This is a genomic window from Collinsella sp. LCP21S3_A3 (genome assembly GCF_052118905.1).
GTDB lineage: Bacteria > Actinomycetota > Coriobacteriia > Coriobacteriales > Coriobacteriaceae > Collinsella.
In genome coordinates this window covers 1-43776 of record NZ_JBQKGH010000014.1, presented here as the reverse complement: position 1 = coordinate 43776, position 43776 = coordinate 1, and the positions used below count along the sequence as shown (strand labels likewise).

Genomic DNA, 43776 nt, shown 5'->3' with positions numbered 1-43776 from the left:
GCATGCGCCTCGACAGACTTGGGGAACCCCGCCGAAGGAATGGAGTGCGGGCCGACAGAACGGTATCCGCGGATATGAGACTGAGCCGAAGGCGTCGATGACATGCCGGGGCGGACCGGGACGGGTTAACGGCAGGCCCCGCCGACCGATTGCAAGCGGTCGGCGGGGCCATTGTGGCTCTTGACAGCGGATTGGGTCATATGAGCGAGCGACGTCCAGGGCGAATAAGTTGGCATGAAAAAGGCAAGGCATAGACCTTCTGGTCATGCCTTGCCTTTTGAATGACAAATTGTCGCCCTGGGCGGCGCGCAGCGTCGGCCGGTCCGCCGTTCGGTAGAACGGCGGAACCTACTACACGGCCTGTGCCAGCTTCTCGGCACGCTCGGCGGCGGCAAGCGCCTCGATGACGGCACCGAGTTGGTCGCCCAGAAGGACGCCGTTGTAGGTGGAGTTGAAACCGATACGGTGGTCGGTCACGCGGTCCTGGGGCTGGTTGTAAGTACGGATCTTCTCGGAACGGTTTCCGTGACCAATCTGGCTCTGGCGCTCGGCGCCGAGCTCGGCCTGCTGCTTCTCGAGTTCCATCTCGTACAGACGGGCACGCAGCATCTGCATGCAGACCTCGCGGTTTTGAATCTGGGAACGCTGCTCCTGCGACTGCACCACGGTATTGGTGGGCAGGTGGGTAATGCGCACGGCGGAGTAGGTGGTGTTAACGCACTGACCGCCAGGACCGGAGGCACAGTAGGTATCGATGCGCAGGTCGGACTGGTTGATCTGAACGTCGATCTCCTCGGCCTCGGGAAGCACGGCGACAGTTGCCGTGGAGGTCTGGATGCGGCCCTGGGACTCGGTCTTGGGAACGCGCTGGACACGGTGCACGCCGGACTCGAACTTCATGACGGAGTAGACACGGTCGCCCTCGACCTTGAACTCGATGGACTTAAAACCGCCGGCCTCGCTGGGGCTGGAGTCGAGCACGGTGGTCTTCCAGCCACGCGACTCGCAGAAGCGTTGGTACATCTTGTACAGGTCACCGGCGAAAATGGCCGCCTCGTCGCCACCTGCGGCGGAGCGGATCTCGACGATGGTGTTCTTGTCGTCATTGGGGTCACTCGGGATGAGCATGTACTTGATGTCTTCCTCAAGCTGGGGAAGCTTGTCCTCGTTCTCGGAGATGTCCATCTGGAGCATCTCCTTCTCGTCGGCATCGGTAGTGTCACGGAGCATTTCTTTGGCAGCCTCGATGTCGTCGAGCGCGCCGATGTACTCGCGCGCAGCGGCAATGAGGTCGGACTGGTGCGCGTACTCCTTGTTGAGACGCGTGAACTCCTTGATGTCGGAGGCGACGGCCGGGTCGGAAAGCTTCTTCTCGAGCTCCTCGTAGGCCTTGATGATCTTTTCGAGCTTGTCGCGCATGGCGGAACTCCTTTATATGCGTGAAGGTGAAAATCGGCGGAATTGATGGGGCGCATGGCGCCGTTGCGGGGTAAGCCCAGCTAGAACATGTCGATTTTCAGATACATGCGCATCCCTTCGCGTATAGGGTACATAGTTGCGGTCTAACCCATATATGATAGCGTGCGCAGGCAAACCTGCATATAACCCGCACGGAATGAGTGGACGTAGTCGTTGGGGACGTTCCTTAACGACGAGTCGTTTAAGAACGTCCCCAACGACTACAACGGTTAACAAAGGGGCTGTCGCTTTGTCACATTCTAGAGCGTTTGAAGCAGAGCGATGAAAAAGCTGACACCTTGGAGGTAGGCACGGCGGGTAATGCGCTCGTTGGTGCCGTGGACACCGCGATCGCACTCGTCATCGTCGACCACAAACGCCGAAAAGCGAATGCATTCAGAGCAAATACGCTGATAGTTAGCCGCATCGGTGGCACCGATCACAGTTGAGGGCACAATGCCGACAGCAGCCCCGCCCGCCGCATTCGGTACGTTTTCCTCCGCCCCCTTTTGATCACGAAAGTAGCGGGCGGCAATAGTGCGAACGGCCTCGAGCCCCGGTCCGCCAACACGTGGGGACGGCGAAGGTTCTGAGCTGCCGGGGCCAAGTTCGACCTCCACGCGCCCGGTAAGGCCCGCAGCGGCAACGGCCTCGCGGCAACGGTCAACAACATCAGCCACGCCCGTGCCCTCGAGCATGCGGAAGTTAATATTGGCCCACATATCCTGCGGCATCACGTTGGCGCCAGTGCTGCCGCCCTCAATCTGCGTGGGCGCACAGGTAGTGGTCACGAGCGGATAGAGCTTGTTGCTGGCGAGGCAGTCGCGAACAATGACGCCTCCGTTGGCGGCAATCTCATCCGCCGTGTAGAGCCCCAACTCGACAAGCTGCGCGGCAAGCAGATCGGTCACGCGCGTCGGCCACTCGATATCGCAGATTGCGGCGATAGCGCGGCTCAATACCTCGAGCGATGTGCCGCCGTAGGGATTGGACGAATGTCCGCCTTCGCTCTTCGTCTTGAGCACGATATCGGCATAGCCCTTCTCGGCAAGGTCGGCATGCATAAGCCAGCCCTCGCCCGCGCCGTACTCGGCAGCCGAAACAATACGGTAGTCACCCTCGTCGATCAGGTATTCAAGTTCAACGCCGCGCTCCTCGAGCACGCGGCCGATGGCCCCCGCTCTCTAGAGCAGCGTAACCTCGAAGGCGCGCTTGTCGGTGGCGCCGGGAGCCAAGGTGATGGTGTTGACCTTGTGCTCGAAGACGTCGTCCTCGGTGTCCATGGTGGTATGTCCGGTCCAAGGCTCGAGCGCCACGAACGGGGCGTCGTTGGCGGCAGACCACACGCCAATGTACTTAAAGCCCTCGAAGTCAATCTTGACGCCGTGGCCCGACTTGCGACTGCGCAGCGTGAGCGTGGAGCCCGGGGTATCGGTGAACATGATGGCGTCGTTGTCGAAGCTGCGGTGTGTGATGGGCAGCACGTCCGAGTTATCGGGAGCCTTGTAGCTTCCCTCGAACGTCATAAGGCCATCGGGCGTGATGATGGGGGCCTCGTTAGTCCAAGCCTCGGTAAACGCCAGCTCGTAATCCTCGAACGCCTCGTCCTCGGCACCGGGAACGGGCACGTTAAATGCGGGGTGGCCGCCCACCGAAAACGGCAGGTCCACGTCGCCGGTGTTGGTGACGGCAAAGGTCTGCGTAAGAGTGGCGTCGCCAGTCAGGGCATAGGTCATGTTGAGCTTAAAGTGGAACGGGAAGGCCTTGAGCGACTCGGGCGTATCGGTGATCTCGTAGGTGACGGACGAACCGTCCTCCGACACCTCGACCAGCTTGTGCTCCACGATACGCGCGATGCCGTGGCGCGCCATCTCGCAGCTGCCGGCCGCAGACGTCGCCGTGTTGTTGCGCAGCGAGCCCACAATGGGGAACAGGATGGGCGCATGCTTGCCCCAAAAAGCGGGATCGCCCTGCCACAGATACTCGTTGCCGTTGAGGGCAAGGCTCGTGAGCTGGGCGCCCATGGAATCGATGGCCGCGGTGAGGCCGCCGCGCCTGATGGTAGTGACGGTAGACATGCTACTTCCTCCAAAAGTAAACAATAGTGTCGAGGACTATTGTCCCACTCTTGGCGGCGGGACGGGACGGCAGGCGATTATTGAGTAGCCATAGCGGAAATGGGCGGCGAGCGCCTACTGGGTATCCACGTAAAGGTCAAACCCGCCCTGCGAGGTGGTGTCGACCGTATCGGGCGCCCGCGAGTTAAAGCTCGCGGGAACCATTCTTTTCGAGGCACGAAAACGCGTGCCGTCGGTGGCGACAGGTGGCTCATCGACCGTAAGTTCGTAGTCGCCGGGCTTGAGCTCGATACCGTCACCTTCGGAATTGACGTATTGGTGCTCGTCGATCGCTTGTCCCTTGAGCGTACGGCCCACGATATGAATGAGCATCTGGCTGTCGCCGCGCGCGGTATCCCACGTCGCGCCGTCCTTGACCTCGACCGACACATGCACCGAGCGCGTACGGTTGAGCGATTGTTCGACGGAGATCTCGACCTTGGCGGCGTCTTGGCGCTGCTGCTCAACATGGCTCCAAACGCTGCCGATTGCCGAGCAGGCGATAACGCCGGCCATGAAGGCGATGAGGATGGGGCCGAGCGGAGAGCGCCGGCCCGCGCCTTCCTCGCGAGCCAGATCGGGGCGATGCGTGGGCGCAGGCGCCTGGGCGCCCTGCGCGGGCACGTCGAGAATGCTGAAGGATGCCGTGCTGTCGGGGTCGATAGTGTGACGCGGCTGTGGGGTCCTTGCCGGCGAGATGGACATGTCGACCGGCTCACCCAGTGTGGCCGTGGCGTCGGCCTTTGCCTCGTCGGCCTCAGCCTGGGCCCAGGCCTGTTCAAAGGTTAGGGGTTCGGCCGAGTCGGAAGCGGCGTCCGTCTCGACGGCATCGTTGCCGCTCTCGTCCTCGTCGCTCGACACGTCATGCGGCGCGGGCTCGTCCCACTCCTCGTCCGGAACCTCGCCCTCGCTATACCACCATTCAAAGTTATCGATATCCATACGGGGCGCCCCTTAGGCCTCGCAAATAAACACTTGCTAGCCTTATACCCCCAGACGGCACGAGGGCTCGCACGGAATGCGAAAAGGACTGCTCCTTTGTCGCATCGAAACGGATCTGTTTACGTTTAGCCGCGGGTAATCTTATTTCTCAACAAGAAGTCGACTGCCCCCACGATTCTGATGCCATCGATGTCCGTTGGATGGTCGCCATCCCTGACAATCAGGATCTTCTCATACGAATCAGGAATTTTTCCTAGCGTGCTTAGCTTGAGCGGTCGCAGCTCGCGTTCCCTCGTCGCCTCGGCATCGATCCGTTCGGTAACCTGGATATATTTGCGGTCTGATCCCTCGCCGATTGCGACAAAGTCGATTTCCCCCGCGCGTAGATGGCCGCAAAACACTTCGTATCCTTCAAAGACAAGCTGGTTGTAGATAACGTTCTCGAGCATCCTTCCGCTATCGCTACCTCTATATCCGTCAAGATAGCTGCGAATTCCCGTATCAGCTATGTAATATTTACCGCCTGTCTTAAGAAGCTCCCGCCCCTTGATGTCATACCTTTTTACTTTGGTAAACAGGTACGTCTCTTCCAGAGCGTCAATATATGCCGACACCGTCGATGCGTTGGTCTTACCGCCCGCTGATTCGTTGAGCGTCCCTACGATTTTGTTGACCGAGGTTTGGTTGGAGATGTTGTCTGCCAGATACGCACAGAGCCGCTCGAGAACATCGCGCTTGGTGATAGCTCCGCGACCCCTACGCGTCACACGCGACAGGATATCGCGCGCGACGATCGTCTGGTAGAGGCTACGGATATAGTCGCGACACAGCTCACGTCTCGGCTCATCATGGGCCAGAAACGGCATGCCGCCATAGGTTATGTACTGCTCAAGCACGGTATTTGAATTAAGGCGATCGCCCGTCTTGGAAACAAGTTCGACCCTCTCACCAAGCCCTTCAGCGGCGACCGCATCAATCGAGCGAAAATCAAGATATTCGCCAAACGTGAGAGGCTGCATCTTGACCTCGACATATCGGCCCGAGATAAGCGTTGCGAGCTCGCTCGATAGCAAAAAGGCATTGGAGCCCGTGACATAGATATCGCACGGCAAATCCACTCGGAGCGAGTTGACCGCCTTTTCCCAACCTTCGACATTCTGGAGCTCGTCAAAGAACAGGTAGGGATGATCGATGCCGTCGATGCGCTCCCGAACCATACGATAAAACGTCAGATAATCCGTAATTCCCGCGTACTCTAGAGATTCCATCTTAAAGGTCAGCAAACGCTCGGCTGGCACCCCCTGTTGCGCCAGATAGTCCCTCATCATGTCCAATAACGTTGATTTGCCACAACGGCGTATGCCCGTCACGATTTTGATGAGGTCGGTATCCTGAAAAGCAATGAGTCGATCAAGATAACGGCTTCGGCGAACGATATCCATAGAGTCTCCCTAGCGCCCGACCAGACATGAAATCTTATAAACTTGCATTTTTTGCAAGTTTATAAGATGTTACCTTAGAAACTTGCAGAATTTGCAAGTTTCTAAGGCATGGAATGTGACAAACGGACTGTCCCTTTAAGACCGCCGATAACGCCCGTGTCGAGCGTGGTGATACCGAGGATCGTGCTCTGGCCCGTCGTAAGATTAGCGGGATCGATAACGCCAGTCGCCGTGAGGAACGTGCCCATCACGGAATTCATGCACATGTAGCCCAAAAAGCCACAAAGCGCCGCGGTAGCCTTCTCGGACTTGGCGAAGCCATAGGCGAGACAAATCGAGAAGATAACCGGGATGTTGCTCATAACGATGCCGGCTGCGGCCTTAAGAATCGAAAAGAAAATCGCAAAGCCCGGAGCAGCAAGCCAGGGAACAGCTGCCGTAAGGGTGGGGCTGGTAAAGGCATTGCCAAAGCCCTGAAGGATGCCGGCGATTGGCAGGATCAGGACAGGCGTCATGAGGACTTTGCCCAAGCGCTGGAACTTTGCCAGCAGCTCATCTTTGTTCATGGGATACCCCTCTTAAAGAAACGGGGCGTGCAGTTCTACAACCCACACGCCCCATAACAGTTATCAAACGCTATGGAACTAGCTACTTAAGCTCCGGCCAGTAATCCTTATTGGCCTCGATGAGCTTATCGAGCACCTTACGCGCCTTCTTTGCGTCACCGACCAGACGATTAAGCGTGAGTGCCTGCAGGGCCTTCTCGTAGGAACCCTCCATCCAAGCCTCAACAGTCAGGCGCTCATAGGCGTACTGGTTCTCCATAAGACCGCGATAGAAGGTGCCAATCTTGCCAACAGCATAGGGCTGCGGGCCATTGGCGCCCACGCTTGCCGCGACCTCGACCATGGCGTCATCGGGCATACCCTCGATAATGCCGTTGTTGGGCACGATGACAATGAAGGTCTTGTTGGTGTTGCGATAAATGGCCGAGGTGATTTCCACGATCATATCGCCATGAGCATCGTTCTGCACAACCGAGGAGTTCTTTGCGGTGCCGACTTTGGCAACACGCTCGCACTCGGCGAACACGCGCTTCTCGCGACCGTTGATAACCTCGTCGGAGCGAGTGTAGTCGGGGTCGAGGTGAGCGACCTTGTACTCGGGATACAGATAGTACTGCAGATAAGTGTTGGGCAGATAGTCGGGGAAGTCCTCGAGCATATCCTTGACCATGGCGTAGGTATCAAGCCAGGACTGGTCACGCTGCTCGGCATCGGCAGGAAGGAAGCCGTTCTTCTCCGTGTACTCCTTAATCTGCGGGACGAGGTCATGGCCCTCTTCATCGTAGATGTGCTTGAACCAACCGAAGTGATTGAGGCCAAAGTACACAGGCTCCGTCTTGCTCATATCGCGACCGAGCAGGCGACCGTAAGAGCGCATGAGGTTGACAGGCTGGTCGCAGATGTTGAGAACGCGATGCTCATCGGGCAGGACGCGCTCGAGACCATATGCCACAATAGCAGCCGGATTGGTGTAATTGATAATCCACGCCTCCGGGCTATGGGCGCGAACGTCGTTGACGATCTCAACCATGTCATGCATGGAGCGCATACCGTAAGCCATGCCGCCAGGGCCCACCGTTTCCTGGCCGATGATTCCCATATGCAGCGGAATCTTCTCGTCCTTGCTACGCATCTCGTAGCCGCCGGTACGAATCTGGCAGAGCACAAAGTCGACGTCGGTGTAAGCCTCGTCCTTATCGGTGGTGTAACCAAACTCCACACCGGGCTCCTCCTCGGCGAAGAGAATCTTGCCAAACTCGCCGATCGGACGCTGGCGCTCGGCATCGATGTCATAGAGCATCACGCGGTTCAGCGGCAGAATGTCCATGTGCTTGGTCAGGGCTTTAAGAATGCCAGGGCACCACGTGGAGCCGCCGCCAACGATCACAATATTGAGCTTATCCTTCATGTTCCGTCCCTCCAGGGTTGGCTGATCGGTGTTCTCGAAGACCTTGGGCTCCGCGGCTGTCCTCGGCTTGCTTCGTTTCGATTGGTATTTTGCGACATAAGGTCATTTGCAAGTCCCCGTGTGGGCCAATGCGAAACGGGGACACATGATTTCGCTCACGACACAGATATGTGTAGGCAGACACGCGCGTTTGCCCAGTTCATGGGCAATATGCAATCTTGACCGATTACCGATTTCTCACCTGGCTACACAAAGCGGTACCATATGTACGGCGAGGTGCGAGGGGCTGAAACATCTTATGAAAGATCAAGAATCTTTTTATGATCATGTGCGAGCTGGCGAGAGCAAGCTCAACGATCTCGAAAGCGAGATCATGCGCTACATCATCGAGCTGCGTGATGATATTGACGATGTCACGCTTAAGAGCGTTGCCGAACGGTTCTTCGTCGCTCCCAATACAATCGTCAGGCTTGCCCACAAGCTTGGCTTCTCGGGGTTTACGGAGCTCAAACAATCGTATTCCGCCTCGCTCGATCGCAATCGATTCACTATCGAGGCACTTCCTCTTGATACCCAGCTCGTACAGACCAAAGATCTGCTTAACGACCGGGTCATCGATTCGGTTGTGAGTCTTATCCAGGACGCCTCGCATATCGTCTTCTTCTGCTCGGGCTTTTCGAAATACCCGTGCCTCGAGATGGCTGAAAAGCTCAAAATTATGGGCAAGAACACCGATACGCTCAGTGAACGCCACGTCATGAGGCATTACGCAGAACTCCTCGGCAAAAACGACCTGGTCTTCAGCGTTTCCGTAAGCGGCGAGACGCAGGTGTCTATTGACGCCACATCGATAGCCAAAACGCGTGGGTGCAAGGTCGTCACGCTCACCGGCTTTTCTCGAAATTCCCTCTCGAAACTAGCCGACTACCCTATCTACACCGTGCAAAAAGAAATCCGCTTGGGCAGCATGGACCTCGACAGTCGATTGATGTTCTATTACGTTTTCGAATTGATATTTGAGCGCTACTTCAAACTGGCCAAGAAATAAAACTTGGCATGCGCCCGGCTTCGACTCTTTAGCAGCCTTCTATATGAAAGGTATCGCCCTATGCAACGCGTACTGTTTATCTGTCATGGGAACATCTGCAGATTCAGAAAAATGCCTAGCTAGTTAGGATCCCGGCGAACCATATCGCGTACCTTACGACGTTTTTACGACTTTGAGCCCCGATGCGATATTGCCGTGATGGAGAAAAGCAACTCCTTTCGCCTTTCCCCAGTAGCTGAAGAACGGAGAATCGAGCATAAGCATTCCTTTCCGGTCGTCTCAAACCTCTGCAATTTGGAGGGTAAATCGCGAAAGCTAATATCTCAAACACCAGAAAAATCAAGTCGATGACCTCGCTCAACATTCACGATGTTAGTGTCGGAAAAATTTAGCCAAATATAGTCGGCCGAGATTGACCAATCCCGGCCGGCCCATTTTGGCCAACACGCCCGCATCTATGACTTTCCTATCGCATTCCTACATCCCCTCGGGCTGGATCCCCCTCACCTTCACCGCCTGGGGGACGGCCTCCACCGAGTACGTGTCGAGCCCCCTGCCGCGGTAGCTCGGGCCCCGCATCACGAACACCGACGCCTTGTCGAGCAGCCTGTCGAGGGCGGCGTGTTGGCGCCACCAGCGTAGTGGCGGCGGGGAGGCACGGTGGCCATTATTCGGTGACCGGGATTGGTCAAAATCGGTTGACTATTAGCGGCTAAAATCGCCCGGCGCTAACAACGACGCCCACCATCGCATGCTAGTTACAAGAAGCGGATGCACTAGTATTCTTTCAATCGACTTGCAAACCCCTTCAAGCGTCCAACGCAATGGCGTGCTTTCAGACGCAACGCCTCCTTGCGTCCGCATTATTGCTTTGTTAGACTCTACGGAAGAATTCAGCGCAGGCCCATATGCCAAGCCAGCGCCCCGGAAAGGAAAAGGATTCGTGAAGCTGTAGACGATACATATCGACGCCAATTTGCAAATTGCCATCTATCCAAGAATAAATCTGGCTGCACATTTGTCGTATCGTCTTTTCACTGATCCTCGTATATCCTAAACACTACCTTTGCGAGCATTGCCGTCGACTCATTTTCTTTCAGCTTGACTCGAGTCGACGGGCGTTCACGTTGGTCGGAACGAGCCAATCAGAGCATATGCGGCAAAACGCGGCCTCCCATGCCGAGGAGGCACAATGTCAAGAACCAATTTGAACAGCTCCACCACCCTCGTTCTTTCCCATATTACTTATGCATATCCTGGCAGCGCAATGCCCGCACTCGACAACGTGTCGGCGACATTTGCCCCCGGCTGGCACGGCATCGTCGGAGACAACGGGTGCGGGAAATCAACTTTCGTCCGCATTGCGTGCGGACTTCTGATTCCAGATCGCGGCGTCGTTTCACCGCGTCTCGTCTCCGCATATTGCGCGCAAGAAGCCGGAGTCGAACCGCCCATGCTCTTCGATTTTGCGTGCGACTTCGCCCCGGCGACCACGCACCTCAGAAGGATGCTCCGCATCACCGATGATATGCTCTGGCGTTTTTCCGAGCTCTCCGGTGGCGAGCAGAAGAAAATTCAAATAGCCGTCGCGCTTTGGCAGAATCCCGATCTTCTGGCAATGGATGAACCGACTAACCATGTGGACGCAGAATGCAGAAGGCAGATTTGCAAAGCACTCGCCGAGTACAAGGGTATTGGCCTCCTCGTCTCGCACGACCGTGCGTTGCTCGACTCCTTGGCAAATGACTGCCTGTGCTTTGAGTCGGGGCACGTCACCATGCGCCCCGGCAACTACTCCCAAGCTCGCTCGCAGGCGAATCTGGAGCGCGAAAGCGCGGCGCGGGCCAAATCGATTGCGCGATCCGAAGAAAAGCGCATGAAGGCTGAGTATATCAGGCGCGTTGAAAACGCCTCACGGTCCGCATCCAAGAGAAGCGCCCGTCATGTCGATCCGAAGGATCACGACGCGAAAGCACGAATCAAACTCGCCATTCTCACTGGCAGAGACGGCGTTGCGGGCAAGCTCGCTTCGCGCATGGACTCCCGAATCCAGCGCGCGCAAGCCGCCGTCGACGCCCACCATGTCGAAAAGCGCTACGAAAGCACCTTGTGGATGGAAGCGCAACCCAGCCCGCGCAAAACACTGATTCACGTCAGCTCAGATCGCATACCGTGCGGCCCGAGGCAATCTTTGCGGGTTCCCGAGATTTATCTGGGAAATACCGATCATCTGGGCATAAGCGGCCCCAACGGAGCGGGGAAAACAACACTGGTCAAGCATATCCTGGAGATATTGGAAGGCCGCAAGGCCACGGGATTGGACATTCGCACGCTGTATATCCCTCAGGAAGTCGACGATTCATCCTCAATTGAATTCCTCTCGGAAATCAAGGACCTGCCCCAAGCCGAACGTGGAGCCCTGCTTTCGATCGTTGCGCAACTCAATTCGGATCCCGAACGAATATTGTCCGGCGAGAACATCAGCCCGGGGGAGCTGCGGAAGCTCATGCTCGCCCGCGGTATACTAGATGCCCCCGAAATCATCGTCATGGACGAACCCACGAATCACCTGGACCTGCACTCGGTGGAGGCACTCGAGCGAGCGCTTTCCGCCTTTCCCGGCGCGCTTGTTTTGGTGAGCCATGACGAGCAGTTCCTCTCGGCCTCATGCCCCCTCCGCTTGGATTTGGCCCCAGAAGAGGAGCACACTATTGGTCAGCCCCTCCTCTAGCGCTCAGGCATGTCTTCTGCAAGCCGCCTTCTTCTGATATCCCCTCCCCCGTTTTGCAAGCAACTCAGCGCAAATGGCCCATCCCCCTCAGCCTGAAGGCTCAGCGACACCAACGATACCGACGATTCAATATCTGGATGTCCATATTTGCCCCATCTGGGTGATTATTAAATTGTGTTTGTTCCGTGATTGAATACTTTGTCATCATTACGCCCCACTTCTTCTCATCAGAGGACGTCGAGAACGACAGGTCCTTGCGAAATAATCCCAGCTCAGAAGCTTATGGCATGATGTGCTCACCGAGTGCTCGATGACGGTTGACGAATCGTCGGTAATATCCAATTTTAGGAAAGAGGTGTGTATGACCCGACCGAAGATCATGCGCGGACCGTTTGAATGCGGCTCCATCTCAACAACCAGTACGGCAATGTCGTCTATAAAGGAGTCTTCGGCGAGCATGCCGACTTGTTCTGAACGAGCTGTTCGACATGCCCTGAAGGCCGAAGAGATGTTCTCTCGCGTCATGTATCGCCAGATTCTTTGTGCCCACACGAAGCTCCATGGGGCAATGTTTGGGGACGATGATCTTCATGCCGCAACAAGAAATGTCGAGGAGATCTTGCGCAACGTCCTGCGCCTCTATCTCGATGTCCACGGCGAGCCGCAACGCGGAGTCAGCAAATAATTGGATTGAGAGGAGTTCGAGTATGAGGAAATTGAATCAGTTTATGAAGTTCGATTGGGAAGCTTTTGCGAAAGGCAAGCGTTTCCTTTGTGTCGGAGGTGGTAAATGGGTTGATTAAAACACCAAAGAGCATCGCGGCACCAAGATCGACGTGGTGATCACAACCGATAACACGCAGTATCACCAAAACGAAGGCGAGGTGGTCAGCAATCGTTTCGAGAAGCTTTCCATCAAGGTTTCGAACGATATCGAGATTCCCGTCAATCAGCACGTCATTCCCACCGGCGTGGTCGCAAAGGTTTACGGTGATTATCGCAACCAGTTGTCCATCACGGCGGACGGCATTACCGTCATCCCCGCGAAGGGCTAGGTGATTGTGGTGCGTTACTCCAGTGGCGCACCGGCGATCGTGTATTCGACCCCCAGCGCAAAGCTTTGTGTGCTGGGGGTCGCTTTATTTGCGGTCGCCGCGTGCGTTTATTGCATCGGGCTATTCGTGAACACCATTCTTGCGCCCATCGCCATAGAGCCCAGTACGGTGATGGCGTTTGGCGGCAACCTTACCTCCGCAGCGGCCACTCTTAGCCTCGCTGGGACCATGTTGTTTGCGGGAGGGATCACACATTACGTCATGCTATCTGAATCAACACGGTTGCATGCACGCATTAGGAAGGGGCTCTTTGATCCACGTTACGGGAATCCTCTACACCTGCGAGAAGGCGAGCTTCTTCCCGACATCTCTTGCAAAGAGACGGCTCCCGGACAGTTCGAGCTCGCCATCTCAACCTCATCCTCAACGGCAGAAGAAATATCGAAGATGGGACCTAGCATTAGCTCCCGACTTCGCGGAAGGTTCTCCCGCTACGCCGTCGTACTTGCCGAAGCAGACGTCGCATGCAATCAAGTGACCTTCTTCCTTGAAGATGTGACGTTGCATCGAGAGATCAAGGCATCGCGTGTCGAGGATTTGTGCCCGGCGAACGCCTACGAATTCCGCGTTCAAAACGGCACGAGCATCGACCTCCGCACCTCCGGTTCCATGCTCATCGCTGGAAAGACCACGGGCGTGATCGCCCTCTTGCTCCAAGCCCTGTTGGCTGGTCCTGACGGACACGGATCGCAAGTCCTCATCATAGACCCCAAGCAGGCCGAGCCCTCCCGACTTCCTCGCGTGGTTTCACTGAATGCTGACAGGGACGCTCGCGCAATCCTGTCTGCGTTATCACGGTTCGCCGACAGCATCAAAGAGCGACAGAGCTTCCTCAACGACAGGTCGACAGAGACGGGAGACGCCGTGCACTGGTGGGATGCGAGGCTTCACGTTTCGCTTCTCTTCATGGATGAGTACGTGGCACTCCGCACGCTGTTTCCCAAGCGCGCGAGCAAGGAGGACCCCGATTACTGCCTCGCGACGTTTGATGGGCTGGTGAAGCGCATCGTAACGATGGGGGCGAGCGCGGGCTGCTACGCCATCATCTCGATCGCCGAGGCGTCTGTTGAGGAGGGGGGCTTGCCGTCGATGCTGCGCTCGGCGTGCAGCACCCGCGTCCTCTTCAAGCCGACGCTTCCCGAGGCGCGGCTCATATGGGGCGCGGAACGCCTGCTCGACCTCGGTGCACCTCGCACCTTCTCCCCGGGCGACGCTTGGTTCAGCAGTACGGACGGGGCGCACGACCGCATCGGCTTTGTGCATTTTCCGATCATGGACTTCCCCGTGTACCGCGAGCTTGGGCGGCTCCTTGACCTGTACTTCAGAGAATAACCACCGCGGGGTCCGCTTCGCGCAGCAAAAGCGGACCCCGTCGATTGTTCCATTACTTGAAATTCTGCTCATTTATGCGCCTTGGGGAGCTTGTTATCCCAAGGCGCACCCTCGGGCGCGTTCCAAAATCGTCCCGAAATAGCTCATTTACGAGAAAGGACTCGGAACCATGACCAATTCTCTGCCCATGAAGACCCGCGCGATGATGTACGAGCAGCAGCTCGATCACCTGCCCCGTCTTGTGGACGAAATGTACCGAAGAATCGAAACACTCGCCCCGAAGCGCTATGCGGGCATCGTGCACGACAGCGACACGACGGACGCGGGACGTCCGGCAGCCGCGCATCTTCACGTGATGATGGAGTTCCAGAATCCGCGCTCGCTCAATAGCATCGCGAAGCTCCTTGGAGATAAACCTGAGCGCATCGAGGCTTGGAAGGCAGGTGTGGAAAACGGTTTTTCCTACCTGTGCCACAGAACGGATGGCGCACGATCCAAGCATCAGTACGACCCCAAAATCGTGCGCTCCAATTTCGATTACCCAGCGCTACTTGCTTCTATTGAGTCGCGCGTTGCTCGAACGAGGTCCCATAGCAGCATCAAAGTCCTTCTCGATGACCTTCTCGAAGGTCGTATCGACAAGGAGTCCTTGATCTCTCAGCTCTCCGGATCCGAATATGCCCGGACATAGCGTCAGATCGAAGACGTTTATGCACGCCGCCTTCAGGTTCAGGCCCGGGAATGGCGGGGGTTGATGCTCAAGGGCGAAAGAAGGGTGGAATCAGTTTGGATCTTCGGGCCTGCTGGAACGGGGAAGTCCACCCTCGCAAAGCTCTATGCGAAGCGGAAGGGCGAACCGTTCTTCGTCTCTGGATCTACGAGAGACATCTTTCAGGGGTATGAGGGCAAGCACACGGTGATTCTTGACGAACTTCGTCCCTCATCCATCCCCTACGCCGACCTGCTTCGCATCACGGATCCCTATGCGATGGAGCATGAGGTGATGGCACCGTCCCGATATTCCGACAAAGCGATAGCCGCCGATCTCGTAATCGTCACGACGCCCTACAGCCCCTTGGAATTCTATGGAGAACAGATGCGCCGATCCGCGACTTATCGTCCGCAAAACGATGTCGACGGATTTGGTCAACTTGAGAGGCGCCTCTCCGTCGTTGCGGAGATGCAGACGAGGGAGATCTGTCTCTCTGAGTTTAGGCACGATCTCGACGGATACTGGCCGGTCGAAGGTTCCTCTCGTACAAACCCATATTCGAGTTATGCGCGAGGACTCGCCCCCTCGTCCTGCGCCAACGCTCTTTATAAAGAGCTTCTCGACACCGTTTCGCACTTGACAGCTTAACCAATCGGGCCCCGTGCGATAATCTTGAAATATCGCATCGGGGCTCTTTTCTGAACAGGAAGGAGCCTGCTAGTGACTGTGAGAAAAGACAGCAAAGGGCGAATCCTCAGACGCGGGGAAAGCCAGAGAAAAAACGGCCGTTACTGCTTCAAGTATGTGGATGCAAGAGGTAAAACGCGGAGCGTCTACTCGTGGACCTTGACAACTCATGATCTAACTCCGAAGGGGAAGAAAGCCAGTCCGTGCTTGCGCGCGTTGGAGCATGAGATCCAGCGCGATCTGCTTGATAAGGTCGCGCCGAACAATATGACAGTCTACGAACTCGCATCTCGTTACACTGAAACAAAGACTGCCGTGAAACAATCCACTCGAGCCGCCTACAAGACAATCCTCAATTTTCTTGCTACAGATGAATTCGGCTCGCGACGAATATGCGGTGTCACCTCCCTTGATGCCAAGGAATGGCTCATCAACCTGCAAAAAATCCACGGCAAGCGCTATAGCACAATCCATAGCATCCGTGGTGTTCTGAGACCGGCGTTTCAACTGGCAGAGGAGAACAGCCTGATTCGCCGAAATCCCTTCTATTTCGAGCTCGCAACGATACTGACAAACGACATGGTTACACGCAAGGCCTTGGCCACTAACCAAGAACGCAGATTTCTTGCTTTCGTGGAGGGCGATGAACACTTTCACCGCTATCGTGACGCCATCTACATCCTTCTAAATACGGGCCTGCGCATTTCTGAATTCTGCGGTCTTACCGTCGAAGACCTTGATTTCAAAAACGGAAGCATTCGGGTAAACAAGCAACTTCAGCGGACCAGCAACATGCGATACTACATCGAACGTCCCAAGACGGAGAGCGGGATCCGCTATGTTCCCATGACTCAAGCCGTGACAGAGTGTTTCAGGAGTATCCTTGCGCAACGTCTAAAGCCTTCGAGTGAGCCGGTCGTTGACGGTGTTAGCGGTTTTCTGTTTCTTGATAAAAACGAGATGCCGCGTGTTGCCCTGCACTGGGAGAAGTACTTCCACCACGCGATAGAGAAACATAATCGCATCTACAAGGATGAGCTTCCCAAAATCACACCACATGTCTGCCGACATACCTTCTGCTCGAAGATGGCACGCAGGGGAATGAACCCTGCGAAGCTAAAATGCATCATGGGCCACTCCGACATCAACGTGACTTTTAACACATACACCCATCTTGATTTCGACGACGTCAGAGAGGATATGCTGAAAATTGGATGCAAAGGACGGTCAACATTGTGACAACAAGTCGTAAACCCTCGTTCTTTACGACAATTCTTACGACGCTGGAAAGAAGAATAATCCGCTCATTTATGAATCAATTTGATATTCTGTCCTTGACGAGGGATCAAAAAGCAGTGCGATTATCTGCGAAAACTCTGATATTCGAGAGGTTTTAGCCAATGCGCAAAATCCTATTTGTCTGTCATGGGAACATCTGTCGCTCGACGATGGCTGAGTCGGTGTTTGCCGAGCTGGTGCGCCGTGCTGGGCGCGAGGCGGAGTTCGTCATTGATTCTGCCGCGACCTCGACCGAGGAGATTGGCAACCCTCCGCATCATGGCACCGTCGCCAAGCTGCGCGAGGTCGGGATTCCCGTCGTTGCGCACCGCGCGCGCCAGGTTCGTCGCGCGGAGTATGGTGACTGGGACCACATCGTCTATATGGATGCCGAGAACGCGCGCGGCCTGCGTCGCATCTTCGGCGACGATGCCGACGGCAAGATTTCGCGGCTGCTGGATTGGACCGATCGCCCCGGCGACGTCGCCGATCCCTGGTACACCGGCAACTTCGATGCCACCTACCGCGATGTGCTCGCCGGCTGCACGGCCATGCTCGAGCAACTGTAGGCGCCCGGGCGGCGCGGATGCGTGAGCCACGCCATCGGCATAAAATGAGCGTGGATAATCTCCCGCATACAAATTGAGCGTGGATAATCTCCCACTTTGAACGCAAAACGGCGCTCTAAACGGGAGATTATCCACGCTCATTATCTTGGTGGGAGAAAATCCACGCTCGATTACTCGTCGACGATCTCGGCAAGCCAGACGTTCAGCGTATCGACCTCGGGGCAGCAGAACTTTGCCGTGCCGGGCTCGTTGCCGGGCACAGTTCCGCCATAGCGCAGAATGTCGATATAGGGAAAGCCAACGTGACAGGCCATGGCGCACATCTTGCCGCGATCGCGGTCGAAGTCGAAGACGTCGCCCGGCTTGTGACCATGGTGGCAGCGGCACGTCCCCAGCTGGTCCACGCAGCTCACGCGGATACGCGGACGCTTGCCACGCGGCGCGCCGAGCGGCTTGTTCTCGCCCGCAGGCCTGATGTCGCCCTCGCCAGCATTACTCATGGTCAATCACATCCAAGCAGGCCTCGATGGGAAGACCGGCCGACTTGTCCTCTTGGTCGGCATTGCGCTCGATAAGCTCGGCCACCACACGCATGGCATCGGACGTCGCGCGCTGCAGACTCCAACCTGCCATAACGCGGCCGACGAGCACTGCCGAGAACGTATCGCCCGTGCCCGGGAAATAGACCGGAATGAACTCAAAGGGAATCGTAAAGTACTCCCCCGCTACATGGTCGTAACCGATAACCGCGTTCGTGCCATTGACCACGGTGCTCGTAATGACCACCGACTTGGCACCCAGCTCGCGCACGGCGTCCACAAGGGCGCGGGCCTCTTCGGGCGTAATTTGCTCGGCAATAGGCCTATCGGCAAGCAGGCACGCCTCGGTATAGTTGGGCACCGCGTAGTCTGCGCACTCCAGCAGGTGCCGCATAAGGCCAATCGTGGACTCGGGCACGCCCGCATAGAGCTTGCCGTTGTCGCCCATGATGGGGTCGACGAACACCTTGGTGCCCTTTTGCGCACGGCGGTGGCAAAAGTCCGAGATGATGCGCGTCTCTTCCTCGGTCACGATAAAGCCGGTCGAGATGGCGTCGAACTCAAAGCCGAGTTCTTCCCAGATGGCAAGACTCTGACGCACGTACTCCGTGGTGTCGTGGATGTAGAACTTGGGATAGTTGAGCGTATCGGACACAAGTGCCGTCGGCAGATTGTGGATACGGTAACCCATGTGCGACAGCACCGGCAGCATGGCGGAAAGCGCGACCTTGCCGTAGCCGCACATATCGTTGATCAGCAACAGCTGAGTGTTCTTCATGAGTGTCCCCCTTGGATCGGGCGCGGCGCAACGGCGCCACAGTGCAACTAAGTGTAGCGCAGGGAGCACGGCAGGCGGGCGCCGGCGCCGTGGAGGCCACATTGTTGCGGAAAGGTTTCGGAAACGAGGGGCTAGCTTGCTTCATTGCGGCTCATTTGCCGCCACTTATTCAGTGCCATTTCAAAACTATGCCGGATTACGGGGCTGAACCTGAATGAGCCAACCACACCCCTTATTTTCAAATCATAGCGAACCTTCTACCTGCGGTTTTCTTTTTACCAATTTCGGCATGGTCGGCAATCCGTCATTCAGCCCCGTAATCCGGCATAGTTTTTAAGTTAGTCGTTGGGGACGTTCTTAAACGACTAGTCAAACAAGAACGTCCCCAACGACTATCCCAACAAGGGCAACGCCGATGTTTTGGCGAAGTCAGCGAAAACCCGCCAGAGTGAGCAAGGTGCCTTGAAACGAGGCGGCATTGACCTTCTGGTCATGCCGCCGAAGTTGAAAGGCAGATTGCCGCTCTGGCGGGTTTGCAGCGTCGAGCCGTTACGCGGTTTGGTAAAACCGCGTAACCACTAGTTTGGTACCTTGACTTTGATTTCTCACGCTCCTAAATTGGTTAGGCACAAAACAATTCCACTACCTAACTAAAGAAAGGAGCAGCACTAATTTATGTGCGATGAACCTCTTAGCCTTTGTTCGCACGAGCCCGGCGGCGACCCGTCACAGCCGGCGGATGTATCCGAAGCGGTTAGCTCGGAAGACAAGCTTGCCAAGCGCATCCTCAATAACCTGGGCTTTTGCGGCCATTACATGCATTTTCATGGCGGAGGCGTGTCCGGCAAGGCGCCCATCATCTGCCTACTGGCCAAGCAGCCCGGCGGCGAGATGTCGCAGCAGGAACTCGGCATGCACTTCGGCCTCAAGCCGGGGTCGCTTTCCGAGATCCTGTCCAAGCTCGAGCTCAACGGCCTCATTGAGCGCAGCCGTAACCCCAAGGATCGACGGCAACTCACCATTCGCCTGACCGAAACCGGCCGGGAAAACGCCCGCATCGACCAGGCGGCCCGCATCCGCTTTAGAGAACGGGCCTTTAGCGCGCTCACCCACGACGAGCGCGAGCAGCTCGCCGAAATGCTCGATAAAATCCGCAAAACCTGGGAGGAACTGGATGATTAAAACCCTCATGGGCAGCATCCGCGATTACATGAAGGTCACGATCGCTACGCCGCTGCTGGTGCTTGGCGAGGTAATCTGCCAGATGATGATCCCGTTTATCACCGCCGACATGATCGACGCCATCAAGGACGGCACCGCCGTTACCGAGATGCTGCCCACCGCCGGCCTTCTCGTACTCATCGCGCTGACGTCACTCGCCTTTGGCGCCGCCGCGGGCATCACCTGCAGCCATGCCAGCTGCGGCTTTGCCAAGAACCTGCGTCGCGACCTGTTCTACAAGATCCAGACGTTCAGCTTCGCCAACATCGACGAGTTCTCGACCTCCTCGCTCGTCACGCGCCTCACCACCGACATCAACAACGTGCAGCAGGCCTTTATGATGCTCATCCGCATCGCCGTGCGCTCGCCGCTGGTGCTGGTCTTTGCCTTTACCATGGCATACGCCATGGGCGGCAGCGTCGCCATGGTCTACCTGGTCATCATTCCGCTGCTGGGCTTTGGCCTGTTCTTTATCATCTATAAGGTGCGCCCGATCTTTACCCGCGTGTTCCGCAAGTACGACGCGCTCAACGAATCGGTCGAGGAAAACGTCACCGGCATGCGCGTGGTCAAGAGCTACGTGCGCGAAGACTTTGAGAAGGAGAAGTTCGCCACCGCCGCGCGCGACGTCCAGATGGACTTCACCCGCGCCGAGAAGTTGCTCGCCTTCAACAACCCCATGATGAACATCTGCGTCAACGGCGCGTTCGTCGTCATCATCTACCTGGGCTCCAAGCTCATCATCACGAGCCAGGGCACCCTGTTCGATGTGGGCCAGCTCTCCTCCATCTTTACCTACGGCTTCCAGATTCTGATGAGCCTAATGCAGCTGTCGATGATCTTTGTCATGGTGACCATGGCAGATGAGTCGGCGCACCGAATTACCGAGGTGCTGGCCGCCGAGCCCACGATCGCTAACCCGACCGAGCCCGTGCACGAGGTTGCCGACGGCTCCATCGACTTCGATCACGTGAGCTTTAAGTATTCCGAGCATGCCCGCCGCCAGGCGCTCGACGATATCGACCTGCATATTAAGAGCGGCGAGACCATCGGCATTATCGGTGGCACCGGCTCGGCCAAGTCGACGCTCGTGAACCTGATCGCCCGTCTGTACGATGTCACGGGGGGCACCGTGCGCGTCGGCGGCGTGGACGTGCGCGACTACGACCTGGACGCGCTGCGCCACCAGGTAGCCATGGTCCTGCAGAAAAACGTGCTGTTTAGCGGCACCATCGCCGAGAACCTGCGCTGGGGCGACCCGAACGCCACCGACGAGGAAGTCCGCGAGGCCGCACATCTGGCCTGCGCCGACGAGTTTGTCGACGGCTTCCCCAAGGGCTACGACACCTGGATCGAGCAGGGCGGCTCCAACGTTTCCGGCGGCCAGAAGCAGCGCCTGTGCATCGCGCGTGCCCTGCTGCGTCGCCCCAAGATCTTGATCCTGGACGACTCCACGAGCGCCGTCGACACCAAGACCGACGCCAAGATCCGCGAGGGCCTGGCGAGCTACCTGCCCAACACGACCAAGCTCATCATCGCCCAGCGCATCAGCTCCGTTCAGGACGCCGACCGCATCATCGTCATGGAGGGCGGCCGCATCAAGGACATCGGCAACCACGATGAGCTGCTCAAGACGAGCGAGATCTACCGCGAGACCTTTACCTCGCAAAATAAGATGAGTGCCGAAGGCGAGGACGCGGTCGAGACCGCCGCAGCCGACACCGAGGCATCCGCACCGCAAGCTCAGACTCAGGAAGGAGGCGAGGCACATGAGTAAGGCCGCTACCGCCGAGCGCGCGCGCAACCGCAAGGGCGGCACCATGACGCGCCTGATCAAGATGCTCTTTGGCTTCTACCCGGTGCTTTTGCCCCTCGTCGTCGCCGGCGTTGTGCTCTGCGCCATCATCAACTCCATCGGCGCGACGTTTCTCCAGAGCGCGCTGCAGGTCATTAGCGAATCGTGGCAGTCGGGCGACTGGACGGCCGCGCAGCCCAAGATTCTGAAGCTCGTGACCACCCTCGGCTGCATCTACGCCGTGGGCGTCGCCTCCTCGCTCTTCTGGAACCGCGCCATGGCCGTCATCACGCAGGGCTCGCTCGAGAAGCTGCGCGAAAAGATGTTCAACCGCATGCAGGTCCTGCCGATTCGCTACTTCGACACGCACCAGCGCGGCGACATCATGAGCCACTACACCAACGACATCGACACGCTGCGTCAGATGATCAGCCAGTCGCTGCCCAACCTGCTCATGACGATCATCGTCATCGTCACGGTGTTCTTTATCATGCTGTATTACAGCGTGTGGATGTGCCTGGTCATCATTGCCGGCGTCGCCTTTATGACCTTTATGACCAAGCTGCTCGGCTCCAACTCCGCGCGCTTCTTTATCGCGCAGCAGACCGAGCTCGGCGTGGTCGAGGGCCATATCGAGGAAGTCATGAACGGCCAGAAAGTCGTCAAGGCGTTCTGTCACGAGTCCGCTGCCGAGGCCGATTTTGACGAGCGCAACGAGAAGCTCTTCGAGGTCTCGCAGAAGGCCAACATGTACGCCAACATCCTCATGCCGATCCTCGGGAACCTGGGCGACTTGCTCTACGTGCTGGTCGCGCTGACCGGCGGCATCTTCCTGGCGCTGGGCGTGCCCAACCTGAGCCTCTCGGGCATGGCGCTCTCCATCGCCGTCGTAGTGCCGTTCCTCAACATGACCAAGCAGTTCTGCGGACAGATCGGTCAGATCTCGCAGCAGATCAACGCCGTGGTCATGGGTCTCGCCGGCGCCGACCGCATCTTTGAGCTCATCGACGAGAAGCCCGAGACCGACGAAGGCTACGTGACGCTCGTCAACGCGCAGGTGAACCCCGAGACCTGGCAGCTCGAGGAGGCCGACCACCACACCGGCATGTGGGCATGGAAACACCCGCACCGTGCAACCGGCGAGATCGAGTACGTACCGCTGCGCGGCGACCTGGTCATGGACAACGTCGACTTTGGCTACACGCCCGACCACGAGGTGCTGCACGGCGTGTCCGTGTTTGCCAAGCCGGGCCAGAAGGTAGCGTTTGTCGGCGCCACCGGCGCGGGCAAGACGACCATCACCAACCTCATCAACCGCTTCTATGACATCGCCGACGGCAAGATCCGCTACGACGGCATCAACGTCAACAAGATTCGCAAGTCCGACCTGCGTCGCTCGCTGGGCGTGGTGCTGCAGGACGTGAACCTGTTCACCGGCACTGCGATGGACAACATCCGCTACGGCAACCTGGACGCCACCGACGAGGAGTGCATCGCGGCGGCCAAGCTCGCGGGCGCCGACGACTTTATCACCCGCCTGCCCGACGGCTACGACACCATGCTCACCGGCAACGGCGCCCAGCTGTCGCAGGGCCAGCGCCAGCTGATTTCGATCGCACGCGCCGCCGTCGCCGATCCGCCGGCAATGATTCTGGACGAGGCCACGTCGAGCATCGACACCCGCACCGAGGCCATCGTGCAAGCAGGCATGGATAAGCTCATGGAGGGCCGCACGACGTTTGTCATCGCGCACCGCCTGTCCACCGTGCGCAACGCCGACGCAATCATCTGCCTGGATCACGGTCGCATCATCGAGCGTGGCAACCACGACGAGCTGATCGCCAAGCGCGGATATTACTACCAGCTCTATACCGGAGCGTTTGAGCTGGAGTAGGTAGGTTTGTTTCACGGAGGACCCCCAGGCGGGCCGGGGTGTAACCTCCGTGCTCAAACATTCTCGCTTCGCTGCGAAACTGCGCGCGGAGCAAACACCCCCGTCTCCCTCGGGGAGCGCCTGCGCACACGGTCTTTTCTCGCAGCCTGAAAAGAAGTGGTGAGGCCCTGGCCGTTTGGCCAGGGCCTCGTTTTGTAAGGATGATTTGGGAGGTGGTGGAGGAACAGTCTTTTTGGGACGGGGCTAAATTAGCTGGTTCTCCATCCCAATATCGATGAATCAACAAATCGCAACTGAGCCCTAATCCAAAAACAGCTAATTTAGCCCCGTCCCAAAAAGACTGGTCAAGCTAACGGAACACCGTAGCTAAAAAAGCCCCGTCCCAAAAAGACTGCTTTGGCAGAACGTCGGGTGGTATCCTTGGTAGCCCTGTGCTGCAAACGCACCTTAAACGCAAGGAGTCCCATGGATCTTATCGCCCAGCTCGCCCGCGAGCTCAACCTTAAGGCCACCAACATCGAGGCAGCCGTCAAGCTCATCGACGAGGGCAACACCATCCCCTTTATTTCGCGCTACCGCAAGGAAGCCACGGGCGGCATGGACGACGTCGCCCTGCGCGCACTCGACGAGCGCCTGTCCTACCTGCGCAATCTTGAGCAGCGCAAAGAGGACGTCATCCTGCTCATCGACGCCCAGGGCAAACTCACGCCCACACTCGAGCAGCAGATTCGCGAGGCCACGCAGCTCCAGCGTGTCGAGGACCTCTACAAGCCCTACCGCAAAAAGCGCATGACTCGCGCGCAGAAGGCCCGCGAGGCAGGCCTTGAGCCGCTCGCCAACATGATCATCATGCAGGCCTCGGCCAAGGGCAGTGCACTCGATGCCGCCGCGGCATACGTCAACGAGGAGGCCGGCTTCGACACGCCCGAAAAGGCGCTTGCCGGCGCGGCGGACATCGTGGCCGAGACGGTGGCCGAGGACCCCGAGAACGTCGCCGACCTGCGCGCCTTTACGCAGAACACCGCCGACATCGTCGTCGAGGCCACCGACCCCACCGAGAAGACTCCCTACGAGCCGTACTACAGCTATGACGAGCCGCTGCGCCGTATTCCCAACCACCGCGTGCTGGCTATCGACCGCGGTGAGCGCGAGGGCAAGCTCCGCGTGCGCGTGAACGTCGACGGCACTGCCGCCACGGCGCGCCTCGGCAGCCGTTGGCCCCGACGCCAGGGCGTGTTTGCGCCCGTCTTTGATGCCGCCATCGCCGACGGTTACAAGCGCCTCATGGCCCCCTCGCTGGAGCGCGAGGCCCGCGCCAAGCTCACCGTCCGCGCGCAGACCGAGGCCATCAACGTCTTTGCCAAGAATCTCGAGGGCCTGCTCTCGGCACGCCCCGTGCGCGGCGCCCGTGTGCTCGCACTCGATCCGGGCTACCGTACCGGCTGCAAGGTCGCCGTCATGGACGAGACCGGCAAGCTACTCGACCACGGCGTGGTCTACCCCACCAAGCCGCGCCACGACGTCGCCGGCACCAAGCGTGAGCTCGCCCGCCTCGTCAAGAAGGACGGCGTCAACACCATCGTCATCGGCAACGGCACCGCCAGCCGCGAGACCGAGGAAGTCGTCTCGGAGTTCATCGCCGAGCAGGCGCCTGGACTGCGATACACCATCGTCAACGAGGCCGGCGCATCGGTGTACTCCGCCTCCGAGCTCGCCAGTCAGGAATATCCCGACCTGGACGTCACCGTGCGCGGCGCCATGAGCCTGGGCCGTCGCCTGCAGGACCCGCTGGCAGAGCTCGTCAAGATTCCACCCCAGTCCATCGGCGTTGGCCAGTACCAGCACGACCTTGACCAGACCGAGCTTTCGCGCACCCTGGGACATGTGGTGGAGGACGTCGTCAACCGCGTGGGCGTCGACGTAAACACCGCAAGTGCGAGCCTGCTGGGATACGTATCGGGCATCACGCCGAGCGTAGCCAAAAACATCGTGGCCTACCGCGAGGAGAACGGCGCCTTTACCGATCGCCGGCAGCTTAAGAAGGTCCCCAAGCTGGGACCCAAGGCATATCTCAACGCCGCGGGCTTCCTGCGCATCAGCGGCGGTAAGAACCCGCTCGATGCGACGAGCGTCCACCCCGAAAGCTACGAGGTGGCCACGGCCGTCCTGGAGCGTGCGGGTGTGGCGGCAAGCGAGCTCAGCCGCGGCGGCGTGCCCGACATCGAGCGACGCATCGGCAGCATCTCGGCGCTGGCAAGCGACCTGGACTGCGGCACCCTCACGCTCATCGACATCGTCAACGAGCTCAAGAAGCCCGGCCGAGACCCGCGCGACGACGCGCCCGAGGTGGTCTTTAGCCGCTCAGCACTTTCCATCGACGACCTGGAACCCGGCATGGAACTCAAGGGCACGGTGCGCAACGTTGTGGACTTTGGCGCCTTCGTCGACGTGGGTGTGCACCAGGACGGCCTCGTGCATATCTCCAAGCTGGCCAACCGCTTCGTCAAGCACCCCAGCGACGTGGTGCGCGTCGGCGACACGGTCAAGGTGTGGGTCGAAAAGGTCGATCGCGACCGCAAGAAGATCTCGCTCACCATGGTTCAGGGTAAATAGCCGCCAAAGCGGACGTCCCCCTCTTCGCGGCGTGCAAAATTGCGAGTATTCAGCATCTCCCGATAGCCCCGCGGCGCTTCAGAGGGCCATAAAAGCAAAAACGGCCCCCGTTTTGGCGTTTTAGGGCCAAAACGGGGGCCGTTCCGCGCTTCAACCAGCTGGTAAAAGTCTTTACCATGCTGAAAACTCGCGATTTTGCACGTCGCCGCAGGGGGTACCCTTGCTTAGGGCAGAATATGGAAACCCAAAGCGGCGATATCCTTGGCAAAACCGCGTACGGTATCGAGCGAGACCTCGTACGGGTCACGGCCGATGTTCTTGCGCTTGGCCAGGATGCTATTTGGCACCGTGATGATCTGGCAACCGCAGGCCTCGGCCTGATAAATGTTGATGAGCTCGCGCGTGGACGCCCACAGGACCTCACAGTTGGGCTTGGCGGCGGCCTTCTTGACTGACTCCGTCATAAACGGAATGGGATCGACGCCGGTATCGGCAATACGGCCGGCAAAGAGCGAAATGATGGACGGCGTTTCGGCGTCAACGGCCTCGACCATCTCATCGACCTGCGTAGGCGTAAAGATAGTGGTGACGTTGACCTTGATGCCGTCGGTCGAAAGCTTGCGCACCAGCTCGGCGGTGGACTCGCCCTTGGTGGTCACACACGGGATCTTGACGTAGACGTTCTCGGCCCAGGTAGCAATCTCGCGCGCCTCGACCTCCATGGTCTCGACGTCGTCGGCAAAGACCTCAAACGAGACGGACACATCGGTGATGTGGGCCAGAACCTCCTTGGCAAACGCGCGGTAATCCGTCACGCCACCCTTCTTCATAAGGGACGGGTTGGTCGTGAAACCCTGAACGTTGCCGTTCTCGTACATGTCGAGCATGCCCTCGAGGTTTGCACCGTCAGCGAACACCTTGATTGCCATCTGCCTGATTCCTTTCGTTTGCATACGGCCGATAAACTGCTAAACACTTTACCTACGTTTATCAAGGCGTAAGCTGCGGTTTTTTATCTTCTCGGCGAACGGTTTTGCAGATTTACCATTTTTATATCGACATTCCAGCGGCAAAACGTTTTTGCCAATCATCGCGGTTGATTCCATTGGCGACTCAGAGACAGCGCTTCACCGGCGCGTTTTCACAACCGCTCCAAAACAAAAAGCGGCGACGCCTCATTTGAGACGTCACCGCTTCCGTGTAGGAGCCGGTTATCGGAGCTCCGCCCGATTAGGGCCTAACGTATGCCTAGATTACTCTTCCTCAACGTGATTGATCACAGCACCCTTGGTGTGGATGAAGTTGGGGACGAAGGCGACGACCAAAAGGACAGCGAGAATCGCGTAGACACCGGTGGTACCGAAAGCCTCGGCAGCGCGGCCGAGCGTAATACCAATGACGGAGAAGTCGAAGTCGCCGAACGTAGTGTTCTTGAAGCCAAAGACGTCAAGAACGGGCAGGAGCAGGGCCGGGGCAAAGGTGATGAGCAGGCCGTTGACGAAAGCGCCAAGAGCTGCGCCCTTGCGACCGCCGGTAGCATTGCCGTAGATACCGGCGGTAGCACCGCAGAAGAAGTGGGGAACCATGCCCGGGATGATGAAGATGCCCAGGGTAGCGCCCACGATGAACATACCGACAACGCCACCGATAAAGGAAGCGACAAAGCCGAGGATGACGGCGGTGGGAGCATAGGGGAAGAAGACAGCGCAGTCGACGGCGGGGATGGCACCGGGGATCAGCTTGTTGGAGATGCCCTGGAAAGCCGGGACCAGGTCGGCGAGAATCATACGGACGCCGTTGTAGACGATAGTGACACCGACGGCGAAGGACAGGGCACAAGTCAGGGCATAGACGATCACATTGTCGCCGCCAGCGGTCTTGGTAACGACCGCAGGATCTGCGATGTAAGCGGCAAAAGCGGTAACCAGGTAGAAGAAAGCCATGGTAAGAGCCGTGGAGATGGTGGTGTCGCGCAGGAAGGCAAACTTCTCGGGAACCTCGATCTTCTCGGTGCTGTTCTCCTCGGCGTCCTTAGCAAAAAGCGTACCGACTGCAGCGGAGATGTAATAGGCGAGTGAACCGAAGTGGCCCATGGCGATTTCATCGCCATCGGTAACCTTCTCGGTGAAACGCTGACCAACGGCGGGAAGCATAGCGCTCACGAGGCCCAGGAACATGCCGCCCACGATGACAAGCTGGACATCCTGGAAGCCAGATGCCTGCAGAACGGCAGACAGCAGGCAAGCCATAAACATGCTGTGATGGCCCGTCAGGAAGATGTACTTAAACTTGGTAAAGCGGGCAATGATAATGTTCACGACGTAGCCGAGAATCAGGATCATCATGGTCTGAACGCCAAGGACGCTCTGAGCCATCGAAACGACAACCTCGTTGTTGGGCACGACGCCGGTGATGTGGAAACCGGTCTCGATGAAGGTACCCAGCGGGGCAAGGTTCTCCTGAACAACAGCGGCGCCGGCAGACAGCATGATGTAACCAAGAATGGGCTTCAGGGTTCCCGTCATCACCTTGTGGGCAGGGCGCTTGAGCGCAACAAGGCCCACAAAGGCAAACAGACCCATGATCCACGCTGGCTTGGTCAGAATCGATTGGATAAACTCAAGTATGGGAAGGATGGCTTGCATCTGCGCTTCCTTTCTCTCTAACGTGGGCGCGTTTCCCTCTTCCACAGGGAACCGCCCTTTTTTATGCCGCTTTAGGCGTTAGCAGCGGCCGCCTTGATTGCCTCAAGGGCGTCTTCGCGGATCTTCTTCTTGTTCACATAGCTGCGAACGATCACAACGTTGCCGTGGAGCTCGGGGGCGAGCTCCTTAACGGTGATGAACAGATCCGGATTTGCGGAAGAAGCACCGTTCAGGTCCATAGACTCAACGTCGGCCTTGATGCCCTCCTCCTCGCAAAGCTCCTCGACTTTGCCAGCGAGCATCAGGCTAGACCCGATGCCGTTTCCGCATACGGTGATGATATGCATGGCAACCTTCCTCTCCTACACGTGACGGTTTTCCGTCTATCCAAAAGCGGCGACGCATCGCCGTGCCATTAAGGCCTAAAAGAATGAACGCATGGTCTCCAAAACCTGCTCGGGCGTATCGCATGCGCTGAGCTTGGCAACGCAGTCCTCGTCCTCGAACATCTGCGAAAGCTCCGCCAAGCAGCCAAGATGAGCCTTGGGGTCGGGTGCGCAAATACCCACGAGCACGTGAACCGGATCGAAATCCTCATGTCCAAATGCAACGGCAGGGTCAAGCGTGACAATGCAGATGCCGGCCTCGCTCACATTGCCATCGGCCTGAGCGTGAGGCATGGCAATGCCCTCTTCCAAGACCATATAGGGACCGAATTTGTGAACCGACGAAATCATGGCGTCAACATAGCTCTGGTCGCATTTGCCGGCGTCAACGAGCAGCTTACCGCACGCCTTGATCGCTTCCTCCCAATCGGAGGCCTCGACGTGGCAGGCAACAAGCTCGGGCTTAAGAAGATCGGTCAGCATGCTCGCCCCCTACTCCTCGGGCAGGATATGGAAACCAAGTGCCTGAATGTCGCGGGCGAAGCCCTTGACCGTATCAAGCGAGTACTCGAGTAAATCTTTTCCGAAATTCTTGCGCTTGGCAAGAAGGGCATTGGGAACCGTAATGATCTGGCAGCCAACGGACTCCGCCTGGAAGATATTGAGGACCTCGCGCGTAGACGCCCAAAGAACCTCGGCAGCAGGCTTGACGGCAGCCTTCTTTACGGACTCCGCCATGAGGGGCAGCGGATCGACGCCGGTATCGGCAATGCGACCGGCAAAGATGGACAGAATAGAGGGGGTCTCGGCAGAGACGGCATCGACAAACTCGTCGACCTGCTCGGGCGTGAAGATGGTAGTGACATTCACCTTGATACCGTCGGCAGAAAGGCGCTTGACCAGCGCGGCGGTGGACTCGCCCTTGGTGTTGAGTGCCGGGATCTTAACGTAGACGTTGTCTGCCCAGGTTGCAATCTCGCGGGCCTCGGCTTCCATACCCGCCTCGTCGTCGGCAAATACCTCAAAAGAGACCGACACATCGGTGATGTGCTCAAGAACCGTCTTGGCAAAAGCGCGGTAGTCAGTCACGCCACCGGCCTTCATAAGGGAAGGATTGGTCGTGAAACCCTGAACGTTACCATTGTCATGCATGTCAAGCATGCCTTCGAGGTTAGCGCCGTCGGCAAACACCTTGATCGCCATGTTCGGTCCTTTCTCATCTAGCACTATTGCTATCGAAAGCCTTCTTCTTTGTTTCAAAAGCTTTTCGGTTTTCTTTTATAAACCATTTCAAAAGCTATCGAAAGCTCAATTGTCATCTTTCCGTGAACGGTCGAATATCGGGTGTGAACGTACTTCTTTTGGTCGGCACCTTCAGAACAAGACCCTCTACACGCTATTTAAGTGCAAACTATCTGCTACGCATGCATTTGGGACATGCCATTCCGTTCATTTGATTCATTCGATTTTGCCTTGTCCTTTTCATATCGATACGTTATATTTCGATTACGAAAGGCGTATCTTTTGCCTTTCGTTCAAAAGGAGCGGCATATGGCATCTACTTCAGACCTTTCACCGGCCGAGCGTCAGCGATTTATTATGAACTGGCTGGCCGAAAAGCCAAATATCTCGGTATCCGACATCGTTCGCCGTTTTTCGGTTTCGGAAGTCACCGCACGACACGACCTCGTCTCGCTGGAATCCGAAGGCAAGCTGCGTCGCGTACGCGGCGGAGCGGTATCGCTTTCTCGCTCCAACGCAATCTCGTATCCCGAGGAGCGCATCAATGTCCAAGTCGAGGCCAAAGAGGCCATCGCCGCAACCGCGGCAACTCTTGTTGATGATGGCGATGTTCTGGTAATTGATATCGGCACCACAGGCTTTTACTTCGCTAAGGCCCTCATGGACAAGCGTGAGATCACCATTATCACCGGCGATCTTGCAATCGCGAACTATGCCAGCTTTAATCTCCCCAATGCTTCGGTAGTGCTGCTGGGCGGCTCCGTGCGCAAGGGCCACCTCTATCTCGCGGGCGCACTAACGCTCGACTGCATGAGCAAACTCCATGCCGACAAGGCGTTTGTCAGTGCCGACGGATTCCACCCCGACCACGGTTTTACCGTCGAGCACGACTTCTCAGCCATGATCAAGCATATGTACCTGACCAACTCAAACCAGAGTTACATGATGGTTGACCAGGGAAAGTTCAACAAGACCAGTTTTTATCAGTCCGCGCAGATCGATGACCTCGATGGCATCATCGTTGATGGAGACGACGAGGGTATCATGACGGCGGCGATCGAGAGCAGTCGCAGCCATCCCAAGCTCTATATTGCAAAATAGCTCAAATGGCCGGGTCGCCCCCCCTGCGGGCGACCCGGCCATTTATTCAATCAACCCAAAATGCCGCATCGCTGTGACGGTGCCGTCGTGTGCGACATCGTCGGTCACGTAGTCGACGACCGCCTTGACCTCGGGCATGGCGTTGCCCATGGCGACAGCCGTCTCGACCGCAGCGAGCATGCCCAGGTCGTTGCCCGAATCGCCGAAGCCAAAGGTGCGCGCATTTCCTTCGCGGCCCAGATACGCCAGCGCTCGCGCCACGCCCACGCCCTTGTCAATACCCTTGGGGCTCAGCTCGCGATTCTGGCCACCGGTGTTGCACAGCTCAAACTCGCAATCGATAAAGCCGTCATCATTGGCTACGCGAGCCAAACTGGGCACACTGAGGCATACCTTGCCCACGCGCAGACTGCCGTCGACGCGCATTTCCTCGGTGCTGTGCACCACAGAAGTGCCGATCAGAGACGACTGCTCAACGCCCACAGGCTCCAGGGCAAAAGTAGCCACGTTGGTCTCGAAAAAGGCCTCAATCCCTGCCGCGGCCATACGACGCGCAAGCTCCTCGATAACGTCCTCGTCAAAGCAGTCCTCGTGTACCACGCGTCCCTCGACCTCGAGCGTGGCGCCTGCCATGGCCACGACGCCCGCGGGGTCGAGCGCACGCAGGCTATCGGCGATAAGCCACAGGGGGCGACCCGTGCAGATAAATGCCTTGTGCCCTGCATCGCGCAGTGCACGAAACGCCTCAACCACCGTCTGCGAGGGGCGAACCGCCGAAAAGTCCTTATCGGTCATATCGTCGGGATCGAACGACGTCAGCGTGCCGTCCACGTCAAAAAAGAGCACGGCGGAATCGGGGCACGCATCAATCATATGGGTTCCTTTCGGGGATGAGGGCAAACGAAGCATCCATCATATAATGGAGCGACGCAACCAGAGAGGTCACCCATGGAATTTTACGCAAGCTGCCCCGAGGGCTTTGAGTCCGCACTCGCCGATGAGCTTAAACGCCTCGGGCTTTCGCATGTCCGCCGGCTGAAGGGCCGCGCTACGTTTGAGGGCGAGCTCGAAGAAGGCTACCGCGCCTGTCTGTGGTCGCGCCTGGCGAGCCGCGTGTTCGTGGTTCTTGGGCGCTTTGAGGCGCAGGATGCCGACGAGCTGTACGATAGCGTTTACGACATCGCCTGGGAGAACATCATCCGCCCCGGCGCAACCATCGCCATCACCGCCCGCGGCGTGACCGAGCAGCTGCGCAACACACGCTTCTCTGCCTTGCGCGCCAAGGACGCATTGTGCGACCGTCTGGCCGAAACCACGGGCCGTCGCGCCGATGTCGATGCCGCCGATCCCGATGTTCACCTGCTGCTTTCGCTGCGTCAGCGCCGCGCGAGCATCAGCCTGGACCTTTCGGGCGACCCGCTGTTCAAGCGCCTGCCGCCCGCAGCGACCCGCGCCGGCGAGGGCGCGCACGTGCTGCGCCCCGACTACGCCGCCCTGGTGCTGGCGCAGGTCGGCTGGACCGCACTATGCGAGCGCGAGTTGACGGCCGACGATTACGAGAACGAAGCCCTGCCCACGCTGATCGACGCCTCGTGCGCCGGCGGCGGTCTGCTGCTGGAAGCCGTGAACATTCTGACCGACCGCGCCCCGGGCGCTGCACGCGAGCGCTGGGGCTTTGAGGGCTGGCAGCCGCACGACGCCGCCCTGTGGGAGCAGCTGCTTGCCGAGGCACGCGAGCGCGAGGCGGCGGCGCGCGAGCGCCAGGCGCGCATCGTCGCCGTGGACATTGACCCCGCTGCCCGCAAGACTGCCGAGCGCATGGTCAAGTGCGCCGGCTACAAGCGTTTTGTCGACTTTTGCGCTGCCAAGCCAGCCACCGTGCTGGACCATGCAGGCGCTGTTGCCGGTGCCGCCATGGTCGCAGACACCACCGAGACCCCGCTTTCGCTCATGCACGACGCCATGACGCTGGTCGGCGAGCTGCGCCGCGCGCCCGAGCTTGCCGCGGCGCCGGTCGCCGCGCTCACCCGCGATGGATTGCTGGCCCGCTCGCTCCACGCCGAGCCCGAGCGCTCGATCGCCGTCATGCCCAACAACGAGGAGGCGACCGTCGAAGTCTGGCCGTCGCTCGACCACGCCGCCGCAGCGTTTGAGGCTGCGACCAGCGCAGATGCCGAGGCCGAGGTTGCGGATACCAACGAAGTCAACGACAAAGCCGCCAGCACCCCCATGCCCGAACCTGCCGCCACACTCGACCTGGGCGACGGCAAGCCGCTGCCCGTGCTCATCCCCGAGTCCGAGCAGTTCGCCAACCGCTTGCGCAAGAACGCCCGTCTGCGTCGCAAGTGGGCAAAGCGCGAGGGCGTGAGCTGCTACCGCGTCTACGATGCCGACCTACCCGATTACTCCGCCGCCATCGATCTATACGAGGGCTGCCCGCAGACGCCGGGCCGCTGGCTCGTCATCGCCGAATACGCCGCGCCCAAGACCATCGATCCCGCGCTTGCCCAGGCCCGCATGCTCGACATTCTGGCCATCGCGCCGCGCATCCTAGATGTTCCCGCCGAGCACGTGCACGCCAAGGCCCGCATGCGTTCGCGCGGCGGCTCGCAGTACGGCAAGCAGGGCGCCGGCAAGGGCGGCTCGGGCGAGCGCGCCAATATCGCACGCCGTCGTCTGCCGCTCATCGAGGAGGGCGGCCTTACCTTTGCCGTCAACTTTGACGACTACCTGGACGTCGGCATCTTCTTGGATCACCGCGTCACCCGCAACCTGGTGCGCGAGCACGCCAAGCAGGCGCGGCGCTTTCTCAACCTGTTCGCCTATACCGGCACCGCTACCTGCTATGCGGCAGACGGCGGCGTCGAGGAAACTGTGACGGTCGACCTCTCCAACACCTACCTGGACTGGGCCGAGCGCAATATGCGCCAGAACGGCTTTGTTGGTCCGCAGCATCATTTTGTGCGCGACGACGTGCTTGCCTGGATTCGCGTCCAGCGCCAGACGCGCAACCGCTGGGACCTGATTTTTGTCGATCCGCCCACGTTTTCGAACTCATCAAAGATGGGCCGCCGCACCTGGGACGTCCAGCGCGACCATGTTGAGCTTTTGGCCGGCGTATCGCGCCTGCTCACACAGGGCGGCCACGCCATCTTTAGCTGCAACCTACGCGGCTTCCGCCCCGAGACGCGCAAGCTCGCGCGCGCGGGCGTCGTGCTAGAGGACATTACGGCGCAGACCATCCCCGAGGACTTTGCGCGCAACCAGAAGGTGCACCATTGCTATATCGTGCGCCGCCTACCCATCGAGGACGCCATGGCCGAAGTCGGCTTTAGCGCCGAGGAGATTGCAGAGCGAACCGAAGAGCTGCGCAACCCCGAAGCCCGCAAGCCTCGCGCAACGGCGCCCGCGCAAGCGCAGGCCGGAGACCGAGGGTCGCGCGGCGACGGCAAGCCTGCCTGCGCCGGCAAGCCCAAAAAGAAGAAGTTCTACGCCAGCAAGCCCAAGGGCAAATAAACAAAATTGCGGTGGAATGCGGACTGTTTTGCCTGGAATTAGGCAAATTTAGACCGTATTTCACCGCAACTCATATTGGGATGGTGGTTGGCGATCTAGCCCTGGGTGACCAGGCGATAGCCGATACCCACGTGCGTCTGGATATAGCGCGGATGCGCCGGATCGGACTCGATCTTCTTACGCAACGTGCCCATAAAGACACGAAGGCTCGCCAGGTCGCTCTTAGTTGCCGTGCCCCAAATCTCGTGCAGGATAAACTGGTGCGTCAGCACCTTGTCGGCGTTGTGCGCCAGCAGGCACAAGAGCTTGTACTCAATCGGCGTCAGATGCAGCTCCTCGCCATCCATCGTGGCGATGCCGGCATCAAAATCGATATGCAGCTCACCGGTATCGAACGAGCCCTCGGAGGCAACGCCACCCGTTTGCGCATACGAAAGGCGCCTGAGCGTCGTGCGAATGCGCGCGAGCAGCTCCTCGACCGAAAACGGCTTGGTCAGGTAGTCGTCGGCACCGGCATCGAGTGCGCGAATCTTGTCCGCATCCTCGCTGCGCGCCGAGACCACAATGATCGGCATGCCCGACCATGCGCGCACCGACTCCACCACCTTGACGCCGTCCATATCGGGCAGGCCCAGATCGAGCAGCACAATACTCGGTGCCTGCGATGAGGCGGCGGCGATGGCGGCATGGGCGGTCTCCACGGCCATATGGCGCAAGCCGTGCGCCTCGAGCGCGGCAACGATAAGGTTGCGGACGGCGGGGTCGTCCTCAACGACCAAGATGAGCGGTTTCATGGCAGAGTTCGACACAGCGTTACCCCTTATCAAACGAAACGTCGGCGGCGGGAAGCCCAATCGTAAAGACCAAGCCGTGCGGGTCCGCCGCGGCAACCTCTATGCTACCGCCATGCGCCAACATAATGGATCGACAGAGCGAAAGTCCCAAGCCCACGCTGCGATGGCTATCAGCCAAGCCATGGTTGACAGTGTAGAACGATTCAAAGATCCGGCCCTGCTCCTCGGGCGCAATACCGGGACCGTCATCGGCGACGGAACATGCCACCTGTCCATCGTTCGCCATAATCGAGATCACGATATGCGAGCCCGACGGCGTATAGGCAATAGCGTTGTTCACCAGGTTCACCACCAGCTGCACCATCAGGCGCGCATCGACGTTGACGAGCGCCGGCTCGTCGCACGGCACCACCTTAAGATCGTGCTCGCGTACAGCCGGATTCACGTGGCGCAGCGCCTCCTCGACGATATCGTCCATGAGCTCGAGCGTGGTCGACAGATGCATGCCGCCGCCCTCGAGCTTTGTGATGGCGAGCAAATTCTCGACGGTGGCGTTGAGCCATTGCGCATCCGAACGAATGGAAAGGAGCATGCTGCGGCGCGTCTGGCTATCGAGCACGGCCGTGCCGGTCGAACCCTGGTCGAGTAGCACGTCGGCATTGCCCGAAATGCTGGTAAGCGGTGTGCGCAGATCGTGCGAGATGGAGCGCAGCAGATTGGCGCGCAGCTGTTCGTTTTTGGCGAGCACCGCCGCCTCCTCGCGGGCCTCCATGGCGCGGGCGCGATCGAGTGCCAGCTCGCCTTCGCTCACGATGGCGTCGGCAAGTGTCCGTTCCTCGTGCGTCAGCACGTCGGGCTCGGCAACGATAGCCAGCACGCCCACCACCGAGGCGGGGTCGCCCGAGCGCACGAGGCCGTCGCCCGTGCAAACCGTCAGGTAGATGCCATAAAACGCCGAGCCGCCATAGGTGGCATCGAGCGGCGTTCCCACATAGGCGGACGCCGAGAGCCGCGGCGGCATCTGGGGCGTCAGCTGGTGCACCGGCGAGGCGTCACCCACGGCCGTGTACGTCGCACGCGGCAGCAAGTCATCATCGTCGGCGTCGGCGCTGTACCACACGACCGGACAGCCCGAAAGACGCGCCAGCTGCGTTGCCATGGCATGCACAATCTGCTGCTGATCGGAACACCGCTGCAGCATGCGGTTGGTCTCGAGCACCATATGCGTGCGACGGTCGCTGGCGGCAGCCTGTGCCAAGGCGCGGCGCAGGGCCAACGCAATCGAGCTCGACACAAGCGAGACCACAAACATGATGAAGAACATGCCGGGATAGACGCGGTCGATAAACGATAGCGAGCAGCGCGGGTCGACAAACAAGAAGTTGTAGAGCGCTACGGCGGCAGCCGAGCTCAGCAAACAATACAGGCGGCTCCAGGTAAAGAATGCGCACAGCTGCACGGCGAACACATAGACGATCATGATGCTCGGTGCGAGACCAGGATGGTCGAGCAGCGCACCCACAATCGTCGCCGCGACCAGCAGCCCCGCCGATACGCAGGCGTCATACAGAGGGCTGCGACGTGTCAGCGTTGTGCGCCGCCACCAAAAGCTATCGGCAATATCGCCGTCCGCACGGACGTCCATCGGCACCCCGCCCCTCTCTTAAAAACAAAAACCACCACAGAGGGGACAGCACCTTTGTGGTGGTTTCCCTTGTGGTGGTTCCAAGTGTATAGCCTTTGCAGTCTGCGGTCGTTAGACAAACAGCACGTGCGCGAGCAGGGCACACACTCCTGTCCATCGAAGGCCAACTCCATGCAACCTGTCGGCGACTACGGGCGCTCGTTGGGGGCCAGGCGCTGCATCTTGTTCACAGCCTTGAACTTGGTGAACAGCGGCACATACTCAAAGCTCACGTTGGAGTTCTCCAGGCCATACCAGCGCGCCGGCGTACCGGCAAAGCGGCGGATGATGTACTTGAGCGTGATGGCCGTGCGCTCGCTCGGCTCCACGTCACTCTCGGGCGCCAGGAGCTTGCGGATCATGACGAACTTAAACGTACCGATGTTGCCCGGATCCTTGTAGACCGAGTAGTCATGCACCTGCGGCGGCAGCTCGCCAGTGGCGGCCAGATCCTGAACAACCTGGCGCAGGTAGGCGTTCACGCGCTGGTTAACCTTGTAGCCCAGGTACAGATGCACGCGGAAAACATAGTCGGTGCCAAACGTCTCGACCGAATAGGCAAAGGTATGCGGTTCGTCCATGGTCTCGACGTTCACGAACCACCAGGCGCGGGCGCGCTTGGGATGCTTGTCCAGAATCGAGTAGACGATATCGCGGTCGATGTAGTCGGTATTGGTGTCCTTGGTCAGGTACACGATGTTGTCGCTCATAAGCTCATAGCGATCGTCGTCGCGCAGGCGCTTGAGCTGCGGCAGATAGCTGCGCAGCGGCAGCAGCGTAAACTGACGCCGCTCGACCGCCGTGCCGTTGTACCAGCACAGCATAACGCCCATGATGAGCATGGCCATAAGAATAGTGAAATAGCCACCGTGGAAAAATTTGGTGAGCGAACTCACAAAGAAGAAGCCCTCGAGCATAAGGAAGAACACAACGAAGATATACGGGACGACCTTAAGGCCGCGATCAACATGCAAGTAGAAGAAGAGCAGCAGCGTCGTGCACATCATGGTCAGGGTGATCGCCAAGCCGTAGGCGGCCTCCATGTGCGCCGAGCTCTGGAACAGCAGCACCACGATGACGCAGCCCACAAGCATGACGTTGTTGACCATGGGAATATAGAGCTGGCCCTTGGTCTCGGCAGGATAGAAAACCTGCATATGCGGCATGAGGTCCAGGCGGCTGGCCTCGGACACCAACGAGAAAGCGCCGGTGATGAGCGCCTGCGAGGCAATGATGGCCGCGACGGTGGAAAGGCCGACGGCAAAGGGACGCAGGCCCGGGGTAAGCATCTGGTAGAAGGGGTTGAGGTCGGCGATACCCATGAGCTCCGGGTTGCCGGCGTTGTTGATAAGCCACGCGCCCTGGCCCATGTAGGACAGCAGCAAGCAGCACTTAACGAACGGCCATGTTGCGTAGATGTTGCCGCGGCCCACGTGGCCCATGTCGGAATAAAGCGCCTCGGCACCGGTGGTGGCGAGGAAGCAGCTGCCCAGAATCATGATGCCCGCATGGTTGTTGGGGCTCAACAAAAAGGCGATGCCGCGCACCGGGTTGAGGCACAGCAGCACGGCGGGGTGCTGGAAGACAAAGAACAGACCCGTGCCGCCCAGGAACAGGAACCACAGCGTCATGATGGGGCCAAAGGCGTGGCCGATCTTGGCCGTGCCGATGCGCTGCACCAAGAAGAGCGCAATGATGATGGCAAGCGTGATGGCCACGACGCGGGCCTGATCGTCGCCCAGCACGGCATGGACTGCCGGAATGGTGCGCAGGCCCTCGATAGCCGTAGTCACGGTAACGGCAGGCGTGAGGATGCCATCGGCGAGCAGTGCCGCGCCGCCCAGCATGGCGGGGATGATGAGCCATTTGCCGCAGCGCTTAACCAAGCTGTACAGAGCAAAGATGCCACCCTCGCCATGGTTGTCGGCGCGCAGCGAGATGAGCACGTACTTGACGGTCGTCAGCAGCGTGACCGTCCACACGACGAGCGAGAGCGCGCCGAGCACGAACTCCTCCGTGACGCTTCCGATGCCGCCGTTGCCGGCAACGAGCGCCTTGGTTACATACATGGGGCTGGTGCCGATATCGCCATACACCACGCCCAGCGTGACGAGCATCGCCGAGATGCTCACAGGAATCGCAGCGTGCGAGGCTGCCTCCTTGGCCTTTTGTTCCATAAGCCGGTTTCCTCCCAACTTTAACGTTCGAGGGGATTATAGATAATCACCCCATGTTTTAATGCACTGTTTTCCCAGCTAGATAAACATTTATACGGCCTTTAGGCCACCGCGGCGATATGGAATGCGACAAAGGGACTGTCCCTTTGTCACATTCGTCATTTTCCGAGCCAGTTTTTGAACCACCACTCCATGGATCGGCCCATCTCGGCCATAAAGGGGCTCGTGTGCTTGCGGGTGTAGATATCCACGACGCGCTCCCCCACCTCGCGGGCATGCGGACGGAACATCGCGTCCATCTCGGCCACCTGCGCATCCATGGTCGCGGCATCGGCGCGGCGATAGCGCTCCTCGTGCACCAGGTTCACCACGGGATGCGCAATCGCCGGGCGCTCCTTGCGGGGCGTGCCGATGATGAGCATCGACAGCGGCATGGTATAGGGCGGCAAGTCCAGCAGCGCAGCAACTTCCTCGGCGTTCTCGACGACATCGCCGATATAGCAGCTCCCCAGCCCCAGGGCCTCGGCGGCGACCACGGCGTTTTGGGCAGCGATCACGGCATCCTGCGCCGCGATGGCAAAGTCGCCTAAACCCGGCGCGCGGCGGGGCGCCTTGCCCGTGCGCTCGACAAACTCGGGCTCAAAGCAACCCACGTGCTCAAACAGATCGATCCACTTGGCATAGTCGACCACAAATATAAGTGCCCAGGGCGCCTTGGCGATCATGGGCTGGTGGTCGCACAGGTCGGCCAGGCGATCGAGCGTTGTCTGCTCGCGGATACTCACGATGGAATACATCATCATGGCGCCTGCCGACGGCGCGCGGCTCGTCGCATGCAGAATCGCCGCCCGCTGCTCGTCGGTCACCGCTACGGGACGGTCGTTGTCATCGCGCGCAAAAGCGCGCGTGGACGAACGGTGCTCCAAAATGTCCAGCACCGCGTTGCCCGTGGTCTCGACCGGATAGCCGCCCGTGCCCATGCCAGCGCCCACGTCGCCCGCACTCGTCATACAAACCTGCTCGTTCATCGCCTCAACCTCGCCATTTCTTTAAGAAGCCTTTACGTTTCCGTGTAATTCCCGTCCATTATCGCGCAGGTCGCCACTACATTGCGCCACACCGCCACACATGCGCGCTAATATGGCTGGTTGTTGTGCGCAGCCACCAATCGCAGCGCATATCTTGGTAACAATCGGGTAAACCCCCGCTTTCGTAGTTTTAAGTTTGTGAGGAGTCTCAGCATGTTCGCAGCCGCCATCTCGCTCGTCGGTCTTGCGGCGACCGTCTTCCTTGTCTTGCGCGAGGCCAAAGCCATTCGCGCGCAGTCGGGCACCGTTGCCAAGGGCGCTCTTGGATGGAGCGTCGCCTTCGGTCTGTTCCAGGTCTTTTTGACCATTTGGGGCGCCATGGGCCTCGTCGCCCAAAACGAGCCGCTCGCCTTTGTAATGCTCGTTCTGACCAACGCCATCCTCACCGGCTGCGCCTGGGCCAGCATCGCACGCGACCGCATCGCCCCGCGCGTCTTTGCGTTCGCCGCGCCCGACGCCCCCGCCCCCACCGGCAAACTCGCCCGTCTGCGCGGAGCCTTTGTGGGCAAACCGCTCGTCGCTGCCGTCCTGTGCCTGCTGCTCGCCGGCGTCTTTGCGCTGCTGGGCATGGAGGTCTCGTCCAACCACGACTTTACCTGGGTCTACCCCCTATGCATACTGCTCGAGTGGGCCATCATCACCACGCTCATGGTCGGCCTGTTCTTCCTGTTCCAGCGCCGCGGCGCAGCTCCCGCCGTCCTGGCCTTCGCCCTCTTTATCCTGGGCATTGCCGAGTTCTTCGTCATCACGTTTAAATCCATGCCCATCCAGCCGGGCGACCTTTCGGCCATCTCCACCGCCGCCGCGGTCGCCGGCAGCGGCTACACCTACTCGATCTCGCTGTTCTGCGTGCTGTCCATGGGCTTTACCGCCATCGCCATGCTGCTATGCGAGTACGCCGGCCTGGTAGCACCGCACCGTCAGAAGGGCGCCGCCAACGCCAAGCGCATGCTGCTCACCAACCTGCTCGTAGCGGTGCTGTGCCTGGGCGGCGTGACCGCGCATGTCACGCTTATCGACTACTACAACACCCTCGGCATCACCGTCTACACCTGGCGCCCGCTCGAGAGCTACTGGCGCGAGGGCTATCTGCCTGCCTTTATTAGTGCGGCACAGTCCATCAAGCCGCCCAAACCCGCCAACTACTCCGCCGACGACGCCAAGGCAACGCTCAAAAAGTATGCCAAGGCCTATGACAAGTCCGATGCCGCCACAAGCGACGCCCGTACCGCCGCCCAAGAGCAGTTCGATAGCGAGAAGCCCACGGTCATCGCCATTATGAACGAGACCTTCTCGGATCTTTCGATCTATCAGGAGATGCACGCCGGCTACGAGGGCCCGCAGTACTTTAAGAACCTGTCCGACTGCCTCAGCCGCGGCAAGCTCTACGTGAGCGCCTACGGCGGCGGCACCGCCAATACCGAGTTTGAGTTTATGACCGGCAACTCCATGGCCAACCTGGGCTCGGGCGTGTACCCCTACACCATCTACAACATGGAAACGACCGGAAACCTGGCAGAGCAGTTCAAGTCGCTCGGATATTCCACAACGGCCATGCACCCCAACCACGCAACCAACTGGAACCGCGAGAACGTCTACAAGGACTTTGGCTTTGACCAGTTCCTGTCTATCAACGACTTCCAGGGAGCCGACACCTTGCGCGGCATGGTGACCGACCAGGCAACCTACGACAAAATCCTTGAGCTGCTCAACCAGAACGCCGACCCGCAGTTCATCTTTGACGTGACCATGCAGAACCACTCGGGCTACGATACGGGCCTGCTGCCGGCAGATAAGCAGATGCACCTGAACATCGACACGACCGATCTGGACGCCAAGACCATCGAGGACGGCACACTCTCCGATGTCGACGAGTACGTCTCGTGCATCGAGCAGTCCGACCAGGCGCTGCGCTACTTCCTCAATGCCCTGCGCAATCTCGACCGCAAGGTGGTCGTGGTGTTCTGGGGCGACCATCAGCCGTTCTTCCCGTCCAAGTTCAACGATAAGTGGTTTACCGGCGAGGACGACGCTACGCATCAGGAGCGCCTGTGGCAGACCGACTACATCATCTGGGCCAACTACGACGTTGCCGGCTGCGACCAGACGAGCGAGGTCGACGACCTGTCCATCAACTACCTGTCCACCCAGCTGATGCAGCTGGTCGGCGCACCACTGACCGACTACCAGAAAGCGCACATGACGCTGCGCAAGTCGCTGCCCGCCATCAACTCGGTGGGCTACGAGGACGCTAGCCTGCGCTGGGCGCTCTCCTCCAACGTCACCGGCGAAGACGCCGTCGCCGCAGCGGCCACCAAGGCGCGCGAGGATTACGCCAAGATGCAGTACTACGAGATGTTCCGCGACGGCAAGAACGTGTACACCGAACACCTCCAGACCGAGGCCAACGAGACCGACCCCAACCTGGCGCCGGGTACGACCAAGATCAAGTAGCGGGGATCAAGTAACGGGGTCGGGGGCCCGAATCGGCGGCAGGCGGAGGTACGGGAAAGGTCTGCTGCTCAAACAGTCCTGCGCAAGACGGGGGCCACATTAAGTGGCCCCCTTTGCGTGCGGAACTCGCGACAGACCTTTCCCGTGCCTTCGCCTGCCGCCGCCCCTCACCCGTTGCGGGTTGAGTGGGCTGATAAAGAAACTGCGCTCACCTCATGGTAGAAGCGTGGCCTGTCATGCGAATCGCGGAAACTGTGTCCCAGAATTCACGTCCGGAGTGGGATGCAGTTTCCGCTTGAGGGCCTGTTGGGAAAGCGCATCCCACTTCAAGAGGGGACTGCGGACAAAAAGTTGGACCGTTGAGGTCCGGAACGGAGTCCGCATGGCATACAGTAGGAGAATGGTGGAGAGGGCCAGGGCGCTTCGCGGCGCCGGGCTCACCGT

Annotated in this window: 35 protein-coding genes; 16 read left to right on the top strand and 19 right to left on the bottom strand. The window is 58.9% G+C overall.

The window, feature by feature from the left end; translation table 11 throughout:
• Positions 1 to 351: 351 nt before the first annotated feature.
• The 7 genes from prfA to ACTQ0H_RS07505 all read right to left on the bottom strand — a co-directional run bounded on the left by prfA (position 352) and on the right by ACTQ0H_RS07505 (position 7933).
• The gene (gene prfA, locus ACTQ0H_RS07535) at positions 352 to 1419 is read right to left on the bottom strand and encodes a peptide chain release factor 1 (protein ID WP_154518366.1); all 1068 of its coding nucleotides are present in this window, start codon (positions 1417 to 1419) and stop codon (positions 352 to 354) included.
• 299 nt (positions 1420 to 1718) lie between these two features.
• A complete protein-coding gene (locus ACTQ0H_RS07530; RefSeq protein ID WP_441548029.1) occupies positions 1719 to 2621 on the bottom strand; it encodes a peptidase dimerization domain-containing protein in 903 nt (300 codons plus the stop codon).
• Between the two features lie 21 nt (positions 2622 to 2642).
• A complete protein-coding gene (locus tag ACTQ0H_RS07525; RefSeq protein WP_427719707.1) occupies positions 2643 to 3536 on the bottom strand; it encodes an aldose 1-epimerase family protein in 894 nt (297 codons plus the stop codon).
• 114 nt (positions 3537 to 3650) lie between these two features.
• The gene (locus ACTQ0H_RS07520; RefSeq protein WP_441548028.1) at positions 3651 to 4517 is read right to left on the bottom strand and encodes a hypothetical protein; all 867 of its coding nucleotides are present in this window, start codon (positions 4515 to 4517) and stop codon (positions 3651 to 3653) included.
• A 125-nt stretch (positions 4518 to 4642) separates the two neighbouring features.
• Complete coding sequence (locus ACTQ0H_RS07515) at positions 4643 to 5959, bottom strand: ATP-binding protein (RefSeq protein WP_427719709.1); 1317 nt, start codon at positions 5957 to 5959, stop codon at positions 4643 to 4645.
• Between the two features lie 101 nt (positions 5960 to 6060).
• The gene (locus tag ACTQ0H_RS07510) at positions 6061 to 6525 is read right to left on the bottom strand and encodes a PTS transporter subunit EIIC (protein WP_441548027.1); all 465 of its coding nucleotides are present in this window, start codon (positions 6523 to 6525) and stop codon (positions 6061 to 6063) included.
• An 82-nt stretch (positions 6526 to 6607) separates the two neighbouring features.
• Positions 6608 to 7933, bottom strand: a complete 1326-nt coding sequence (locus ACTQ0H_RS07505) for a 6-phospho-alpha-glucosidase (RefSeq protein WP_089573127.1) — start codon at positions 7931 to 7933, stop codon at positions 6608 to 6610.
• Between the two features lie 298 nt (positions 7934 to 8231).
• Here ACTQ0H_RS07505 and ACTQ0H_RS07500 point away from each other — a divergent pair, with 298 nt between their 5' ends.
• The 9 genes from ACTQ0H_RS07500 (at position 8232) to ACTQ0H_RS07460 (ending at position 17405) form a co-directional block, all read left to right on the top strand.
• Positions 8232 to 8981 (top strand): MurR/RpiR family transcriptional regulator, encoded by a 750-nt coding sequence (locus ACTQ0H_RS07500; protein WP_117757480.1) that lies wholly within the window; start codon positions 8232 to 8234, stop codon positions 8979 to 8981.
• 1192 nt (positions 8982 to 10173) lie between these two features.
• Positions 10174 to 11712, top strand: a complete 1539-nt coding sequence (locus ACTQ0H_RS07495; protein WP_441016970.1) for an ATP-binding cassette domain-containing protein — start codon at positions 10174 to 10176, stop codon at positions 11710 to 11712.
• Positions 11713 to 12073: 361 nt separating this feature from the next.
• Positions 12074 to 12397, top strand: coding sequence for a hypothetical protein (locus ACTQ0H_RS07490; RefSeq protein ID WP_117734898.1), 324 nt, complete (start codon positions 12074 to 12076; stop codon positions 12395 to 12397).
• Between the two features lie 154 nt (positions 12398 to 12551).
• Complete coding sequence (locus ACTQ0H_RS07485) at positions 12552 to 12767, top strand: hypothetical protein (RefSeq protein ID WP_117743463.1); 216 nt, start codon at positions 12552 to 12554, stop codon at positions 12765 to 12767.
• Positions 12768 to 13214: 447 nt separating this feature from the next.
• Positions 13215 to 14159 (top strand): hypothetical protein, encoded by a 945-nt coding sequence (locus tag ACTQ0H_RS07480; protein ID WP_441031981.1) that lies wholly within the window; start codon positions 13215 to 13217, stop codon positions 14157 to 14159.
• A gap of 169 nt (positions 14160 to 14328) precedes the next feature.
• Positions 14329 to 14850, top strand: a complete 522-nt coding sequence (locus ACTQ0H_RS07475; protein WP_117743461.1) for a Rep family protein — start codon at positions 14329 to 14331, stop codon at positions 14848 to 14850.
• A gap of 63 nt (positions 14851 to 14913) precedes the next feature.
• The gene (locus tag ACTQ0H_RS07470) at positions 14914 to 15519 is read left to right on the top strand and encodes a hypothetical protein (protein ID WP_117734894.1); all 606 of its coding nucleotides are present in this window, start codon (positions 14914 to 14916) and stop codon (positions 15517 to 15519) included.
• 72 nt (positions 15520 to 15591) lie between these two features.
• A complete protein-coding gene (locus ACTQ0H_RS07465; protein ID WP_199407132.1) occupies positions 15592 to 16797 on the top strand; it encodes a site-specific integrase in 1206 nt (401 codons plus the stop codon).
• 161 nt (positions 16798 to 16958) lie between these two features.
• The gene (locus tag ACTQ0H_RS07460; protein WP_117743459.1) at positions 16959 to 17405 is read left to right on the top strand and encodes a low molecular weight protein-tyrosine-phosphatase; all 447 of its coding nucleotides are present in this window, start codon (positions 16959 to 16961) and stop codon (positions 17403 to 17405) included.
• 170 nt (positions 17406 to 17575) lie between these two features.
• Here the strand turns inward: ACTQ0H_RS07460 and ACTQ0H_RS07455 are convergent, their stop codons facing one another.
• A complete protein-coding gene (locus ACTQ0H_RS07455) occupies positions 17576 to 17905 on the bottom strand; it encodes a TIGR04076 family protein (protein ID WP_441048923.1) in 330 nt (109 codons plus the stop codon).
• Positions 17898 to 18722, bottom strand: coding sequence for a PfkB family carbohydrate kinase (locus tag ACTQ0H_RS07450; RefSeq protein WP_441548026.1), 825 nt, complete (start codon positions 18720 to 18722; stop codon positions 17898 to 17900). Before ACTQ0H_RS07450 ends, ACTQ0H_RS07455 begins: the two co-directional genes overlap by 8 nt.
• A 675-nt stretch (positions 18723 to 19397) precedes the next feature.
• On the opposite strand from ACTQ0H_RS07450, the gene ACTQ0H_RS07445 reads away from it, so the two are divergent.
• The 4 genes from ACTQ0H_RS07445 to ACTQ0H_RS07430 all read left to right on the top strand — a co-directional run bounded on the left by ACTQ0H_RS07445 (position 19398) and on the right by ACTQ0H_RS07430 (position 26245).
• Positions 19398 to 19904 carry a MarR family winged helix-turn-helix transcriptional regulator gene (locus ACTQ0H_RS07445; protein WP_154518326.1) on the top strand — a complete coding sequence of 169 codons (507 nt, stop codon included), beginning with the start codon at positions 19398 to 19400 and terminating at the stop codon, positions 19902 to 19904.
• Complete coding sequence (locus ACTQ0H_RS07440; RefSeq protein ID WP_441548025.1) at positions 19897 to 21720, top strand: ABC transporter ATP-binding protein; 1824 nt, start codon at positions 19897 to 19899, stop codon at positions 21718 to 21720. The genes ACTQ0H_RS07445 and ACTQ0H_RS07440 overlap by 8 nt, the downstream gene beginning before the upstream one ends.
• Positions 21713 to 23632 (top strand): ABC transporter ATP-binding protein, encoded by a 1920-nt coding sequence (locus tag ACTQ0H_RS07435; RefSeq protein ID WP_441548024.1) that lies wholly within the window; start codon positions 21713 to 21715, stop codon positions 23630 to 23632. The genes ACTQ0H_RS07440 and ACTQ0H_RS07435 overlap by 8 nt, the downstream gene beginning before the upstream one ends.
• Before the next feature lie 465 nt (positions 23633 to 24097).
• Positions 24098 to 26245: a Tex family protein gene (locus ACTQ0H_RS07430; RefSeq protein WP_441548023.1), complete on the top strand. Its 2148-nt coding sequence runs from the start codon at positions 24098 to 24100 to the stop codon at positions 26243 to 26245.
• A 224-nt stretch (positions 26246 to 26469) separates the two neighbouring features.
• Here ACTQ0H_RS07430 and ACTQ0H_RS07425 read toward each other — a convergent pair whose 3' ends face one another.
• The 5 genes from ACTQ0H_RS07425 to ACTQ0H_RS07405 all read right to left on the bottom strand — a co-directional run bounded on the left by ACTQ0H_RS07425 (position 26470) and on the right by ACTQ0H_RS07405 (position 30479).
• Positions 26470 to 27174 carry a transaldolase gene (locus ACTQ0H_RS07425; RefSeq protein WP_441548022.1) on the bottom strand — a complete coding sequence of 235 codons (705 nt, stop codon included), beginning with the start codon at positions 27172 to 27174 and terminating at the stop codon, positions 26470 to 26472.
• 324 nt (positions 27175 to 27498) lie between these two features.
• On the bottom strand, positions 27499 to 28890 hold the full coding sequence (locus ACTQ0H_RS07420; protein WP_089573144.1) for a PTS ascorbate transporter subunit IIC: 1392 nt from the start codon (positions 28888 to 28890) through the stop codon (positions 27499 to 27501).
• A 71-nt stretch (positions 28891 to 28961) separates the two neighbouring features.
• Positions 28962 to 29237, bottom strand: coding sequence for a PTS sugar transporter subunit IIB (locus ACTQ0H_RS07415; RefSeq protein ID WP_022094539.1), 276 nt, complete (start codon positions 29235 to 29237; stop codon positions 28962 to 28964).
• A 75-nt stretch (positions 29238 to 29312) separates the two neighbouring features.
• Positions 29313 to 29759, bottom strand: a complete 447-nt coding sequence (locus ACTQ0H_RS07410) for a PTS sugar transporter subunit IIA (protein ID WP_154517874.1) — start codon at positions 29757 to 29759, stop codon at positions 29313 to 29315.
• A 9-nt stretch (positions 29760 to 29768) separates the two neighbouring features.
• Positions 29769 to 30479, bottom strand: a complete 711-nt coding sequence (locus tag ACTQ0H_RS07405) for a transaldolase (protein ID WP_117564350.1) — start codon at positions 30477 to 30479, stop codon at positions 29769 to 29771.
• Positions 30480 to 30827: 348 nt separating this feature from the next.
• Between ACTQ0H_RS07405 and ACTQ0H_RS07400 the strand changes: the two genes are divergently transcribed.
• On the top strand, positions 30828 to 31619 hold the full coding sequence (locus ACTQ0H_RS07400; RefSeq protein ID WP_195838607.1) for a DeoR/GlpR family DNA-binding transcription regulator: 792 nt from the start codon (positions 30828 to 30830) through the stop codon (positions 31617 to 31619).
• 42 nt (positions 31620 to 31661) lie between these two features.
• Here the strand turns inward: ACTQ0H_RS07400 and ACTQ0H_RS07395 are convergent, their stop codons facing one another.
• On the bottom strand, positions 31662 to 32492 hold the full coding sequence (locus tag ACTQ0H_RS07395) for an HAD-IIB family hydrolase (RefSeq protein ID WP_441548021.1): 831 nt from the start codon (positions 32490 to 32492) through the stop codon (positions 31662 to 31664).
• A gap of 75 nt (positions 32493 to 32567) precedes the next feature.
• Between ACTQ0H_RS07395 and rlmKL the strand changes: the two genes are divergently transcribed.
• Entirely contained in the window at positions 32568 to 35135 is a 2568-nt protein-coding gene (gene rlmKL, locus ACTQ0H_RS07390; protein ID WP_441048916.1) for a bifunctional 23S rRNA (guanine(2069)-N(7))-methyltransferase RlmK/23S rRNA (guanine(2445)-N(2))-methyltransferase RlmL, read from the top strand.
• A 95-nt stretch (positions 35136 to 35230) separates the two neighbouring features.
• On the opposite strand, the gene ACTQ0H_RS07385 is transcribed toward rlmKL, so the two are convergent.
• The 4 genes from ACTQ0H_RS07385 to ACTQ0H_RS07370 all read right to left on the bottom strand — a co-directional run bounded on the left by ACTQ0H_RS07385 (position 35231) and on the right by ACTQ0H_RS07370 (position 40818).
• On the bottom strand, positions 35231 to 35944 hold the full coding sequence (locus ACTQ0H_RS07385; protein ID WP_370450656.1) for a response regulator: 714 nt from the start codon (positions 35942 to 35944) through the stop codon (positions 35231 to 35233).
• A gap of 4 nt (positions 35945 to 35948) precedes the next feature.
• A complete protein-coding gene (locus ACTQ0H_RS07380; RefSeq protein ID WP_441548020.1) occupies positions 35949 to 37574 on the bottom strand; it encodes a sensor histidine kinase in 1626 nt (541 codons plus the stop codon).
• A gap of 188 nt (positions 37575 to 37762) precedes the next feature.
• A complete protein-coding gene (locus tag ACTQ0H_RS07375; protein ID WP_441041416.1) occupies positions 37763 to 39790 on the bottom strand; it encodes a KUP/HAK/KT family potassium transporter in 2028 nt (675 codons plus the stop codon).
• Positions 39791 to 39948: 158 nt separating this feature from the next.
• The gene (locus tag ACTQ0H_RS07370) at positions 39949 to 40818 is read right to left on the bottom strand and encodes a nitroreductase family protein (protein ID WP_441548019.1); all 870 of its coding nucleotides are present in this window, start codon (positions 40816 to 40818) and stop codon (positions 39949 to 39951) included.
• A 213-nt stretch (positions 40819 to 41031) separates the two neighbouring features.
• On the opposite strand from ACTQ0H_RS07370, the gene ACTQ0H_RS07365 reads away from it, so the two are divergent.
• A complete protein-coding gene (locus tag ACTQ0H_RS07365; RefSeq protein ID WP_441548018.1) occupies positions 41032 to 43332 on the top strand; it encodes an LTA synthase family protein in 2301 nt (766 codons plus the stop codon).
• Positions 43333 to 43776 lie beyond the last annotated feature (444 nt).

Bases quoted from the DNA above. Each gene is read 5' to 3' on its own strand.
- ACTQ0H_RS07370 (WP_441548019.1), bottom strand. From the start codon at position 40,818: ATGAACGAGCAGGTTTGTATGACGAGTGCGGGCGACGTGGGCGCTGGC.
- ACTQ0H_RS07405 (WP_117564350.1), bottom strand. From the start codon at position 30,479: ATGGCGATCAAGGTGTTTGCCGACGGCGCTAACCTCGAAGGCATGCTT.
- ACTQ0H_RS07500 (WP_117757480.1), top strand. From the start codon at position 8,232: ATGAAAGATCAAGAATCTTTTTATGATCATGTGCGAGCTGGCGAGAGC.
- ACTQ0H_RS07440 (WP_441548025.1), top strand. From the start codon at position 19,897: ATGATTAAAACCCTCATGGGCAGCATCCGCGATTACATGAAGGTCACG.
- ACTQ0H_RS07470 (WP_117734894.1), top strand. From the start codon at position 14,914: ATGCTCAAGGGCGAAAGAAGGGTGGAATCAGTTTGGATCTTCGGGCCT.
- ACTQ0H_RS07380 (WP_441548020.1), bottom strand. From the start codon at position 37,574: ATGGACGTCCGTGCGGACGGCGATATTGCCGATAGCTTTTGGTGGCGG.
- ACTQ0H_RS07480 (WP_441031981.1), top strand. From the start codon at position 13,215: ATGGGACCTAGCATTAGCTCCCGACTTCGCGGAAGGTTCTCCCGCTAC.
- ACTQ0H_RS07490 (WP_117734898.1), top strand. From the start codon at position 12,074: ATGACCCGACCGAAGATCATGCGCGGACCGTTTGAATGCGGCTCCATC.
- ACTQ0H_RS07410 (WP_154517874.1), bottom strand. From the start codon at position 29,759: ATGCTGACCGATCTTCTTAAGCCCGAGCTTGTTGCCTGCCACGTCGAG.
- ACTQ0H_RS07495 (WP_441016970.1), top strand. From the start codon at position 10,174: ATGTCAAGAACCAATTTGAACAGCTCCACCACCCTCGTTCTTTCCCAT.
- prfA (WP_154518366.1), bottom strand. From the start codon at position 1,419: ATGCGCGACAAGCTCGAAAAGATCATCAAGGCCTACGAGGAGCTCGAG.
- ACTQ0H_RS07435 (WP_441548024.1), top strand. From the start codon at position 21,713: ATGAGTAAGGCCGCTACCGCCGAGCGCGCGCGCAACCGCAAGGGCGGC.
- ACTQ0H_RS07515 (WP_427719709.1), bottom strand. From the start codon at position 5,959: ATGGATATCGTTCGCCGAAGCCGTTATCTTGATCGACTCATTGCTTTT.
- rlmKL (WP_441048916.1), top strand. From the start codon at position 32,568: ATGGAATTTTACGCAAGCTGCCCCGAGGGCTTTGAGTCCGCACTCGCC.
- ACTQ0H_RS07425 (WP_441548022.1), bottom strand. From the start codon at position 27,174: ATGGCAATCAAGGTGTTCGCTGACGGTGCAAACCTCGAGGGCATGCTC.
- ACTQ0H_RS07415 (WP_022094539.1), bottom strand. From the start codon at position 29,237: ATGCATATCATCACCGTATGCGGAAACGGCATCGGGTCTAGCCTGATG.
- ACTQ0H_RS07400 (WP_195838607.1), top strand. From the start codon at position 30,828: ATGGCATCTACTTCAGACCTTTCACCGGCCGAGCGTCAGCGATTTATT.
- ACTQ0H_RS07420 (WP_089573144.1), bottom strand. From the start codon at position 28,890: ATGCAAGCCATCCTTCCCATACTTGAGTTTATCCAATCGATTCTGACC.
- ACTQ0H_RS07375 (WP_441041416.1), bottom strand. From the start codon at position 39,790: ATGGAACAAAAGGCCAAGGAGGCAGCCTCGCACGCTGCGATTCCTGTG.
- ACTQ0H_RS07365 (WP_441548018.1), top strand. From the start codon at position 41,032: ATGTTCGCAGCCGCCATCTCGCTCGTCGGTCTTGCGGCGACCGTCTTC.
- ACTQ0H_RS07510 (WP_441548027.1), bottom strand. From the start codon at position 6,525: ATGAACAAAGATGAGCTGCTGGCAAAGTTCCAGCGCTTGGGCAAAGTC.
- ACTQ0H_RS07430 (WP_441548023.1), top strand. From the start codon at position 24,098: ATGGATCTTATCGCCCAGCTCGCCCGCGAGCTCAACCTTAAGGCCACC.
- ACTQ0H_RS07450 (WP_441548026.1), bottom strand. From the start codon at position 18,722: ATGAAGAACACTCAGCTGTTGCTGATCAACGATATGTGCGGCTACGGC.
- ACTQ0H_RS07445 (WP_154518326.1), top strand. From the start codon at position 19,398: ATGTGCGATGAACCTCTTAGCCTTTGTTCGCACGAGCCCGGCGGCGAC.
- ACTQ0H_RS07460 (WP_117743459.1), top strand. From the start codon at position 16,959: ATGCGCAAAATCCTATTTGTCTGTCATGGGAACATCTGTCGCTCGACG.
- ACTQ0H_RS07395 (WP_441548021.1), bottom strand. From the start codon at position 32,492: ATGATTGATGCGTGCCCCGATTCCGCCGTGCTCTTTTTTGACGTGGAC.
- ACTQ0H_RS07505 (WP_089573127.1), bottom strand. From the start codon at position 7,933: ATGAAGGATAAGCTCAATATTGTGATCGTTGGCGGCGGCTCCACGTGG.
- ACTQ0H_RS07520 (WP_441548028.1), bottom strand. From the start codon at position 4,517: ATGGATATCGATAACTTTGAATGGTGGTATAGCGAGGGCGAGGTTCCG.
- ACTQ0H_RS07455 (WP_441048923.1), bottom strand. From the start codon at position 17,905: ATGAGTAATGCTGGCGAGGGCGACATCAGGCCTGCGGGCGAGAACAAG.
- ACTQ0H_RS07475 (WP_117743461.1), top strand. From the start codon at position 14,329: ATGACCAATTCTCTGCCCATGAAGACCCGCGCGATGATGTACGAGCAG.
- ACTQ0H_RS07525 (WP_427719707.1), bottom strand. From the start codon at position 3,536: ATGTCTACCGTCACTACCATCAGGCGCGGCGGCCTCACCGCGGCCATC.